Genomic DNA, 55,182 nt, shown 5'->3' on the forward strand with positions numbered 1-55,182 from the left:
GGCCGGGGGCTTCCGTCGTTCACGTGCAAACCCATACAGGGGGTTCCGTCAGCCTTCCTGGCCGGCTGCTGCGCCGGGAGCGTCCTTGGGGAAGCCGTCCCGCTCGTACGTCGCGTTCAGCTTGGCCATGTACCGAGCCAGTTCCTCGAGGTCCTGGACCGGCCACTCGCCGAGCCGCTCCCGGAAGACCTGCCGCCGGGCATCCTGCACCTGGTGCATCTTCTCCTCGCCCTTCGGCGTCAGCCGGATTGACTGGGCGCGCCCGTCGAGCGGGTCGGCTTCCTTGGACACCAGGCCGATGCTCTCCAGGAACGCAATCTGCCGGCTCACCGACGGTTTTCCCACTCCGATGCTCATGGCCAGTTCTGTCAGGCGGATAGGGCCCTCGCGGCGGATCACGGTCAGCAGGCCGTAGGCTGCGGGCTCCATGTCCGGGTGCACCTGCCGGGACAACTGGTTGGTGATGGCCCGGCCCCGCCGCCACAGGAGGGTGAGCTGGTGTTCAACGTTGTTCAGCGCAGCATCTGTGGTGGCGTCGGCGCCGTGGTCCGGCAGGGCGTCGGGGGAGTTGCTCATGGCAACAATTCTAAGGTCCGGAGCCGTGAGAGAATTTTCTGATGCGACTCAGTGACTACTGGCGGCTGATGGATGACGAGTTCGGCGCAGGCTACTCCCGCGTGCTGAGCAGCACCCTGGTCCTGGCGGGCGTTGGCGGCAGGACCGCAGACCAGGCACTCGCTGCCGGCATCGAACCGCGCAAGGTATGGCTGGCCGTCTGCGACGTCCAGGACGTTCCTGCCGAACGCCGGCTGGGCCGCGACATCAAGCCGCTGCGGGACTGACTGCTCAGCCTCGGTAACCGCCGGTATTTTCCCCTGACACGCCGCCAAGCTGTTCGAATACCTGTTCGGATAAAGCTATGCTTTTTCGTAACGGGTTATCCACATAGCCGCCATTACCCGGCCGGAATGTCAGTGGGTCCCCCTAGCGTCAGAGATGACCAATAAACGGCCGCGAAGGCCACCATCGAGAAAGCATTAGAGGTGTCAACCATGGCGGCAGCCCCGGATCGTGCAAAAGCGCTGGAAGCAGCGCTGGCCCAGATTGACAAGCAATTCGGCAAGGGCTCGGTCATGCGCCTGGGCGATGAAGTCCGTGCGCCCATCGAAGTGATCCCCACCGGCTCCATCGCCCTGGACGTCGCACTGGGAATCGGCGGACTGCCGCGCGGCCGCGTGATCGAGATCTACGGGCCGGAATCCTCCGGTAAGACCACCGTCGCCCTGCACGCAGTGGCCAACGCCCAGCGCGCCGGCGGCATCGCAGCCTTCATCGACGCCGAGCACGCCCTGGACCCGGACTATGCCGCGAAGCTCGGCGTGGACACCGATGCACTCCTGGTCTCCCAGCCGGACACCGGTGAGCAGGCGCTGGAGATCATGGACATGCTGGTCGGATCCGGCTCGCTGGACGTCATCGTCATCGACTCCGTGGCCGCCCTGGTGCCGCGCGCGGAAATCGAAGGCGACATGGGCGACAGCCACGTCGGCCTGCAGGCCCGGCTCATGAGCCAGGCCCTGCGTAAGATCACCGGCCGGCTGAGCCAGACCAAGACCACCGCCATCTTCATCAACCAGCTGCGTGAAAAGATCGGTGTCTTCTTCGGGTCGCCGGAAACCACCACCGGTGGTAAGGCCCTGAAGTTCTACGCCTCCGTCCGCATTGACGTACGCCGCATCCAGACCCTTAAGGAAGGCGCGGATTCGGTGGGCAACCGGACCAAGGCCAAGATCGTCAAGAACAAGATGGCCCCGCCCTTCAAGGTTGCCGAGTTCGACATCATCTACGGCCAGGGCATTTCCCGCGAGGGCGGCATCATCGACATGGGCGTGGAGCACGGCATCATCAAGAAGTCAGGCTCCTGGTTCACTTACGATGGCGACCAGCTGGGCCAGGGCATGGAGAACTCCCGCCGGTTCCTCCGTGACAACCCGGAGCTGGCAGCCGAACTTGAGCGGCTGATCAAGGAAAAGCTCGGCGTTGGCGTGAAGCCGGCGGAGGCGGAGTCCAAGGACTCCCCGAAACTGAAGGCAGTCGACGGGTTCTAGCAGTTGGCCGGATTTGAACAGGAGCGGCCCCGCAGCAGCGGGGGCCGCCCGGGGCGGGCCCGCCAGGCACCCCCTTCATTGGGGGAGCTGGGCGGGCCCGGCGACCCCCACGCGCCCAATTTCGGCGATCCCGAGCCCGATCCCGTGTCCGTCGCACAGGCCATCGTCTACCGGCAGCTGACAGCCTCTGCCAAGAGCCGGCTTCAACTCGCGCGCAAACTGGCCGAACGGAACATTCCCGAAGACATCGCAGAGGCAGTACTGGACAGGTTCGAGGAAGTCCGGCTCATCGACGACGCCGAATTCGCCGATATGTGGGTCCGCAGCCGTTCCCAGTCCCGGAAACTGGCCAAGGGTGCACTCCGGCGTGAGCTCACTGAGAAGGGCATCGACCAGGACACGGCCACCGCCGCCCTGGAGCAGCTGACGGACGCCGATGAAGAGGCTGCCGCCCGATCCCTGGTGGAGCGGAAGATCCGGCCGGGAACGGACCTGACAGACCGCGCCGAACGCGACAAGGCGGTCCGTCGCCTCGCATCCATGCTTGCCCGCAAGGGCTACCAGCCCTCCCAGGCGTTCCGCATCGTGAACGAGGTCCTCGAAGCCTGCGGAGCTCCGGACCCCGACTAGGGGCCACGAAACCGTACTTGTAACAGCCGGTACCCTTAATAGGTGAGTTTGACCATTCCTTCCTCCTTTTCCGGTGCCCAGCCCTCCGAAGAGGCCGGGCCCCTGCCGCACGACGCCGCGCCCAAGGCACGCACCTACCAGGTGCGCACTTTCGGCTGCCAGATGAACGTGCACGACTCCGAGCGCATGGCGGGCATGCTCGAGGATGCAGGCTATGTTGCTGCTGACGGCGAGCAGGCGGACGTGGTGGTATTCAACACCTGTGCGGTCCGGGAAAACGCCGACAACAGGCTCTACGGCAACCTGGGGATCCTGGCGCCGGTCAAGGCCGCCAATCCCGGCATGCAGATCGCGGTGGGAGGGTGCCTGGCCCAGAAGGACCGCGAAACCATCCTGAAGAAGGCGCCCTGGGTGGACGCCGTCTTCGGAACCCACAACGTCGGCGCCCTGCCCGCGCTGCTGGACCGCGCCCGGCACAACAACGAGGCGCAGCTGGAGATCCTGGAATCCCTGGACGTGTTCCCGTCCACGCTTCCCACCAAGCGCGACTCGGTCTACTCCGGGTGGGTCTCCATCTCCGTGGGCTGCAACAACACATGCACGTTCTGCATCGTCCCGGCTCTTCGCGGCAAGGAGAAGGACCGCCGTCCCGGGGACATCCTCGCGGAGATCCAGGCACTTGTGGACGACGGTGCCATCGAAGTCACGCTGCTGGGCCAGAACGTCAACTCCTACGGCGTGGAATTCGGCGACCGGCAGGCATTCTCCAAGCTCCTGCGCGCCTGCGGCCAGATCGAGGGCCTGGAACGCGTCCGTTTCACCAGCCCCCACCCCGCAGCTTTCACCGACGACGTGATCGATGCCATGGCGGAAACACCCAACGTCATGCCGCAGCTGCACATGCCGCTGCAGTCCGGTTCGGACAGCATCCTCCGGGCCATGAAGCGCTCGTACCGGTCCACGAAGTTCCTGGGCATCCTGGACAAGGTCCGGGAGAAGATCCCACATGCGGCCATCACGACGGACATCATCGTCGGATTTCCGGGCGAAACCGAGGAAGACTTCCAGGCCACCCTGGACGTCGTGGAACAATCGCGGTTCGCCACAGCCTTCACCTTCCAGTACTCCAAACGCCCCGGCACCCCGGCCGCCGACCTGCCCGACCAGCTGCCGAAGGCCGTTGTGCAGGAGCGGTTCGAACGGCTCACCGCGCTGCAGGACCGGATCGCCGCCGAGGAGAACCGCAAGCAGCTGGGCCGCCGCGCAGAAGTGATGGTCACCGCCCAGTCGGGCCGCAAGGCGGAAGAAACCCACCGGCTGTCCGGCCGGTCCCAGGACCAGCGCCTGGTGCATTTTTCCGTTCCGGACGGTGCGCCCGCACCACGCCCGGGAGACCTCGTTACGGTCACCATCACTGAGGCTGCCGCCTTCCACCTGGTCGCGGACCCCACGCTGGAGGACTACAGCCTGCGGCGCTCACGGGCCGGTGACGCCTGGGACAGGTCGCAGGCAGACTCCTGCGGCGCCCCGGCACCCGCTGCGGGCGCCGGCCGCAAGGGCGTCTCCCTGGGCATGCCCTCACTGCCGCTGCGCACTCCCTGACAGGTGGGCACTCCGCCAGTCATCGCCGTCGTCGGTCCCACCGGTTCCGGCAAATCGGACCTCGCCGTCAGCCTTGCCCTGGAGCTGGACGGCGAAGTCATCAACGCTGACGCCATGCAGTTCTACCGCGGCATGGACATCGGAACGGCAAAAGTCACCGTGGCGGAGCGCAGGGGAGTCCCGCACCATCTCCTGGACATCCTGGAGGTGACGCAGGAAGCGAGCGTCTCGGACTTCCAGCAGCAGGCCCGGCAGCTCATCGACGAAATCCATGCCCGCGGAAAACGGGCCATCCTGGCCGGCGGGTCCGGGCTCTACGTCCGGGCCGCGCTGGATGTCCTGGACTTTCCGGGCACCGACCCACAGCTGAGGCAGCAGCTCGAAGCGGACCTTGCCACCACCGGCACCGCGGCCATGCTGGCCAGGCTGCGGGCCGTGGACCCGGTCTCGGCAGGCCGGCTCTCCGATGACCGGCGCATCATCCGGGCACTGGAAGTCCACCAGCTCACCGGCCGCCCTTTCAGCTCCTTCATGCCCCGCCGCGAGTACGTCCACCCCGCCGTGCAGGTGGGCCTCGCGGTGGACCGGGACATACTACGGGAACGCCTGGCCCTGCGGGTGCACGCGATGGTGGACAAGGGGCTGCTGGCCGAAGTCCGCCGGCTGGACGCCCAGGGCCTCCGCCACGGCAAGACAGCATCCCGCGCCCTCGGCTACTCCCAGTTCCTGCAGGTCATCGACGGTGAAGCGACCGTCGCAGAGGCCGCGGAAAGCACCATCGTGGCCACCCGCCAGTTCGCCCGCCGCCAGCTCACCTGGTTCGGGGCGGACCCCCGGATCAGCTGGCTGGACTGGCAGGACCCGCAACTGGTGGAGCGTGCCGCGGACCTCTGCCGCTGACGGGTTCCAGCCGGCGCTTCAGTGCCGGGCAGCCGGTTTCGGGCCTGCCGCAGCCGGCCGGTAACCTTGGAAGCATGGACGCAACCCTCGCAGAGACCACCGGCCCCGCCTTCCGCACGCTGGGCGGGCTGCGCTTTTCGAAGGGGCATGGTACGGGCAACGATTTTGTCCTGGTGGCTGATCCCGAGGGGGAGCGCACCATCACCGCGGGCCAGGTGGCTGGCCTGTGCGACCGGCACCGCGGCATTGGCGGAGACGGCCTGATCCGGGCGGTTCCCTCCCGCCTGCTCCCCGAAGGCCGCGACCTGCTGGCCACGGTCCCCGAGGCCGAGTGGTTCATGGACTACCGGAACGCCGACGGCTCCCTGTCCGAAATGTGCGGCAACGGTGTCCGTGTCTTCGTCCACTTTCTCCGGGCCGAAGGCCTGATCGACCTTCCCGACGGCGGTGCACTGACCATCGGCACCCGCGGCGGGGCCAAGACCGTGGTCCGTACGGGGGACGAGTACGCCGTGGACATGGGCCCCTGGGAGTTCATCTTCCCCGGTAAAGCCACAGCCAAAGCCATGGATTCGCTGGTCACCGCGGACGGGCTGGAGGTCCCGCGGCCCGCGCTGTCCGTCAGCATGGGCAACCCGCACACCGTTGTGGCCCTCGCAGAACTCTCCGAACTCGCGGGGACCCGGCTCTTCACGGCACCCACCGTCGAACCCATTCCTGCCAACGGCACCAACGTGGAGTTCGTTGTCCCGGCTGAACCGCTCGTCCACGACGGCGTTGGTTCAGTCACCATGCGCGTCCACGAGCGGGGTGTCGGCGAGACCCAGTCCTGCGGAACGGGAGCCTGTGCTGCCGCCGTCGCCATCCGCCACTGGGCCGGCGCAGAGGCTCCGGACACCTGGCGGGTCCACGTGCCAGGCGGGGTAGTAGGCGTGAAATTCTTCGCCGGACCGGCCGGCCACGAGCATGTGGAACTCAGCGGCCCGGCCGTCATCGTGGCTACCGGGACTCTTTCCTGACTTTCAGGATGCGGAAGGACTTGGACGTGGACTCGCGGGTCACCCTGAAGGAATGGTCCAGCTCCCCGGCGAGCCAGCGCTGGAGGGAATCCGAGCCCAGGTTCTTCTGAACCACCAGCCACGCAGATCCACCGGGCGCGAGCCGCGGCAGCCACAGTTTCAGCAGCGAGTGAAGCTCGTCCTTGCCGATCCTGATAGGCGGATTCGACCAAATCGTGTCAAACCTTAGGTCCGGATCAACTGCGTCGGGCGTGCTGGCCACAACGTTCGCCAGCCCGAGAGCGGCAGCATTTTCATTTGTCAGCGTGATGCAGCGTTCGTTCACGTCCACGGCGTACACATGTGCGTGCGGGGCACGCAGCGCCATGGTGAGCGCGATGGGTCCCCAGCCGCAGCCGATGTCCAGCAGATTACCGGTGGGCGCGGGCGCCGGAACCTCAGCCAGGAGGACCGCCGTCCCCTTATCGATGCCGTCAGGGCTGAAGATGCCGCTGGAAGTCTGCAGCCTGCGGGTTTCGCCGGCGAGCTCTACTGTGAGGGGCTTTCTGGTGAAGGGGCCGGCGGGGGATGCGCTGAAATAGTGTGCGGACTCCATAACTGGCCAGAGTAGTTCCCCTTGCAGCGTAAAGGGAAACTGCGGACGCGGGGCCTCTGCTATGGTGGAGGGCATGTTCCTGATCTTCGAGTAGCCGGGACGGGCACCGCCCGTCCCGCAGTCCGTCCTCCAGCGACGGCCAGTCCCACGGCGACGCAGGTTTTCATCACCTTCCGCTTGTGCACCGGACCAGACCCAACATGTCTGTTCCGGCAGCCGGACAATACTCGAAAGTCAGCATCCGCTGGTCTTCTCGCCGATTCTCCGGCACGTTCCCGCTCCGCCGCCTTCCGTGATGCGGCACCCGCGCCCGCGGCCGCCTTCGGCCCGCCGGCGCCCAACATCCCAGGAGAACTGCATGACCGCAGGCCGTCAGCCCAGCGCGAATACTTCCCCACAGACCAGCAATCGGCACTATTCTGGAACTGCCGAATCTTCAAAGGAGACCATGACCAGCCAGCCCAACACCGGATCCGAACCAGCCGCCCAGGACATGAGCCCTGCGGAAATCCAGGCTGTGATCGACCGGATTCTCTCCAAGGACGTACCGGCCAGGAATCTCAGCACGCCCCGCGGAGAAGAACGCGGCAACGGCAAGCCCGTGCTGGGTGCGGCACAGGCCATCTCCCGCCTGGACGAAGAGCACACCACGTTCGACGGCGACCAGCAGGACCTTGAGGAACGCCGCGCCCTCCGGCGCACCGCCGGCCTCTCCACCGAACTGGAAGACGTCACCGAGGTCGAATACCGCCAGCTGCGCCTGGAGCGCGTGGTCCTGGCCGGGCTCTGGTCCGAGGGAACCCTTGCCGACGCCGAAAACTCGCTCCGCGAGCTTGCGGCACTTGCCGAGACAGCCGGTTCAGAGGTGCTGGACGGCCTGGTGCAGCGCCGGGACAAGCCGGATCCCGGTACGTTTCTGGGCTCCGGAAAAGCCCAGGAACTCAAGGACATCGTGATGTCCACCGGCGCGGATACCGTGATCGTCGACGCCGAACTTGCCCCGTCCCAGCGGCGCGGGCTTGAAGACATCGTCAAGGTCAAGGTGATCGACCGCACTGCCCTGATCCTGGACATCTTCGCCCAGCACGCCAAGAGCCGGGAAGGCAAGGCACAGGTTGAGCTCGCGCAGCTCGAATACCTGCTTCCCCGCCTCCGCGGCTGGGGTGAGTCGATGTCCCGCCAGGCCGGTGGCCAGGTGGGTGGCGCGGCCGCCGGCATGGGCTCCCGCGGCCCCGGTGAGACGAAGATCGAACTGGACCGCCGGCGGATCCGCACCCGCATGGCCAAGCTGCGGCGCGAAATCGCCGCGATGAAGCCGGCCCGCGAAACCAAGCGCGCCAACCGCCGTCGTAATGCCGTTCCCTCCGTGGCCATCGCCGGGTACACCAACGCCGGGAAGTCTTCCCTGCTGAACCGCCTGACGGACGCGGGCGTGCTGGTCGAAAACGCCCTGTTCGCCACGCTGGACCCCACGGTGCGCAAGGCCGAAACGGCGGACGGTCTGGGGTACACCCTGGCGGATACGGTCGGTTTTGTCCGGTCCCTGCCCACCCAACTGGTGGAGGCCTTCCGTTCCACGCTGGAGGAGGTGGCTGACGCCGACCTCATCCTGCACGTTGTGGATGCCTCGCACCCGGATCCCGAAGGCCAGATTGCTGCCGTCCGCAAGGTCTTCAGCGAGGTGGATGCGCGCAAGATCCCGGAGATCATCGTGCTGAACAAGGCCGACGCAGCGGACCCCTTCGTGGTGGAGCGGCTGAAGCAGCGCGAGCCGCGCCACGTGGTGGTTTCGGCGCGTACCGGAGAGGGGATCGCGGAACTGCTCCGCGTAATCAGCGAATCCATCCCGCGGCCCAGCGTCAAGATGGAACTGCTCCTTCCATACAACCGCGGCGACCTGCTCAGCAAACTGCACGACTCCGACGCTGAAATCATCAGCCTTGACCACGTCGAGGCAGGTACCCGGGCCGTCGTCATGGTGCGGGAAGGCCTAGCGGCCGAACTGGAACCCTTCGCCGCGAATGACTGACCTCGTGGCCGGCGAAGCCACGGAAACGGCCGGCGGGCAGTTCGCCATCGAGCTGCTCGACCGGGCCGTTGCCGCCATGGGCGGGCAGAGCCGCACCGGGCAGCACGAAATGGCCAGGCAGGTGGCGCGCGCCATCGAAACGGGGAACCACCTGCTGGTACAGGCGGGAACCGGCACCGGCAAGTCCCTCGCGTACCTGGTTCCGCTGATTGCCCACGCCCTCGAAAGCAACAAGCCTGCCCTGGTTTCCACCGCCACGCTGGCACTGCAGACGCAGATCGTGGGCCGGGACCTGCCACGTCTCCTCAAGGCGATCACTCCTGCCCTGGAGCGGCCGGTGAAGGTGGCACTGGTCAAGGGCCGTTCCAACTACGTCTGCCGGCACAAGCTCGAAGGCGGGTTCCCTTCGGAGGAGCCCGCCGAGGGGCAGCTGTTTTCGCTGGGGGAGGACACCAGTGTTCCCCATTTTGCCGCAACGGTCGGCGGTCCCGCCTCGCAGCTTGGCAAGGAGGTGGTGCGGCTGCGCGAGTGGGCGGAGAAGACCGCCACCGGCGACCGCGACGAACTCCTTCCCGGTGTGACCGACCGCGCTTGGCGGCAGGTCTCGGTGACCTCGGTGGAATGCCTGGGTTCACAGAAGTGCCCCCTGGCTGCGGAATGCTTCAGCGAGCTGGCACGCCAGGACGCGGCAGAGGCCGACGTCGTGGTCACCAACCACGCCATGCTGGCTGTCAGCGCCTTCGAAGGGCTGGCCGTCCTGCCAGAGTATGACGTTGTGGTGGTGGACGAGGCCCACGAGCTGCAGGACCGGGTCACGGGAGCCGTCTCCGGCCAGCTCTCCGTGGCCATGGTCCACGCCGCCGCCTCCAGCGCGCGGAAGCACACGGCCATCACCGTGGACGCCCTCAACGCCGCCGCCGCCAACCTCGAACTGGCCCTCGCGGGCGCGCCGAACGGGCTGCTGCCCAACGGCCTGAACGACGAACAGCTGGACTGCATCGACCAGCTGCGTGAGGCCTGCCGCGCGGCGCTGTCCGATTCCAAGGGGGACAGCAGCACGACGCCCGACGGCGGGAGGCAGCTTGCGCGGTCCCGCCTGATGCTCATCCTGGAATTGTGCGAGCGGCTGCTTGCGGCCCGGGACAACAGGGAAGTGGTGTGGTTCTCGCGCGCCAGTTCCTTCGACCCCGGCCAGGGGTATTCGCAGCCCGACGAGTCCGCGCCCGTGCTGGTCAACATCGCGCCGCTGTCCGTGGCAGGCCGGCTGCGGGAGGGCCTCTTTGCCGATCACACCGTGATCCTGACATCCGCCACCCTGGCCATCGGATCAGCGTTCGAGCCCGCCGCCGGGGGTCTCGGCCTGGTGGGAGACGGCGCCCCCAGCTGGACCGGCGTGGACGTGGGCTCGCCCTTCGACTACCCGAAGCAGGGCATCCTGTACGTTGCCGGCCACCTGCCCAAACCGGGCCGGGGAGCATCGCCGGAATCGCTGGCCGAACTGGAGGCGCTCATCCGCGCATCCCGCGGCGGGGCGCTCTGCCTGTTCTCCTCACGGCGGGCCGCCGAGGAAGCAGCTGAGGCGCTTCGCCCCAAGCTCGGTGTGACAGTCCTTTGCCAGGGCGATTCCACTATGACGGCCCTGGTCAAGCAATTCGCCGACGAACCGGACACCTGCCTGTTCGGAACCATGTCCCTGTGGCAGGGAGTAGACGTCCCCGGCGGATCGTGCCGGCTGGTGGTCATCGACCGCATTCCGTTCCCGCGGCCCGACGATCCGCTCATGACGGCGCGGTCCCGTGCGGTGGCGCAGGCGGGCGGCAACGGGTTCATGTCGGTGTCCGCCACCCATGCCGCCATCCGGCTGGCCCAGGGGGCAGGCCGCCTGATCCGGTCCACCGGCGACAAGGGAGTGGTTGCGGTGCTGGATTCACGCCTTGCCACCGAGCGCTACGCCGGGTTCCTGCGGGGGGCTCTGCCCCCGTTCTGGGCCACGACGAACCGGAAGACAGCGGTAGCAGCTCTTGAGCGCCTGGCCGCGGAGGCCCACTGACAGACGGCACCCTCCCGTGAAAGGGGAAGGTGCCGTCTTTTTCGAACTATAAAGTTGTTGGTCCTGCTCTCCCTTAGAGCGAGCGCAGGACCGAGACCACTTTGCCCATGATGGTGGCGTGGTCGCCAAGAATCGGTTCGTACTGGGTGTTCTGCGGGAGCAGCCAGGTATGGCCGTCACGCTGGCGGAAGGTCTTGACCGTGGCCTCATCGTCCAGGAGCGCCGCCACGATATCGCCGTTGGCGGCATCCGCCTGGCGCCGCACCACCACCCAGTCACCGTCGCAGATGGCGGCGTCCACCATGGAATCGCCCGCCACCCGAAGCATGAACAGCTCGCCCTGTCCCACCAGCTGGCGGGGGAGCGGCATGACGTCCTCCACCAGTTGGTCGGCCAGGATGGGACCGCCGGCGGCGATCCGGCCGACCAGTGGCACCATGGCGGTGTCCACTGCGGTGGGCAGCTCCGTTACTGTGGCACCCGCGTCCTGGGGCAGCGAAACCGAAGGACCGCCGGTCTTTGCGGGTCCGCCATCCAGTGTGAGAGGCGTGAGTACCTCCATGGCCCGGGGCCGCTTCGGATCCCGCCGGAGGTAGCCCAGCTTCTCCAGTTGTGAGAGCTGGTGGGTGACGCTGGACAGGCTGGCCAGACCCACAGTGTCGCCAATTTCGCGCATCGAGGGCGGGTAGCCGTTCTCGTTGACCGAGCGCTGGATGGTTTCCAGAATTTTCTTCTGCCGCGGCGTGAGCCCCTTCGCGGCCCTTTTCGGCTGCGAGGCTGCCCTGCCCCCGGTGGCTGCTGCTGCCATATTCGCCAATGCCTTTCGGTTGCCACCGGGCTTTCCAAGGCTCCGGACTGGGTGACTTGCCCTTTTGTCAGACCCCGCTGATCAGCTTCAAGGGTGGTTGTTTCCTGTTTCAAAGCTAGGCCAGCCACTTTGCTTTTTCAAACATTTGTTCTAGCGAGTCTCGACATTGTTCGTTGATAGGTGCTAAAACTGGAGAGGCAAAAGTTCGAATATGTGTTCTAGTCAAGTGCACGGTATTCGAAAACCGTTCGAATGCGAAAGCCGGAATGTCAGTGGTGCCGGGCAGGCTGGACCTCGTAAAGCAGGGAGTCGCCAGTCCCCGCCCCCAGGCGGAGAACGCACCAAGGCATTAGAGGCACTAACAGCAGTACCGGCACTACAGGCACCACAGCACGATTTTTCCCCGGCAGCACAGGATGGTCCAGGAGGACTCAGACATGTCAGCTATATCCGCTTCGCAGGCAAACGCTCCGCAGGCCTCTGCCCGGCAGGCTTTGCAGCACGCCACGCCCGGAACCCCGGGGGGCCCGGCGCCCCTGCCTCCCCTTCGCCTGACCCGGCGGGGAAAGATCGTCCTGATCGGTATCCCGCTTGTGCTGCTGGCGGCCCTGCTGCTGTCCCTGGCAGGGTTCTTTAACTCGCCGGCCAAGGCCTCCGACACTGCTGAAGACCTCACGGTGACCCCCACGGTGACCGTTACAGTCCAGTCCGGACAGTCGTTGTGGTCCATCGCTGGAACTGTCGCCCCCGACCGTGATGCCCGGGACGTGGTTGCCGACATCGTCCAGCTGAATAACCTCCCTGCAGGGGCGGTCTTGCCCGGCCAGCAGTTGTACGTCCCCACCAGCTGAGGCAGCGTCCGCCCCAACATGCGCCGGGTGCGGCCTTGCCGCAGGCCGCACGCCCAGCGCGAACACCGGCTGTCACATTTTCCGGTCTCCGGGACGGCCACTAAACTGTTCAGGTGAATGACCAGCTAGAGCGTCTGAACCGGCTTCCCCTCCGCAGCAACCTCCGCGGGCTGACCCCCTACGGGGCGCCCCAGCTGGATGTCCCCATCCTCCTGAACGTCAACGAAAACTCGCACGGCGTTCCGGCTGACGTCAGGGCCGCCATCACCGCAGCCGTGGCCGAGGCCGCCACCAGCCTCAACCGGTATCCGGACAGGGAGTTCACCGAGCTCCGCCGGGCGCTGGCAGAGTATCTGGGCCACGGACTGGACGAGTCCAACCTGTGGGCCGCCAACGGTTCCAATGAAGTGCTCCAGCAGATCCTCCAGGCTTTCGGTGGTCCCGGCCGCACAGCGCTTGGCTTCCCGCCCACCTATTCCATGTATCCGCTGCTGGCCAGCGGAACGGACACCGGATACATCAAGGGCGAACGCGCCGGCGATTACGGGCTGAGCGCCGAATCCGCGGCCCGCCAGGTGAAGGAACTCCAGCCCAACATCGTCTTCCTCTGCTCACCCAACAACCCCACCGGCACCGGTCTCGAGCTGGATGTGGTGGAAGCCGTTTACGAGGCCGGAGCAGCAAGCCAAACCATCGTCATTGTGGACGAGGCCTACCACGAGTTCGCCCACGACGGCACCCCCAGCGCATTGACCCTCCTGCCCGGACGGGAGCGGCTGATCGTTTCCCGCACCATGAGCAAGGCGTTTGCCCTCGCGGGTGCACGACTCGGCTACATGGCGGCAGCCCCCGAAGTCACGGATGCCCTGCGCCTGGTCCGCCTGCCTTACCACCTGTCCGCCGTCACGCAGGCAACAGCCCTGGCGGCCCTGCAGCACCGCGAAGCCCTCATGGCCGACGTCGAAGACATCAAGAAGCAGCGCGACCGCATCGTCACCGAACTGACGCGGCTGGGACTCAAGCCCGCAGCCTCGGACTCCAACTTCGTCTTCTTCGGCGGCCTGGAGAACCCCCGCCAGGTCTGGCAGGAGCTGCTGGATGCCGGCGTGCTGATCCGCGACGTCGGGATCCCCGGCCACCTCCGCGTCACGGCAGGAACTGAGAGCGAAACCACAGCATTCCTCACCGCCCTGGAAAGCATCCTTGCCAGTCAGGCCGCGCTTCCCGCCTAGACTTGAAGTACCGGCGCTGGACGCCGTGCCACACTCCTTCTCCCGCAAAAAGGACACCTGACCATGAGTTCCACCGGATCGAACACGGCCGCGGCCCGGACCGCGCGCATGGAGCGCGCCACCAGTGAGTCGTCCGTGCTCGTGGAGATAAACCTCGACGGTACCGGCGTCTCGGACATCGACACGTCCGTGCCCTTCTACGACCACATGCTCACGGCGCTCTGCAAGCACTCGCTCATCGACATGACGGTCAAGGCCACCGGGGACATCCACATCGATGTCCACCACACCGTGGAAGACGTGGCCATCACGTTCGGTGAGGTGCTGCGCACGGCGCTGGGGAACAAGGCGGGGATCCGCCGGTTCGGCGAAGCCACCGTTCCCCTTGACGAGGCACTGGCCCACGCGGTCGTGGACGTGTCAGGCCGGCCCTACCTTGTGCACGGCGGCGAGCCTGCGGGCCAGGAGTACCACCTGATCGGCGGCCACTTCACTGGCTCCCTGACCCGCCACGTCTTCGAGGCGATCACCCTGCACGCCGGCATCTGCCTGCACATGAACGTCATCGCTGGCCGCGACCCGCACCACATCGTGGAGGCCCAGTTCAAGGCGTTCGCGCGCGCCCTGCGGGCAGCCGTGGAACCGGACCCCCGGGTGGAAGGCATCCCCTCCACCAAGGGTGCCCTGTGAGCGGCCAGGTCCTGAAGGACGGCGCAATTATCGATCCGTCCGCCAGCCGGAAGCTGCCTTCCCCTGAAGGAAAGCCCACCGTCACGGTGCTGGACTACGGTTCGGGGAACGTCCGCTCGGCCGTGCGTGCTTTGGAACGGGCCGGCGCCGAGGTAGTGCTCAGCGCCAAGCCCGAGGACGTCCTGAACGCTGACGGCCTGGTGGTCCCCGGCGTCGGCGCCTTCGAAACCGTCATGCGCGAACTGAAGGCCGTCGACGGCATCCGCCTCATCGGACGCCGGGTTGCCGGGGGCAAGCCCGTCCTCGGTATCTGCGTCGGCCTCCAGGTGCTCTTCGAGGCAGGCGTGGAACACGGCACGGAGGCAGAAGGCATCGGGGAGTGGCCCGGCAAGGTGGAACTCCTGCCCGCCGATGTGGTGCCGCACATGGGCTGGAACACCGTCAAGGTACCGGAAGGCTCGAAGCTCTTTGCCGGCGTCGAGAACGAACGCTTCTACTTCGTGCATTCCTACGGTGTGCAGCAATGGAACTTCGACGTCATCCAGCCGCGCATGGCGCCGCCCCTGGTCACCTGGTCCGAGCATGGTGCCCCGTTCATCGCCGCCGTCGAAAACGGCCCGCTTTGCGCCACGCAGTTCCACCCCGAGAAGTCAGGGGATGCCGGCGCACGCCTGCTGCGGAACTGGGTGGAGGCCCTGCACCGGCCCGCGGCCCAGCCTGCCTCCGGCAGCCAGCCGGACCCGGCCGGCGGTCCCGCCTAGATGTGGTCCATTGTCCTGATGGGGCTGGCCGGCCTGCTGGTAGGCGGAGCCCTGTCCTTCCGGCAGCAGCACAAGCCGCTGTGGACACAGATATCGTTCTACGTCCTGGCGGGCATGTCCCTGCTGGCCGCCTACCTGCTGACGCTGCCGGCAACCTGAACGCGCCCCGCCAACCCCCGCACCCAACCCTGAGGAAGAACATGACCACCGCAAACGATCTGCCGGTCCTTGAACTGCTGCCCGCCGTCGACGTCGTGAACGGGCAGGCCGTCCGGCTGGTCCAGGGGGAAGCGGGCAGCGAGACGAGTTACGGCACACCGCTGGAGGCCGCCACCAACTGGCAGCAGCAGGGTGCCGAATGGGTGCACCTGGTGGACCTGGACGCGGCCTTTGGCCGGGGGTCCAACGCCGAGCTGCTGCGGGAAGTGGTAGGCCGGCTGGACATCAAGGTGGAACTCTCCGGCGGTCTGCGCGACGACGAATCCCTTGAGGCCGCCCTTGGCCTCGGCGTAGCCCGCGTCAACCTCGGCACCGCCGCGCTGGAAAATCCTGAATGGACCCGGCGGGTCATTGAGCGCTTCGGCGACAAGATCGCCGTCGGCCTTGACGTCCGCGGAACCACCCTCGCAGGGCGTGGCTGGACCAAGGAAGGCGGGGACCTCTGGGAGGTCCTGGACCGGCTCGAGGACGCCGGCTGCGCAAGGTATGTCGTCACGGACGTCACCAAGGATGGAACGCTGCAGGGCCCCAACGTGGAACTGCTGCGCCAGATGGTGGAGAAGACGGGGAAGCCTGTGGTGGCCTCCGGCGGCATCTCCAGCCTGGACGACCTGAAGGTGCTGCGCTCCCTGGTTCCCCTCGGCGTCGAAGGCGCCATTGTGGGCAAGGCACTCTACGCGGGCGCCTTCACGCTGCCCGAAGCCCTCGACGTCGCCGGCCGCCGCTAGGCCGCGGACAGCACGGAAGCAGCCGTATGGCCAGCGAACCAGGGACACCCCCGCCACGCCAACTGCCCGGGCACATTGCTGCCGCGCTGGCGGGCGCCGGGGGAGCAACGGATTCGGCAGGCAGGCCGTGGGCCGGCCGCAGCCTCGCCGGTGACGACGCGAAGATCCACAACTTCGAGGACGACGACGGAACGGCCGACGCCGGCTACCTCACCGCGGTGGCCGACCTCCGGGCAGGCACGGGCAGCGAATCGTCCGTCGTCGCATCCCTCGCCACGGCACGCGTCTTCATCCCCATCGTGGCCCAGCTGGCCGAAGAGGAAGAGTCGTCCCATGGCCTGCAGGCCGACAAGCAGGCGGACATGGCCCTGGTCACGCTGAAAGCCGCGGACGGCAGGACCGCCATGCCCGCCTTTACGTCGGCCGCGGCGCTTTCCGCCTGGCACCCCGAGGCCCGCCCCGTCGCCGTCTATGCCGCTCGTGCGGCACTGTCCGCAGTGGCCGAGGGCGCGGAACTCCTGGTGCTGGACCCGGGCGCCGACGTAACTTTCGTGGTCCGCCGGCCCGCAGTCTGGGCCCTTGCCCAGCAGCAGGACTGGGTTCCCTCGTACCTGGACGCGGGCCTTGCCGAAGAAATGGGACGGGCGGCAGGCAGCTTCCCTGCAGTCCGCCGGATCGAATTGCTGCCCGGCAGGGGAGTGGCGGCGCGAGCGGCTGACGGGACAGCCATTCCGGGCGGCGGAGCCGGACCCGAACTGCAGGTGGTCCTCTACCTCGAAGACGGCCTTGACGCTGCCGGCGTCCAGCAGCTGGTGGCCGGACTCCAGGCGGAGTGGTCGCGGAATGTATTGTTTGGGGAGCGCGTCGACTCAATCGAGATCAAGCTGCGGCGCGCAGCAGAGTAGCCGGCAGCCAGGCGGGATGATCCCCGGTCCGCTGCGGCAGACGTAAGGACCACCTCGTGAATTTCGCCCTCTACCGGGAGCTGCTGGCCGTCCGGCCCATCCGGAGGCTGCTCCTCGTGGGCATGATTGCCCGGATACCCCACTCGGCCGCCGGCGTGCTGCTGACCCTCCATATCGTCCTGACGCTCGGGCAGGGGTACGCTGCCGCCGGTGCCGCGGCCGCGGTCATGACCATCGGAATCGCCCTGGGCGCCCCTTGGCGTGGCCGCAGGGTGGACACCGCCGGGCTGCGTAAAGCTCTGGTCCCGTCCGTCATCTCCGAGGCAGTGATCTGGTCCATCGTCCCTCACGTGTCCTACCAGTGGCTCCTCCCGCTGGTCTTCGTGGGCGGCCTGCTGACCCTTCCCATCTTCAGCGTGGTGCGCCAGTCCCTCGGCGTGCTGGCCGACGGCGACCAGCGGCGAACCGCCTACGCCCTTGACGCGATCACCACCGAAATGGTGTTCATGATTGGACCGGCCGCCGGTGCGGTGGTCGCCACCGGCGGCTTCACCACGGCCGGCCTGACGGTCGTGGGCCTGGCGACGTCGCTGGCGGGGCTTTTCCTGATCTGGTTCAACCCGCCCACCCGCAGCCCGGAACAGGCACCAGGACAAAAGGAAGAGAGCGAGGCTGACCAGCGCCATGCAGCAGAGGCTGCCATGGTGGCCGCTGCCCCGGCCCACCTGCAGGAAGCGGCCGCCGAACTGGGTCCTGCCGCCTCGCGGGCGCCGTCCGGCCTCCGCGGCAAGGTCAGCCACAACTTCGCCTGGTTCACGGCAACCGTGGCTGCGCTTTTCGCCGTCGCCGCGGGCGCCGGAATGGTCCTCAGCGGCACCGACGTCGGCATCGTGGCAGCCCTGGAAACAGGGGGCCGGCAGAGCGAGATCGGCATCGTCTTCCTGTTCTGGTGCGCGGCCTCGGTGGTGGGAGGGCTGTTGTACGGTGCCATGCACCGGCCGGTGCCACCGATCCTCCTGCTGCTCGGCATGGCCGCCCTCACCATCCCCATGGGGTTTGCCTCGGACACCTGGACGCTGGCACTGCTGTCCGTCCTGCCGGGGCTTCTGTGCGCTCCGGTGCTGTCCGCGGCCTCGGAGAAGGTGGCGGACCTCGTTTCCGAGGAACGCCGCGGCGAGGCAATGGGCTGGTACGGCTCAGCCCTCACCGCGGGCGTCGCGCTCGGCTCGCCGCTCGCCGGGGTGTTCATCGACGTTATGGGCTCCTCCGGCGGCTTCGTGTCCGTGGGAGTCGCCGGCGTGGTCCTCTGCCTGGTGGGCCTGGTCCTCCAGCTGCGCCGCCGGAAGGCTGCGGCCTGAGCCGCCCCCTATTTCTCCCCCCGGGTTTTTGTCCAGATATGGTGATTTCCGGGGCCTGCAGGTCGACTTATCTGGACGAAAACTCCTGGGAACGACGACGGCGGGCCGGCCCCGGAAGGTCGGCCCGCCGTCGCGGTTTGCCGGGAGTGTGCTGCCTTAGTTGACGGCCCCCGTGTACTTCTCGCCCGGACCCTTGCCCGGGGCATCCGGGATCAGGGACTCTTCGCGGAAAGCAAGCTGGAGCGAGCGCAGCCCGTCGCGCAAGGGTCCTGCGTGCTGCGAACCGATCTCCGGTGCAGCGGCAGTCACCAGGCCCGCCAGGGCAGTGATCAGCTTGCGCGCCTCGTCCAGGTCCTTCAGCTCCGCGGCGTTTTCCTCGGCGGCAAGGCCAAGCTTGACCGCGGCGGCGCTCATCAGGTGGACAGCGGCGGTGGTGATGACCTCGATGGCCGGCACTTCGGAAATATCCCGGATCTGTTGGGAGACATCGGCGCCGGAGCCGGCGGAGTCGAAAACGTATGAATTACTGTCTGGCGTGCTCATACTGGTAAGCTTGACACAGACCAACTGGATGTCGTTATTTCAAAGACCAGGTTCCCACCGGCGCTTTCCGGCGCTGACGGGAATTTTTTCTGTAGAATGGCATGCAGTTTGCAAGCGGAGTTCTCTCCCACCCGCGTCAGCCGCTGTTCCAAAGGTTCACCAGAACACTTCCGGAACTCAAGGTTGCCGGGTACTGGTTGGGCATGGCCCCGGTGGACGCCGGAACCATGCATGCGGTCCCCTTGTGGGGCTTGCATGTACCAGCCGCCAAGAGGCCTTCGATTGCTCCGGCAATTGGGGGCCTTCTCTATTTGCCGGATTCCACAACAAAAACAGGAGCTTTAACATTAGCGAGCCAAGAATCAATGAGCGTATCCGCGTCCCCGAGGTGCGGCTGGTCGGCCCTGCAGGTGAACAGGTAGGCATCGTCCGTATCGAGGATGCCCTGCGTCTGGCTGCCGAGTCCGACCTTGATCTCGTTGAAGTTGCACCTCAGGCGAAGCCTCCGGTGTGCAAGCTGATGGACTTCGGCAAGTACAAGTACGAGGCCGCGGTCAAGGCACGTGAAGCCCGGAAGAACCAGACGAACACCGTTCTGAAGGAAATCCGTTTCCGCCTGAAGATCGACACCCACGACTACGAGACCAAGCGCGGACACGCATTGCGCTTCCTCGGTGCCGGGGACAAGGTCAAAGCCATGATTCAGTTCCGTGGCCGCGAGCAGCAGCGCCCGGAAATGGGTATCCGCCTGCTCCAGCGCTTTGCCGACGACGTCGCCGAGGTCGGCGTAGTCGAGTCCAGCCCCCGCATCGACGGCCGGAACATGGTCATGGTGGTCGGCCCGCTGAAGAACAAGGCTGAAGCCAAGGCCGAGGCGCGCCGCGCAACGCAGCGTGCGGAAGCGAAGGCGCAGAACGAAGCCAAGGCAGCCGGCCGGATCGACGTTTCCGGCCAGGACCAGGCACCCATGACGCAGTCACTGGCCGACCTGCTGCCTGAAGGTTTCACGACGTCGACTGAAGCGGAAGCACCCGCCGAAGCTCCGGAGCAGACGCTGGCCCCCGCCGTCGAGCCTGCAGCCGCAGCCGAAGCACCCGCGGAAACTCCGGAAGCACCCCAGGAGGAGGCCCCCAAGCAGGAGGCCCCCAAGCAGGAGGCTCCGAAGCAGGAAGCCCCCAAGCAGGAGGCTCCGAAGCGGGAAGCCCCCAAGGCTGCCGTGCCGGCTCCCAAGCCGGCAGCAACGGAAAAGTCTGAGGCTGCTCCGGCGGCTGCGGCTCCCAAACCGGCAGCTGTTCCTGCGCCGCCGAAGCCGGTGGCCAGGCCTGCGGCGCCGAAGCCTGCTGCACGCCCTGCCCCCAAGGCAGTGCCGAAGCCGGCTGGCAAGAAGACCACTTAGTTCACAGCTGCCGTAGGTTCCGCCCGACGGCCGACACCAACCAGCATGCCGCCCTTCACAGGGCGGCTGCGTGATAGAGCTGCAGGCATAGCCTGCGGAAACGTAAGGAGATCGGTTCCCATGCCGAAGATGAAGACCCACAGTGGTGCTAAGAAGCGCTTCAAGCTGACCGGCAGCGGCAAGCTGCGCCGCCAGCAGGCTAACCGCCGCCACTACCTGGAGCACAAGTCCAGCCGTCTGACCCGCCGCCTTGCCGGCGACAAGATCGTCTTCAAGGGTGACGCCAAGGTCATCCGGAAGATGCTCGGCATCTAATTTCCAAGTTCTTTGGCTGGCACTGACTGGTGCCGGCCACCTGTAAAAAAGCCTTCTCAGGCCGCCGGAACTCCGGCAGTAGATGCTTGGGATCAGATTTTGAAGGAGTACGCACGTGGCACGTGTGAAGAGGGCGGTCAACGCCCACAAGAAGCGCCGGGTTGTCCTTGAACGGGCGAAGGGCTACCGCGGACAGCGGTCGCGCCTCTACCGCAAGGCCAAAGAGCAGCTGCTGCACTCGTTTGTGTACAGCTACGGCGACCGCAAGAAGAAGAAGGGCGACTTCCGCCGCCTCTGGATCCAGCGCATCAACGCTGCCTCCCGTGCGAACGGCCTGACCTACAACCGCCTGATCCAGGGCCTGAAGGCTGCTGAGGTTGAGGTTGATCGCCGCATGCTTGCAGAGCTGGCTGTCTCCGACGCCAACGCTTTCGCTGCGCTGGTCCAGGTCGCCAAGGACTCGCTGCCGGCCGACACCTCCGCCAAGAAGGTTGTTGCTGCTAAGTAGCAGTCCTCCCCGCCTCAGGGGCAGTTCAGGAACCGGTGGCAGCAGCCACTAGAGTTCTTCTATGAACAAAACCGGGCGCCCGCAAGACTTTCCACTGTCCAACCCCCGAGCTGATCGGGTCAGGGACGTGGCAAAGCTTGCAGGGCGCCCGGCCCGTTTAAAGCGTGGGCACTTCCTGGCCGAGGGGCCGCAGGCCGTGCGCGAGGCGTTGAAACTGCACCAGGAGCGCCTTGCCGCAGGAGCCCCTGGCGTGGTCTCCGAGGTGTTCGCCAGCGAGGCATGTCTGGACCGCTTTCCGGAATTCGAGGAGCTGGCCGCGGGAACCAACGCCCGTCTCGCCACGGACGAGGTCCTTGCCGCGATGGCGGACACTGTCAACCCGCAGGGCATCATCGCCGTGTGCCGCTTCCTGGACGTGGCACTGGAAGACGTGCTCGACGCCGGGCCCCGCCTGATCGCCGTGCTCTGCCAGGTCCGCGACCCGGGGAACGCTGGAACAGTCCTGCGGGCGGCCGACTCGGCCGGTGCCGACGCAGTTGTCCTCACCGCTTCCAGCGTGGACATCTACAATCCCAAGGCCGTCCGCTCGACAGCCGGTTCCCTGTTCCATCTGCCGGTGGTGCTGGGGGCGGATGCTGCAGCAGTTGCTGCGGCCTGCAAGGCCAGGGGGATCGGCATCCTGGCTGCTGACGGTTATGGCACTCTGAACCTGGACGCGCTGCAGGACGAGAACGCCAGGCGCAGGCTTACCGGTGCCGGTCCGGAATCCGCGTACGACCTTGCTGCACCCACCGCCTGGTTGTTCGGCAACGAAGCGCAGGGACTCTCCCCGGACGAGCTGGCACTGGCTGACCACCGGGTTGCCGTTCCCGTTTACGGTGCTGCGGAAAGCCTTAACCTGGGCACCGCCGCCACAGTGTGCCTCTACGCGAGTGCGCGTTCACAGCAGCCGGCCGCAGTCACCACCTGACGTTCGGGGTCCCCACCTGATCCTGGTGCTTTGGGGGCATGCCGGGCACAAGTAAAGGCCCCGGAAACGTCCGGGGCCCTTGGTGCCAATGAACTTCACTTGACGGGACGCATCAGGGTGCGCGGGTGGCCTTCCCGCGTCCGGTGATGGCCCCGTAGATGCCGGCAACAACAAGGCCGCCGACGATAGCGAGAATCCAGGTGCCGAGGTCAAAGAAGGCCAGATCGCCCCGGTTGAACACGAGGCTGCCGATCCAGCCGCCAACGATGGCGCCCACAACGCCCAGTACCAGGCTGGTGACCCAACCGCCGCCGACCCGTCCGGGCATGACCGCCTTGACGATGGCACCTACGATGAGGCCGAGAATAATCCAAGCAAGAAAACCCATGTCTCCTCCTTACGGTTACCGGGATTTAATCGTCCCGATGAGCCTCAAGCTAACATAACGGCCCCTTGATGTCAGCAGGATTAGGGCCACTTCCGGCGCCCGCTTGAATCTGCCCTACGGGCGCCGGGAGTCCATTGGAGCCCGTTCATGGGGCACGGGGTGGAGGCTGTTCCGTGACCTTGCCAGTGGGGCCAGGATTGTGGGGAGTTCCCTTTCGGTTACGGCCGGGGCTCAGGCAGGCAAGGGCTTCCGGCGTTCCAGCATGCCGCTGAGAATGGCGACGCCGAGTCCCAGGATGGCGAGGACGGCACCAACCAGGGCCGGTGCCACGTAGCCCCAGCCCAGCGCGATGACCAGTCCGCCCAGGAAGGCACCCAGGGCATTGGCGACGTTCAGGGCGGCGTGGTTCAGGGACGACGCCAGCGAGGGGGCATCCGGGGATGCGTCCAGCAGCCGGGTCTGCAGGGCGGGGATCAGCATGGACCCGGACGCGCCCACCACGAACACCATGGCAAAGGCCGACCAAGGCCAGTGTGCGGCCACCGCATAGACCACCAGTGCCACTGAGATGGCGGGCAGCACCTTGTAGAGGGTTCCCATGACCGACTTGTCAGCGATCCGCCCGCCCACGATGTTTCCAGCCACCATGCCAAGCCCGTAGAGCGCCACCACCAAGGGAATCAGGGAGGACGGGATCCCGGCAACCAGGGTCATGGTGTGCGCAATGTACGTGTAGGTGGCAAAGAAGCCGCCGAATCCCACCACACCAATCAGGATGGCCAGCCACACCTGGAGCCGCTTCAGCGCACCGAGTTCCCGGATGATACTCGCGTCGGGGTGGGCGGCTTGGAACGGGACGAAGCGCCACATCAGGGCCAACGTCAGCAGCCCGATGAAGCCCACCAGGACAAAGAGCAGCCGCCAGCCGTAGGTCTGGCCCAACCAGGTGGCGAACGGCACGCCAACCACATTGGAAATGCTCAACCCCGCCATCACCATGGAGATGGCCCAGCCGCGCCTGGTGGGCGGAACCAGGGAGGCGGCGATGACCGCCGCCACGCCGAAAAAGGCGCCATGGGGCAGGCCGGCAGCGAAGCGGGACACCAGCATGGTCCCGTAGTCCGGTGCCAGGAAGGAGGTCAGGTTCGCCACGGTGAAGAACAGCATCAGGCCGAGGGCAAGATGCTTGCGAGGAAGCCTGGCACCCACGGCGGCGAGCAGGGGCGCCCCCACCACCACGCCCAGCGCGTAGGCGGAGATGAGGTGCCCGGCCTCGGGGGTGCTGATGCCCAGGCCCTGTTCCACTTCCTTCAGCAGGCCCATCATGGTGAATTCGGTGACGCCGATGCCCACGCCGCCCATGGCAAGGGCAATGATGGCCATGGCCAGGTTGGGGGAGGTGGTGGGGGCTGCCGTGGACGTGGAGAGGGCGCTGCTCATATGCCTGCTTTTCGAAAGGGGTTGCTGACGGAACTGGTGCTGCCACGGCGGTGGGGCGGGAAGGACGGGGTCCGAAGGCGGAAACCCTGGAGGGGGAAGCTGTATTCCCCGTCCCGGCAGGGAGGGACTCCGGGTGCTCCCATTGTCCCCCATAGAATGGGGCGGTGACTGAACTGATACGGGTTGTGGGCGGAGCCATCGTGGACAGCCTGGCTGAACCGGCGATGCTGCTGGTGGCGCGGCGAAGCGCGCCCGAAAGCCTTGCGGGCATGTGGGAATTCCCCGGCGGCAAGGTGGAGCCGGGCGAGGACGCCGAGACGGCACTCGTGCGGGAACTGCTCGAGGAGCTGGGCGTGGGGGTCAGGCTGGGCAACGAGTTGCCCGCCGCAGATACCGGCGGCTGGCCGCTGAATGAGCGCGCCGCCATGCGGGTGTGGTTCGCGGAGGTCACCCGTGGAGAACCCCGGCCCCTGGAAGACCACGATGAACTTCGCTGGGTACCGCTTGCCGATCCTGCCGCCGTGCTTGGCCTGCCCTGGATCCCCGCGGACTTCCCGATTGTCCGCGCGCTGCTCGACAAGGTGTCAGTGCCTGCCGGCGGGAGCCGGAACTAGCACGCGCACACTCTGGGCCGCCAACTTGTGCAACACCGGGAAACGCGCGGCACCCGGGGATTGGGCAGGCCTAGAAAAGGGTTGGCTGCCCGGCTTGTCCGCCGGGCCGGACGGGTCCCGCCGCCGGGCTTCCTGAAGCTTCCGGAATGATGCCTGCCGGATACTCCGCTTCCTCTCCACGGGGATCGTCCAGGTCCCGGTGGCTGAATCCGGAGGAATGCGTGAACCCGTGCCTGGCCTTGAAATAGCGGACCTTGGCGGCAAGCCAGCCCCGGTACTCCTTGGAGGCATAGGATCCGGCGCCGTACAGCTGACGGTAGCGGGTCACCAGTTCGGGATGGTTTGCGGCAAGCCACTTCAGGAACCATTCTCGGGTACCGGGCTTCAAGTACAGGGCTCCGGCCGTCACGCCCGTTGCGCCTGCCGCCGCCAGCGAGGCGAAGAGCGCGTCCAGCGCTTCGTCGCTGTCCGAAAGCCAGGGAAGGATAGGCATGGCCATCACCCCGCAGGGAAGGCCGGCCTCGCGAAGACGGCTCACCAGCTTGAGCCGTGCACGCGGCCCCGGGGTTCCCGGCTCGATCGCTTCGGAAAGGGCCTCGTTGGTCATGGCCAGCGAAATTCCGAGCCCCACCGGAACCTGGGTGGCGGCACTTTTCAGCAGCGGGATATCCCGCGCCAGCAACGTGCCCTTGGTGAGGATGGACAGGGGAGTGCCTGAATCGGCAAGTGCGGAGATGATGCCGGGCAGGAGCTTGTACCGTCCCTCGGCCCGCTGGTAGGGGTCCGTGTTGGTGCCCAGCGCCACCTGCTGCCGTGTCCACGACGGTTTGGCCAGTTCCTTGCGAAGGACCTCAGCCGCGTTCACCTTGACCACCACCTGGCTGTCAAAGTCCAGGCCGGCGTCGAAGTCCAGGTAGGTGTGGCTCTTGCGCGCGAAGCAGTACACGCACGCATGGCTGCAGCCGCGGTAAGGGTTTACCGTCCATTCAAACGGCATGCGTGAACCTGCCGGAACCCTGTTGAGCACCGATTTTGCAGTGACCTCATGGAAGGTGATCCCGGCGAATTCCGGGGTGGTGACCGAGCGGACCAGCCCCGCCAGCGGGAGGAGGGCGGGACCCGGACCGCCGGCTTCCGCGGCCGGGGCCGGAACCAGTGCTTGGGCGTCCCATCTCATAGCCCTATTCGAAAACATGTTCGAATAAATGTCAAGGCCGGCGGATCTAGGCGGGCGGCAAACTTTCCAGTTCCCAGGCCACCGTTACCGCCGTTTCCAGCCGGTTTGTTCCGGGCTCCACCGCGATGGCCTCGGCCGCGCTGGCGCGCTGGAAGCCTGCCAGGGGAATCGGTACCTGTCCGGGGGCGTGTTCGGTCACGGACAGCACACGGCCCAGCCTGGCTGAGGCCAGGCCGGCGAACTGGCGCGCAGCACGCAGCGCGTCTTCCCAGGCGGCCGCCCGGGCGCGCTCCCTGGCCGCCGAATCATCGGCAAGGGTGAGTTGAAGGTTGTTGAGGCGCACGTCGTTGCCGCCTGCCCTGACAGCTTCGGCGATGAGCGCGGACACGGCGGCGGCATCCCGCAGCCGGACAGCAAGCGAGCTGGAGGCCGCATAGCCTGTCACCTGCTGCCCTTCGCCCTCGCGCCACACGTAGTCCGCCCGCACATTCAGGCCGGTGGTTTGGATGTCCGCCGCCGCCACGCCACGGGCGCGGAGGGCTTCGGTAACCGATGCCAGGGCTTCGCCCGCACCGGAATAGGCGGCGTCGACCGAAGCGGCCCGGGTTTCCACGCCCAGGGTAACGAGCGTCAGGTCAGGGGCTGCTTCCGCCCGCCCGGTTCCTGTCACCGTGACAGTGCCGGCAGGGCCCTTCTGTTCCAGGCTGTCCGCGGCGCCCACGGTCACGCCCCTGCTTCCCGGTGGCCCGCGGTCCTGTGCTGCAAGCCGGGCCGGGTGGAGGCGCGGGACGGGTAGCCGCCGGCGGCCAGTCCCGCGTGCCGCTCGAAGAGGTTCGCGGTCCCCGGATTCCCGGTCCGCAGGACGGACCAGCCCGCGGCCAGAAGATACAGGGGAAGGAAAGGAACGCCACCGCACCAGGCGTACTGCGTGCAGTGCCGCTCCTCGTGGCCCAGCAACCCGGGCATGGACAGCAGGTCCTCGGCCGGGCCGCGGCACAGCACCACGTTGCCAAGGGTGAAGGCGCGGGCGAAGGGCAGGCGCCAGCGGTATCCGCCGGCCAGCACCAGTCCGCGCGGTCCGGCGACAGGCCGTATACGCGCAACGGCGGCAACCGCGAGTCCCAGGACAGTGCTGCCGTTGGCCAGGTTGACTGCCCGCCGCAGCCGCTGGGCAGCGGTCAGGGGCGGTAGGGATCCCGGGCGCCGCCGCAGTGTCATGAGGCCATGGTAGCCGGAGGGTTCAATTAGACTGGAGGGCAGTGCCTGCCGGTTTCTCCGGCGGGCCCTGACCTGGTCATTGAATGAACTGAATTTGAGGGCATTCATCCATGACCTGCCAGTGACGGACGCGCCGCCGGGAAACCGGGCAGGGTGCTCTGCTCGCCGGCAGCCACGACTCGTAGCTAAGAACAGTAGATGACTGAAACTTTGCCGGGCGCCGCTGCACCGAACCCCACGGATGAAGCCGCCATCAACGCCGCTGTAGACCAGGCCATCACCGCCATTGCCGGTGCGGCCACCCTTGACGAGCTGAAGGCGGTGAGGCTCGCGCACACGGGGGAGAAGTCCCCGCTTAGCCTTGCCAACCGTGAGATCGGCAAGCTGCCGAAAGACCAGAAGGCGCTCGCCGGTAAATTGATGGGCGCGTCCCGCGGACGGGTCAACAAGGCGCTCGCCGACCGCACGGCCGTGCTGGAAGCGGAAAACGATGCGCGGATCCTCCTCGAGGAGACCGTGGACGTCACGGCGGCTCCGCGCCGTCGTCGCGCCGGTGCCCGGCACCCGCTGTCCACGCTTCAGGACCGCGTGGCGGACATTTTCGTGGGCATGGGCTGGGAAATCGCCGAGGGCCCGGAAGTCGAGTCGGAATGGTTCAACTTCGATGCCCTGAACTTCAAGCCGGACCACCCGGCGCGTGAAATGCAGGACACCTTCTTCGTGGAGCCTCCCGAAGCCCACCTCCTGATGCGCACGCATACCTCGCCGGTACAGGTGCGCTCCATGCTGGAGCGCGAGGTGCCCATCTATGTGCTCTGCCCGGGCAAGGTGTTCCGGACTGACGAACTGGATGCCACCCACACCCCGGTGTTCCATCAGTTCGAGGGCCTGGCTATCGACAGGAACCTCAGCATGGCCGACCTCCGCGGCACGCTGGAGCACTTCGCCCGCCAGATGTTCGGTGACGAGGCCCAGATCCGGCTGCGTCCCAATTACTTCCCGTTCACCGAGCCGTCCGCCGAGCTGGACATCTTCCACCCCGGCGCCAAGGGCGGCCCGCGCTGGATCGAATGGGGCGGCTGCGGCATGGTCAACCCCAACGTGCTCCGCGCCGCGGGCATCGACCCGGACGTCTATTCAGGTTTTGCCTTCGGCATGGGCATCGAGCGCACCCTCATGTTCCGTAACGAGGTGGGCGACATGCGCGACATGATCGAAGGCGATGTACGTTTCAGCGAGCACTTCGGGATGGAGATCTAACAGTGCGTATCCCACTTTCCTGGCTGCGTGAATTCGCAGAGGTACCGGCCGGAGCAACGGCTGAAGACGTTATGGCCGAGCTGGTCAAGGTCGGGTTCGAAGAAGAGGACGTGCACCGTCCCACCGATGCCCTGCAGGGCCCCATCGTGGTGGGCCAGGTCCTGAGCCTGGTCAAGGAACCGCAGACCAACGGCAAGACCATCAACTGGTGCCAGGTCCGGGTTGTCCCGGAAGGGCAGGAGCAGAAGCTCACCGGCAAGGGCATCGACCCGTCCGGCGTGCAGGGAATCATCTGCGGCGCCCACAACTTCGTTGAAGGCGACAAGGTTGTGGTCACCCTTCCAGGCGCCGTGCTGCCCGGCAACTTCCAGATCTCCGCCCGGAAGACCTACGGCCACCTGTCCGCCGGCATGATTGCCTCGGTGCGGGAACTGGGCATCGGCGAGGACCACGACGGCATCCTGGTGCTGTCCCGCATCGGCCTGGATCCCGAGGTCGGCACCGACGCCATGGAGCTCCTGGGCCTCTACGACCAGGCCGCCGAAATCAACGTCACCCCGGACCGCGGCTACGCCTTCTCCATCCGGGGCGTCGCCCGCGAGTACGCGCACGCCACCGGCACCGCCTTTACCGATCCTGCGGCGAAGGTCCAGGTCCCGGCGGAGCTCTCCGGCGGCTACGGCGTCAAACTCAACGACGACGCACCCATCTACGGCAAGCCCGGCTGCGACCGCTTCGTGGCACGCACCGTCCGAGGCGTGGACGCCACCCGCCCCACCCCGCCGTGGATGGTGTCCCGGCTGCGGCTGGCCGGCATCCGCTCCATCTCGCTGCCGGTAGACATCTCCAACTACGTCATGCTCGAACTGGGCCAGCCCACGCACTGCTACGACCTGGACAAGCTCTCCGGGGACATCGTGGTGCGGCGCGCCGCCGCCGGCGAAAAGATCACCACCCTGGATGACAAGGAGCGCACCCTCGACGCCGAGGACCTGCTCATCACCGACGACTCGGGTGCCATCGGCATCGCCGGCGTGATGGGCGGGGCGGCAACCGAGGTGGGCGATTCGACGTCGAACATCCTGGTGGAGGCCGCGCACTTCGACGAGGTGTCCATCTCCCGGTCCCGGCGCCGCCACAAGCTGCCGTCCGAAGCGTCCAAGCGGTTCGAGCGCGGCGTCGACTGGCAGGTGGCCGGTGTGGCCGCCCAGCGTGTGGTGGACCTCCTGGTGGAGCTTGCCGGCGGCACGGCGGACACGACCGGCACGGACGTGGGGACCGCCCCGGACACCGTAACCATCGAGCTGCCGGCAGGCTTTGCCGCGGCCCGGATCGGCATCGACTTCACCGAGGAACAGATCGTCACGTCCCTGGAGGACCTGGGCGCGGCCGTCGTGAAGAACGACGGCGGCTGGACCGTGACTGCCCCGAGCTGGCGCCACGACCTGGAGACCAAGGAAGACCTTTCCGAGGAGATTGCCCGGCTGGTGGGTTACGACAAGATCCCTGCCACCCTGCCCGTGGCCCCTCCGGGCCGCGGCCTGACCCGGGTGCAGCAGCAGCGCCGCCGCCTTATCCAGGCGCTGGCGGACGCCGGGCTCACCGAGGTGCTGTCCTACCCGTTCGTCTCCAAGGCAGCCAACGACACTTTCGGTGTGGCCGAGGAAGGTGCTGCCCGCAGCGCGGTGAAGCTGGCCAACCCGATCAGCGAGGAGCAGGGCTACCTGCGCACTTCCATCCTGCCGGGACTGATCGAGGTGGCCAAGCGCAACCATTCGCGCGGCTTCCGGGACCTGGCGCTGTTCGAGTCCGGCCTGGTCTTCCTGCCCGGCGGGACGGTGGGCACCCCCTCCATCCCGCCGCTGGGCGCCAAGCCCGCCGATGAGGTGCTGGATGCGCTGTACGACGGCGTTCCGGCCCAGCCGTTCCACGTCGCCGCGGTCCTCACCGGGCACGATTCGCCGGCAGCAGCCGCCCACGCACCCCGGGCCTGGGACTGGGCGGATGCGCTGGACGTCGCCCGCCTGGCCGGTGACGTGCTCGGCGTCGAGCTGGTGGTGACGCAGGGCAGCCACCAGGCGTTCCACCCGGGCCGTGCTGCACGGCTGTCGCTGCGCAGCGGCGAAGTGGTGGGCTACGCGGGCGAGCTGCACCCCAAGCTGCTTGCTGCCGCGGACATGCCCGCGCGGTCCGTGGCCCTGGAACTCAACGCCGACGCGCTGTTCGAGGCCGCGCCGGATGTCATCGTTGCCCGCCACATTTCCCCGTTCCCTGTGGCCACCCAGGACGTGGCGCTCGTGGTGCCCGCCGATGTCCCTGCGGACGACGTGCTGGCTGCGCTCCGCGAGGGAGCCGGCGAACTGCTGGAGGACGTTGCACTCTTTGACGTCTATGCAGGCAAGGGGATCGAGGACGGCAAGAAGTCGCTGGCCTTCGGGCTGCGCTTCCGCGCCGCGGACCGGACCCTGACGGCCGACGAAGCGTCGGCTGCGCGCGAAAGTGCAGTGGCCCTCGCCGCGGAACGGTTCGGGGCAGTGCAGCGCTAACGGCGGCCAGGGCAGTCTCTCAGCAGGGCAGCCTTGCACAGGCGGCTTTTCAGGGGCGGGGCGGCATGGCTCCGGATCTAGTGGTGCGTGCCGTCCCGCCCTTTGCTGTGCCCGGGGAAACCGAACGGGTCCGACGGGACGCCGAAGCGGTCCTGGATGGCCCTGAACTGGCGCGCGCCCGGGCCATGGAACCGGAGGCGCGGGACCGCTTCCTGGCCGGGCGGCTTGAGCAGCGGCTGTTCGTGGCTGGCCTCCTGGGGATGGGCCCCGAACGCCTGGCCGCCAGTTACAGCTGTCCTGCCTGCGGCACTGGACCGGACGTCAGCCACGGGCGGCCGGGCTACCTGCTCGACGGCGTTCCGGCACCTGTGGCGTTCAGTGCCTCCCGGGCTGCCGGGTGGACCCTGCTCGTTGCCATAATCGATGCTGCGCCCGCATTCCGGCTGGGCGTGGATATCGAGGAGCCCGCACGGACCGGCTTTGCCGGCTTTGCGGCGCTGGCGCTTACCCCCGACGAGCAGTGGGCAGTGCGGCACCTTTCCGGAACTGCCCTGCTCACGGAGCGGGCCCGCCTGTGGGCCCGCAAGGAAGCCTGGCTGAAAATGACCGGGGAAGGACTGCGGAGGGCGCCGTCCGATGTCGATGTCCTGGCGCGTGCCGGGGTTCGGGACCTGCCCTGCGCTGAAACCGGCCTGCCTGCGAACCTGGCGGCCGCCGTCGCACTGTCAGGCTAGGAAACCCTGGCCAGCGGCAGCGGCGGCAGTGGTTCTTCGTAGAGCCACGGGTGCAGCAGCGCCTCCGCGTCGACTGCCGTGGCCCGGTTGACCGCGAGGATGAAGTCGGGCGTGCCAACCGACCCGTACCGGTGCGCAGCGGTCCATTCCTGCAGCAGGGCAAAGAACGCGAGGTCCCCGCACGCCATCCGGACGGCGTGCACTGCCAGCGCCCCCCGCTTGTATACCCGGTCATCGAACATGTGCTCCGGGCCCGGATCACCCACCAGGATGTCCTGCGCGTCCGCCCGCAGCCGGTGCCAGGCGGCTTCAGCCCGCGCAGCCGACGGCATGATGCCCGCTTCCTCCGACCAGATCCACTCGGCATAGCAGGCAAAGCCCTCGTGCAGCCAGATGTCCTGCCAGGTTGCCGTCGTCAGCGAGTTTCCAAACCACTGGTGCGAGAGTTCGTGCGCAATCAGCCTCTGCGACTCCCAGTCCGGGTCCAGGTGGTTCGGGCCCAGGATGGACAGGCCCTGCGCCTCCAGCGGGATTTCCAGTTCGTCCTCCGTCACCACCACGGTGTAGCCGGGGAACGGGTAAGGGCCGAAGCAACGGGCAAAGGAACGCATCATGGCCGGCTGCAGGGCAAGTCCTGCCCGTGCCTTGTCTGCGAGGTCCGGGGCAACGGCCACGAGTTGCGGCACGGTGGAACCGGCCCCGCCCGGGTCCAGTTCGAGCAGCCCGTACCGGCCGATCTGCACGGTGGCAAGGTAGCTGGCCATCGGCTCCGCCTGCTCGTAGACCCAGGTCTCACGGCTGGAGCGCGTGGTCCGGGACTGGAAGATGCCGTTGCAGACCGCCCGGTAATTCGCGTCCGTAGTGACCGTGAACCGGTAGCTGGCCTTGTTCCGGGGGTGGTCGTTGCACGGGAACCAGGAGGGAGCTCCGTTGGGCTGGCCCGCCACGAGGACGCCGTCGGATAGCTCCTCCCAGCCCACCTCGCCCCAGAGTCCCCGCCGGGGTGCCGGGTTGCCCTCGTAGCGGATATCCAGCGTGAAGCGCTGCCCGGGCCGCAGACCGGCTTGCCCGGCCACCACCAGCTGGCCGGCGCGCTGGCTGAAGCGCCCCGCCTTCCGCCCGTCCAGCTGCACCTTGGTGGCACGCAGGTTGCCGGCCAGGTCCAGGACAATGGCCGACGCCGGCGCCTGGACAACGCCGTACAGCACCGCCCGGCCGCTGAGCCGGTTGCTGCTGACTTTGTAGTCAAGCTCCAGTTCGTAGCGTTCAACCCGGTAGGCGTTGCTTCCCGCCCCGGGCAGGTAGGGGTCGGGAACCGCGGGAAGGGTGGCTGCCGGGACGCTTCCGCCGGCTCCTGCTGGAAAACTCATCAATACCTTTGGGTTGTTCAACGCTGTGCGGGACCGCTCCAGGGACTGACCGGGTTGCCCATCCAGTACGTCCCGGCCGGTACTGTTTCGCCGCGCATCACCAGCGATGCCGGGCCCACAGTGCCGCCGGCCCCAATAGCGGCTTGCGGAAGGATCACCCCGTGCGGGCCCATGGTTGCCCCGTCCTCGAGCGTAACAGCGTCCATGCTCATCACGCGGTCGTGGAAGAGGTGGGTCTGCACCACGCAGCCACGGTTGACGGTGGCGTTCCGGCCGAGGGTCACCAGGTCGGCTTCCGGCAGCCAGTAGCTTTCGCACCAGGTGCCCGCGCCGATTTTGGCGCCAAGGGCACGCAGCCACCAGACCAGTGCGGGGGTACCCGTGGCGGCGCGGGCGAACCACGGCGCGCTGACCATTTCGATGAAGGTGTCCACCACCTCGTTGCGCCAGATGAAGGAACTCCACAGTGGGTGTTCGCCGGCCTGGATCCGGCCCACCAGTACCCACTTGGCAAGGACGGCCGCCCCGGCCGCCACCGCACCGGCCAGGAGCATGACCACGCCGCTGAGGAGGGCGGCCACCCCGTAGTTGAACGCCGTGGCCAGCTGGTCAAAGGCCAGGATGATGCCGGCGGCAATCGCTACCGAGAGCATCACCGGGACAAACCTGCAGAGCTCCCACAGGGCGCGCGCCACCTTCAGCCGGAGCGGCGGCTGGTAGGTGCGGGTATCGTCCGAGGCGATGGCGGTTCGGCGCAGCCGGACCGGGGGGCTGCCCAGCCATGACGTGCCGGACTTTGCCTTTGCCGGGGTGGCGGACAGGACCGCCACCAGCGAGTTCTTGGGCACGCTCCGCCCGGCAGCGGTCATGCCCGAGTTGCCCAGGAAGGAGCGTTTGCCGATCTTGGCCGGCGCCACCCGCAGCCAGCCGCCGTCAAGCTCGTACGAGGCCACCATGGTGTCATCCGCCAGGAAGGCCCCCTCGCCAACGGTCGTCATCGAGGGGATCAGCAGCACCGTGGACGCTTCCACGTTCCGGCCGATCTTCGCTCCCAGCAAGCGCAGCCACACAGGGGTGAAAAGGCTGGCGTAGAGGGGGAACAGCAGGTCCCGCGCCATGTCCAGCACCCTTTCCGTGGCCCAGACCTGCCAGCCCACGCGGCTGCGGACCCGGTGGTAGCCCTCGGTGAGGCCTATGCTCAGGAGCCGGGTTGTTGCCAGGACCAGCAGGGCGTTGCTGAGGAACCAGGCCAGGGCGCACAACGGCAACGCCAGGGCCAGCTGCGGCAGCGCAGCCGAGAGCGATGTGCTGCCCTGGATGAACAGATACGCCACGCCCACGGCGGCGGCAGCGGAAAGATAGGGGAGAACCGCCAGGCAGGCGGATGCGCCGGCGAACCCGGCGGACCACAGCCTGGCCTGAAGCGGGGTCCGGGCAGGGGCATCAGGCAGTGACCGCTTGGCCTTGCCGCGCCGCTGCGCGGGGGACCCGGCCACCAGATGGCCTGCCTTCACCTTGCCGAGCACGGCGGAACCGGCCTCCACCTGGGCGCCCGCTCCGATGGAGGCACCGGGCATCAGGGTGCTGCGCGCGCCCAACGTGGCCCCGGCGCCGATCCGGATGGCACCGATGTGCACGTTGTCGCCGTCGATCCACCAGCCGGACAGGTCAACCTCGGGCTCGACGTTGGCGCCGCTGCCCAGGGACAGCAGGCCTGTGACGGGCGGCAGCGAGTGGAGCTGGACGTCCCTGCCGATCCGGGCTCCCAGTGCCCGCGCGTAGGAGGGGATCCACGGTGCGCTGGCCAGGCTGATGGCGCCGGACAGGTCCTGGATCTGCTCGGCCAGCCAGAGGCGCAGGTGAACCCGCCCCGAGCGCGGATAGGTTCCGGGTTTGACGCCTCGAAGCAGGAACCTGGCAGCGGCCACCGAGATCAGCATCCGGCCGGGAGGGCTGACAAAGACCAGCCAGGAAGCCGCCACCCACCACCAGGAGACCGTGGCTGCCGCGGTGAACCCGGCCAGCGCGGCAAGGATGTTGTTGCCGGCCATGAGGAAAGTCAGCCAGCGCATCCCCACCAGCACATGCAGCGGTACGCCCATCAGGGTCTGGAAAACCTGGGACTTCCGTGCGGTGGGCCGGACCTGGCGGTCGGGTGCGGGGGCGGTGGCGCCGTCCGGAAGGGACAGCCGGGCTGCCTCCACCAGGGCGCCGATGCGGGGGGTGGCGTAGATGTCCGCCACGGTGATGGTCGGGTACCGCACGCGCAGCGCCGATACCAGCTGGGCTGCGGAGAGCGAACCGCCGCCGTAGGCGAAGAAGTCGGCGTCGAGGGAGGTCACAGGGCTACCCAGGACGGCGCTCCACTGCTCCACGATCCAGGCAGCGTCTTCGGGCAGGTTCAGCGGCGCGGCGTCCGCCTCAGCGGCGCCCGCGCCGGGCAGGGGCCAAGGCAGGGCATGGCGGTCCACTTTGCCGCTGGTTTTGGTGGGCAGCGAGTCCACCACCGCGAGCATCGGAACCAGCGCTGCCGGCAGGGTGGCGGCCAGCTGCCCGCGGGCAGCGGCCAGGTCGAGGTCCTGCCCCGAAACCGGGGCAAGGTAGCCCACCAGGATCTGGTTTCCGGCTGCGGTGGTCTGGACGGCGGCGGCAGCGCCGGCAACGCCGGGAAGGGCCTGCAGCGCCGCATCAACCTCGCCCAGCTCAATCCTGCGGCCGCCGAGCTTCACCTGCTCGTCGGCCCGGCCCTGGAAGACCAGGCCCGCCTGCTCAAACCGGACCAGGTCCCCGGAACGGTAGGCACGCTCCCAGCCCAGGCTCGGCATCGGCGCGTATTTCTCTGCGTCCTTGGCGGGGTCGAGGTAGCGGGCCAGCCCCACGCCGCCAATAATCAGCTCCCCCACTTCGCCCTCGGCCACCGGCACGGCGTCCGGGTCGACGACGGCCAGGTCCCAGCCGTCGAGTGGCAGGCCGATCCGGACAGGTCCCGGACCGCCCAGCGGGGCGGCGCAGGCTACCACGGTTGCTTCCGTGGGGCCGTACGTGTTCCAGACCTCCCGGCCCTCCACCGCAACGCGCCCGGCCAACTCCGGCGGGCAGGCCTCCCCGCCGAAAATCAGCAGTCGGACGTTCTCAAGCGATTCGGCGGGCCAAAGTGCCGCAAGCGTGGGAACGGTTGAGACGGCGGTGATCCCGTGGTTGATCAGCCACGGGCCGAGGTCCATGCCGGTGCGCACCAGCGCCCGGGGTGCGGGGACCAGGCATGCCCCGTGGCGCCAGGCAAGCCACATCTCCTCGCAGGACGCGTCGAAGGCCACCGAGAGTCCGGCCAGGACCCGGTCCTGGGGGCCGAGGGGTTCATCCCGCAGGAAGATCCTTGCCTCGGCATCCACAAAGGCTGCTGCCGAGCGGTGGCTGACGGCAACGCCCTTCGGCGTGCCGGTGGATCCGGAGGTGAAGATGACCCAGGCGTCGTCGTCGGGGGCAGGCGGCCGGGCACCGGCAAACGGTGCCGTACGGCCGGCGGGCACGAGGTCCACGCCGCGGAGCACGCCACCGGCTTCCAGGACACCGGCCACCCTGGCTTCCCCGAAGACCAGGCGGGCGCGCTCCTCCGGATCGTCCGCATCCACGGGTACGTAGGCCGCGCCCACCAGGAGCACCGCGAGGATGGCAACATACAGCTCGTTGGTCCCCGACGGGATCCGCACGCCAATCTTGTCCCCGGCGCCGAGGCCGGCCTGGTGGAGCCGCCGGGCCGCAGCCCGGACTTCAGCCATCAGCTGGGCGTAACTGAGCGGGCGGCGGCCGTCGTCCAGGGCGGATGCCTCCGGGTAGCGGGCCGCAGTGTCCTGCAGGATGTCGATCAGCGTCCGGGCCGGGGGAGCGGCCAGGGACCCCGGCATCTGGGGCGGATACGTGGAAGGGACATCCTCAAGGGGGACCTGCTGCTGAGTCACTGGGGCATTTTGCCTGTACCAGATGAACAGAAGATGTACCCGCCGGCCAAACTCGGCGTTCCTGCGGTCCGGCCGATCACCTCTTGTTCATTCAGCAGGTGCCGTGGGCCACTGCGGAGCGGCGGCTACGGAACCAGGAGCACCTTGCCCGTGGTGCGCCGGCCCTCCAGGTCCCGATGGGCCTGTGCCGCCTGGGACAGCGGATAGCGGGCACCGACCCGGACCTTCAGACTTCCGTCAGCCGCAGCTGCGAAGATCTCGTCCGAGCGCCAGCGCCGCTCGGCAGCATCCCTCAGATGGTGGGCGATGGTGGGCCTGGTGAGGAACAGGGATCCGCCGGAATTGAGCCGTTGCGGGTCAACGGGAGGAACGGGGCCGGAGGCTGCGCCGAAGAGCACCAGCGTGCCGCGCACCCGAAGGGCGTCGAGGGAGCCGTCGAAGGTGTCCTTTCCCACGCCGTCGTACACCACGTCTGCGCCCCTGCCGCCGGTGATGTCCCTGACGTGCTGTGCGAACCGGTCGTACCGCACCACATGGTCAGCGCCGGCCCCCCGTGCAAGCTGCTCCTTTTCCTCGCTGGAGACGGTGGTGACCACTTCTGCGCCCCTGGCCTTCAGCAGCTGGATCAGGAACAGCCCCACGCCGCCTGCGCCGGCATGCAGCAGGACGGTGTGCCCGGGCTCCACCTTGAAGGTGGAATTCATCAGGAAGTGCGCCGTCATCCCCTGCAGGGGAAGTGCTGCCGCCGTGAAATCGTCCAGACCGCGGGGAACGGGCAAGGCGGTATCCTCGGCCACCAGCATGTAGTCCGCATAGCAGTCGAATCCCTCGGCAGTGGCTACCCGGTCGCCAACGGAGAAGGCGGTAACCCCTTCACCCACTGCCTCCACCGTTCCTGCGGCTTCCGATCCCGGGGTGAAGGGGAACGGGACCTTGTAGGTGCCGCTGCGCTTATACGTGTCGATGAAATTGACGCCTGCCGCCCGCACCTTCACCAGCAGCTGCCGGGGACCCGGCACGGGGGGTTCCGCTTCCTCGTAGACGAGGACTTCCGGTCCGCCTGCCTGCCGTGCGACGATTGCGTGCGTCATTGCTCCCCTTTCCAGGAGCCGGCGCTTCCGGCTCCCGATGCTGTCACCATCCTAGGGATACCCCGAAGCGGGGAAGCAAGGTAATGCATAAATATCGGCTCTAATGCATAACTATTGTTGTATAGTCGGGGGCATGACTATTTCTGTTGCAGTGTCGGGCGCCAGCGGTTACGCCGGGGGAGAAGTCCTCCGACTCCTGGCCGGACACCCGGACGTCACCATCGGCGCGATCACGGCGCACAGCAACGCGGGCTCGCGCTTAGGCGAATTGCAGCCGCACCTGCACGGGCTCGCCAACCGAATCCTGGAAGACACCACGGTGGACAACCTGTCCGGCCACGACGTCGTCTTCCTCGCCCTGCCGCACGGCGCTTCCGCCGAAATCGCCGCCCAGCTGCCGGAAGGGACGGTGGTGATCGACGCCGGTGCCGACCACCGCCTGCAGGACCCGGCCGCGTGGGAAAAGTTCTACGGCTCCGCCCACGCGGGCACATGGCCGTACGGCCTTCCCGAGCTCCCCGGCCAGCGCGAGGCGCTCAAGGGCGCCACGCGGATTGCAGTGCCCGGCTGCTACCCGACGTCGGCCCTGCTGGCGCTGACGCCCGGGTTCGCCGCCGGTTTGCTGCAGCCCGACGACGTCGTCATCGTGTCCGCGTCCGGCACCTCCGGTGCGGGCAAGGCCGCAAAGGTCAACCTCATCGGCGCCGAAGTGATGGGCTCCATGAGCCCCTACGGCGTAGGCGGCGGGCACCGCCACACTCCGGAGATAGAGCAGGGACTGTCCAATGCCGCGGGCGAACAGGTCACTGTGTCCTTCACGCCCACGCTGGCACCCATGAGCAGGGGCATCCTCACCACCGCAACAGCCAAGGTGAAGCCCGGCATCACGGCAGAGCAGCTCCGGCAGGCCTGGGCCGACGCCTACGACGACGAGCCGTTCGTGCACCTGCTGCCCGAGGGCCAGTGGCCCGGCACCAAGAGTGTGCAGGGATCGAACCACGCCGCCATGCAGCTGGCCTTCGACGGCCACACCGGCCGCGTCATCGCCACCTGCGCCATCGACAACCTCACCAAGGGCACTGCCGGTGGCGCTGTCCAGTCCATGAACATCGCACTCGGCCTGCAGGAAACCGCCGGCCTTGACCTGCAGGGAGTAGCCCCGTGACCGTCACCACGCCCCAGGGATTCCGCGCCGCCGGCGTCACCGCCGGACTCAAGGCTTCCGGCAAGCCGGACCTCGCGCTGGTGGTCAATGACGGCCCGTCCAAGGCCGCCGCAGCCGTGTTCACCAGCAACCGGGTGGCTGCCGCTCCCGTCCACTGGTCCCGCCAGGTGGTCGCCGATGGCCGGGTGGATGCCGTGGTGCTGAACTCCGGCGGTGCCAACGCCTGCACTGGGCCCACCGGTTTCCAGAACACCCACAGCACCGCCGAGAAGGCAGCCGAAGTCCTGGGAATTTCGGCCACCGACGTTTTTGTCTGCTCCACCGGCCTGATCGGCGAGCAGTTGCCCATGGACAAGATCCTGCCCGGTGTTGAGGCCGCTGCCGCTGCCCTCAGCACCGACGGCGGACCGGAAGCCGGCGAGGCCATCATGACCACCGATTCTGTCCCCAAGTCAGCGCTGTTCATCGGCACTGACGCGGACGGGCAGGAATTCAGCATCGGCGGCATCGCCAAGGGCGCGGGCATGCTGGCCCCCGGCCTTGCCACCATGCTGGTGGTGCTGACCACCGACGCAGCTGTGCAACCGGAACTGCTCGACCTGGCCCTCAGGGACTCCACCCGGGTCACCTTTGACCGCGCCGATTCCGATGGCTGCATGTCCACCAACGACACCGTTGTCCTGCTGTCCTCCGGAGCGTCCGGAGCAGTTCCGGCCGCCGAGGTCTTCACCGCAGGCCTGACCAAGGTCTGCGCCGAGCTGGCACGGAAACTCATCGCAGACGCCGAAGGCGCCAGCCACGACATCGCCATCCGGACCTTCAACGCTGCCAGTGAAACCGACGCCGAGACCGTCAGCCGCTCCGTGGCCCGGTCCAACCTCTTCAAGGCCGCCATCTTCGGCAAGGACCCCAACTGGGGGCGCGTGCTCTCAGCGGTGGGCACCACGGACGCAGCGTTCGAGCCGGACCAGCTCAACGTGGCCATGAACGGCATCCAGATCTGCCGCAACGGCAGCATCGGCGACGACCGGAGCCTGGTGAACCTGGAGCCGCGCGAGGTCCTGGTGGAAATCGACCTGCAGGCCGGTGACGCAGAAGCGACCATCTGGACCAATGACCTCACCCACGACTACGTGCACGAGAACAGCGCCTACTCCAGCTAGCACCGTTTCAGCCATCGCCGATCCCCGCGGAAGAGACAGCATGAACACCCAGACGCGCGAGACCACCAGCATGTCCGACGCCCAGGCCAAGGCCGCCACCCTTATCGAGGCGCTGCCCTGGATCCAGCGCTTCGCCGGCACCACCATGGTGATCAAGTACGGCGGCAACGCCATGGTCAATGACGAACTCCGCCGCGCGTTCGCCGAGGACATCGTGTTCCTCCACCATGTGGGCATCCATCCGGTGGTGGTTCACGGCGGCGGGCCCCAGATCAACTCCATGCTGGGCCGGCTGGGCATCGAATCAGAGTTCAAGGGCGGCCTGCGCGTCACCACGCCGGAGGCCATGGACGTGGTCCGGATGGTCCTCACCGGACAGGTGGGCCGCGAACTGGTGGGGCTCATCAACTCCCACGGCCCCTACGCCGTGGGCATGTCCGGTGAAGACGGCGGCCTGCTGCGCGCCGTGCGGACCGGGACAGTGGTTGACGGCGAAGAGGTGGACCTGGGCCTGGTGGGCGAGGTGGTGGGCGTCGACCCCGCCGGCGTGGTGGACATCCTCGACGCCGGCCGCATCCCCGTGATCTCCACCGTGGCCCCGGAAATCGTCGACGGCGGTGACGGCGTCGCAGGTGCCGCCAGGTTCCAGCCCACCGGACAGGTGCTGAACGTCAACGCGGACACCGCGGCGGCGGCCGTTGCCTCGGCCCTGGGCGCGTCCAAGCTGGTCATCCTCACCGACGTCGAGGGCCTGTACGCCAACTGGCCGGACAAGTCGTCGCTGATCTCCTCCCTCACGGCTTCCGAACTGCGGGACATGCTGCCCAAGCTCGAATCGGGCATGATCCCCAAGATGGCCGCCTGCCTCAAGGCCATTGACGAGGGCGTGGAACGGGCGCACATCGTGGACGGCCGGTTGCCCCATTCAATGCTTCTTGAAACATTCACCACCGCCGGAATCGGCACCCAGGTTGTTCCGGACGAGGAGATCAACGGATGAATACGATGGAAAAGTCACCAGTGACCGAACTCGTGGAAACCACCGGCCATGCCGGCTCCGAATGGCTGTCGCGCTATTCGTCCTCACTCATGGGAGTGTTCGGCGCCCCGCAGCGTGTCCTGGTCCGCGGTGCCGGCTGCCTGGTGTGGGACGCCGACGGCAAGGAGTACCTTGACCTGCTCGGCGGGATCGCCGTCAACGCACTGGGCCATGCGCACCCGTTCGTCACGTCGGTCATCGCCAGCCAGCTCTCCACCCTGGGCCACGTCTCCAACTTCTTCACCAGCCCCACCCAGATCGCACTGGCCGAAAAGCTCCTGGCGCTGGCCAACGCGCCCGCCGGGTCCAAGGTGTTCTTTACCAATTCCGGCACCGAGGCGAACGAGGCAGCGTTCAAGCTTGCCCGCCGCAACTTGGGTGGCGGCAGCGTGCAGCGGACCAAAATCATCGCCCTCGAGGGAGCCTTCCATGGCCGGACCATGGGCGCACTTGCCCTGACCGCCAAGGAAGCCTACCGGGCTCCGTTCGAACCGCTGCCCGGCGGCGTGGAGCACATCCCGTTCGGCGACATCGAGGCGCTCAAAGCCGCCGTGGACGAAACCGTCGCGGCAGTCTTCCTCGAGCCCATCCAGGGTGAGGCGGGAGTACGGCCGCTTTCGGCGGAGTACCTCCGGGCGGCGCGGGAGCTGACTGCCAGGGTGGGCGCGCTGCTGATCCTGGATGAGGTCCAGACCGGCATCGGCCGGACCGGCAAGTGGTTCGCCAGCGAAGAGGCGGGAATCGTCCCGGATGCCATCACGCTGGCCAAGGGCCTGGGCGGCGGCTTCCCCATTGGCGCCCTGGTGACCATGGGTGAGCAGACGTCGTCGCTGTTGTCCGCCGGCCAGCATGGCACCACCTTCGGCGGGAACCCGGTGGCGACGGCGGCCGCCCTCGCCACGCTGCACGCGATCGAAAGCCAGAACGTCCTGGCCAACGCCACCGCGGTGGGGGAGCACCTCCGTTCCGCGCTGGCGGCGCTGCCGGGCGTCACCGAAGTACGGGGCGCCGGCCTGCTGATCGGCTTCGACCTGGACGCCGACGTCGCGCCCGCCGTGGTGCAGGCTGCCCTGGACGCCGGCTTCATCGTCAACAGCCCCGGCCCGCGCACCATCCGCCTGGCGCCCCCGCTGGTCCTCACCACGGCCCAGGCCGACTCGTTCCTCGCCGCTTTCCCGGCAATCCTCCAGACAGCTAAGGACGCCCAGTGACTCCCGCAACCCGGCACTTCCTCAAGGACACGGACCTGACCCCCGCCGAACAGGCGGAGGTCCTGGAGCTTGCCGCGCGCATGAAGGCGGCGCCCTACAGCGTCCAGCCCTTCGCGGCAGAGAGCAGCGGGCGCAAGACCGTTGCCGTCATCTTCGACAAGACCTCCACCCGCACACGGGTCTCTTTCGCCACCGGCATTGCTGACATGGGCGGCAATGCCCTGATCATCAACCCCGGTGAGGCCCAGATCGGCCACAAGGAATCCGTGGAGGACACCGCGAAGGTCCTGGAGCGCATGGTCTCCACCATCGTGTGGCGCACAGGCGCGCATGCCGGCCTGGTGGCCATGGCGGAAAATTCCAGCGTCCCGGTCATCAACGCACTTTGCGACGACTACCACCCCTGCCAACTGCTGGCAGACCTCCTGGCCGTGAAGGAGCACAAGGGGGAGCTCAACGGCCTCACCATGAGCTACCTGGGCGACGCCGCCAACAACATGGCCAACTCCTACCTGCTGGCCGGGGTCACCGCCGGCATGCACGTCCGGATCGCCGGCCCGGAAGGCTACCTGCCCGCCGCGGACATCGTGGCCGCCGCCGAGGAACGTGCCGCAGAGACGGGTGGCTCGGTGCTGATCACCACCGACGCCGCCAAAGCACTCCAGGGCGCCGACGTCGTGGCCACCGACACCTGGGTGTCCATGGGCCAGGAGGCGGAAAAGGAAGCGCGGCTGCAGCTGTTCCGGGAGTACTCCGTGGATGAGGAAGCCATGAAACTCGCCGCGGATGACGCCGTCGTGCTTCACTGCCTGCCCGCGTACCGGGGCTACGAGATCTCGGCGGGCGTCATCGACGGCCCGCAGTCGATCGTCTGGGACGAGGCGGAAAACCGGCTGCACGCCCAGAAAGCGCTGATGGCCTGGCTGATGCACCGCTCCGGCCTTGCCTTCGTTGACGGCCTTTCGCCGGTTGAAGGTACCGGGGAGAGCACGTTCTAGTGTCCGCCCAGCCCGTGTCCCCGGGCTCCAGCCCGGCCACAAAGACTGCGCGGCAGGCACGCATCACCGCCATCCTGACCAACCAGTCGGTGCGTTCCCAGGCGGAGCTCGCCGCACTGCTCGCGGACGACGGCGTGCAGGTCACCCAGGCCACGCTGTCCCGGGACCTCGTGGAACTCGGGGCCGTGCGGGTCCGTGGCAAGGAGGGCGCCCTGGTGTACGCCGTCCCCGGCGAGGGGGGCGAGCGTGCCGCCAAGACCGGCGTGAGCCAGGAAATCCTGGACGCCCGGCTCGCCCGGCTGTGCAGCGAGCTGCTGGTGACGGCGGAAGCGTCGGCCAACATCGTGGTGCTCCGGACCCCTCCGGGGGCCGCGAACTTCCTGGCCCTGGCCATCGACCATTCGGTCATGCCCGCCATCCTGGGGACCATCGCCGGCGACGACACCGTGCTGCTGGTGTCCCGGGATCCGCTGGGCGGCCCCGACCTCGCAGCCCGCTTCCTGCAGCTGGCCGAGGAAGCCGGGCAATAAGCTTGAAGACAACATCAAACACCCCCCACTAAGGAGCATGTGAAGTGACTGAACGCATTGTGCTCGCCTACTCAGGCGGCCTGGACACATCCGTAGCCATCGGCTGGATCGGTGAAGCCACCGGCGCCGAGGTCATCGCCGTGGCAGTCGACGTCGGACAGGGCGGCGAGTCGCTCGAAACCATCCGCCAGCGCGCCCTTGGCTGCGGCGCCGTCGAAGCCTACGTGGCAGACGCGTCCGATGAGTTCGCCAACGAATACTGCGTCCCCACCCTGAAGGCCAACGCCCTCTACCAGGGCCACTACCCGCTGGTGTCCGCCATCTCCCGCCCGGTGATCGTCAAGCACCTGGTGAAGGCCGCCCGCGAATTCGGCGCCACCACCGTTGCCCACGGCTGCACCGGCAAGGGCAACGACCAGGTCCGCTTCGAAGTGGGCATCCAGACCCTCGGCCCGGACCTGAAGTGCATCGCACCGGTCCGCGACCTCGCCCTCACCCGGGACAAGGCCATCGCCTTCGCCGAGGAAAAGGGACTGCCCATCGAGACCACCAAGAAGAACCCGTACTCCATCGACCAGAACGTCTGGGGCCGCGCCGTGGAAACCGGCTACCTCGAGGACATCTGGAACGCCCCCACCAAGGACATCTACGACTACACCGCCACGCCGGAGTTCCCGCCGGCACCCGATGAGGTCATCATCTCCTTCGAAGCCGGCGTGCCGGTAGCGATCGACGGCGCCCGGGTCACCCCGCTGCAGGCCATCAAGGAACTCAACCGCCGGGCCGGCGCCCAGGGCGTGGGCCGCATCGACGTCGTCGAGGACCGCCTGGTGGGCATCAAGTCCCGCGAAATCTACGAGGCCCCCGGCGCCATGGCCCTGATCACCGCGCACAAGCACCTTGAGGACATCACCATCGAGCGTGAGCAGGCCCGCTTCAAGGCCACCGTGGGCCAGCGCTGGGCCGAACTGGTCTACGACGGCCAGTGGTTCTCCCCGCTGAAGCGCTCCCTGGACGCCTTCATCGATGACACCCAGAAGTACGTCTCCGGCGACATCCGCATGACCCTGCACGGCGGCCAGGCCATCGTGAACGGCCGCCGCTCCGACACCTCCCTGTACGACTTCAACCTGGCCACCTACGACACCGGCGACACCTTTGACCAGTCCATGGCCCGCGGCTTCATCGAGTTGTGGGGCATGTCCGCCAAGGTGGCCTCCGGCCGCGACATCCGGGTCGCAGGAAAGTAGCCCACGTGGCTGAGCCCAAGACGGAAGCTACAAATGCGGGAGCCTTGTGGGGCGGCCGGTTCGCCGGCGGCCCCGCGGACGCCCTCGCCGCCCTGAGCAAGTCCACGCACTTCGACTGGCGGCTGGCCCGCTACGACATCGCCGGTTCCAAGGCGCATGCCCGCGTGCTGCACAAGGCCGGCCTGCTGGACGATGGCGAGCTGGACGGCATGCTCGCCGCCCTGACGCAGTTGGACGAGGACGTGGCTTCCGGCGCCTACCTGCCGGCGGAGTCCGACGAGGACGTCCACGGTTCCCTGGAACGCGGCCTGATCGAGCGGGCGGGTCCGCAGCTGGGCGGCAAGCTGCGCGCCGGCCGGTCCCGCAACGACCAGGTGGCAACCCTGGGCCGGATGTTCCTGCGCGACCACGCCCGGATCATCGCCCGCGGCGTGCTGGACACCGTTGACGCGCTGGTGGACCAGGCCAAAGCCCACCAGGGCGTGGCCATGCCGGGGCGCACCCACCTGCAGCACGCCCAGCCCGTCCTGCTCAGCCACCATCTGCTGGCCCATGCCTGGGCCCTGCTGCGCGACGTGCAGCGGCTCCAGGACTGGGACAAGCGGGCCGGTGTTTCCCCGTACGGGTCAGGTGCTCTGGCCGGGTCCTCGCTGGGGCTCGATCCCGAGGCGGTGGCTGCGGACCTGGGCTTCTACTCCGCGGTCCACAACTCCATCGACGGCACGGCGTCCCGCGATGTTTTCGCCGAGTTCGCCTGGGTGTGCTCCATGATCGGCGTGGACCTGTCCCGGATCTCGGAAGAAGTGATCTTCTGGGCCACCAAGGAGTTCTCCTTCGTCACGCTGCATGACTCGTACTCCACGGGGTCCTCGATCATGCCGCAGAAGAAGAACCCGGACGTGGCCGAGCTGGCCCGCGGCAAGGCGGGGCGCCTGATCGGCAACCTGACCGGGCTCCTTGCCACCCTCAAGGGCCTGCCGCTCGCGTACAACCGCGACCTGCAGGAGGACAAGGAACCGGTGTTCGACGCCGCTGACACGCTGGAGCTCCTGCTCCCGGCCGTCTCCGGCATGCTCGCCACGCTGACCTTCAACCGGGAGCGGATGGAGTCGCTGGCACCTCAGGGCTTTGCGCTGGCCACGGACATCGCCGAATGGCTGGTCCGGCAGGGCGTCCCGTTCCGTGAAGCGCATGAGCTGTCCGGTGCGGCGGTCAAGCAGGCAGAGTCCCGCGGCGTCGAGCTGTGGGACCTGACCGACGACGAGTATGCGGCCATCTCGGCTCACCTCACTCCTGAGGTCCGGACGGTCCTGTCCACGGAGGGGTCGCTGAACAGCCGCAACTCCCAGGGCGGAACGGCGCCGGCCGCCGTCGAACGCCAGCTGGCAGCCCTTGAAGGCGAACTCGCCGCGGTCCGGGAGTACGCAGGGTAACAACCCGACGCTCTCTCACTTGATGCGCCTTTCTGGCCAGCGCTCTCTCACCTTCGCTAAGAAAGTGAGAGAGCGTTGGCCATTTTCATGTAGCAACTGAGAGAGCGTTGTGCCGTCCAGGCATGGACCCGCCGCTAGCATGGCGTCATGAGCGAAACCTTCCGGAAGTTCCTCCGCACCCTGCCCGACTTCCCGGCCGACCTTCCCAGCTTTGATCCGGCCGGCGCTGCGCGGAACCCAGTGGAGCTGTTCAAGCAGTGGCTGGACGAGGCGCTGGACGCGGGGGAGCAGCAGCCCCACGCCTTCAGCCTGGCCACGGTCAGTGCCGGGCAGCAGCCGTCCTCACGCATGCTGATCCTGAAGAACATCGACGGCGACGGCTGGCATTTCGCCACCTCCCGCACCTCCCGCAAGGGACAGGAACTGGACATCGTCCCGCAGGCCGCCATGAACTTCTACTGGGCCTCCCTGGGACGCCAGGTCCGCGTGGCCGGGCCGGTGGTCCGGCTCTCCGCCGAGGCCTCCGCCCGCGACTGGGCGGAACGTCCGCGCGCCGACGGCAGCACCAATCCCAACTGGCAGCTGTACGCGGTCCAGCCCACGGAGTTCGAGTTCTGGCAGGGGAGCAGCGACGGTGAACATGTCCGGCACCGGCTGGGTCCGGACGGAGCTCCTGAGGGTTAGGATGAGCGCCATGGCCTCTCCCGCACCCGATGACCTGCTCGCAGACCTCCATAAGGCCGCGGGTGACGTTGCCGCAGACGCCGCAAAGTTCAGCGACCAAGACGTCCGGGCTTCCTCGGCACTGCCGGGCTGGACGCGGGGACATGTCCTCGCCCATCTCACCGGGATCTCCAACGCCATGGCCCGGCAACTCGAGTACGCAGCCCGCGACGAAACAATAGAGCTGTACGACGGCGGCATGGACGGCCGGAACAAAGCCATCGAGATGGCCGCGGGGCACGACGCCGCCACCCACCTCGCAGACTTAACTGCGGCACTGCAGCGGGTCCTCAGGGCCTTCGATGCGCTGCCGGGCGTCAAGGATTCCTCGGCCAACCGCACCGGATGGTGGGCCCCGATTTCGTACCGCGGGGGAGTGGTACTGGACGGCGGCCTGGCGCTCTGGCGCGAACTCGTCATCCATACGTCAGACCTGCAGACGGGCAGGGGGCCGGAAACCTGGAGCCGGGCGTTCTGCGAGCACCTCTTCGACTTCCTCGCCGCCAGGGTGCGGCCGGAGGACAAGCTGGTGCTGCAGCCGCTTGGCCTGCCGCCCGTCAGCATCGGCAGCGGCAACCGGTCCACCGTTATCAGCGGGATGCTTACGGACATCGCCGCATGGCTGGCAGGCCGGGAGCCATCACTCGGCAGCCTGCGTGCCTCCGCTGCAGCCGACGGGACGGACCTGCCTGAGCTGCTGCCCTGGCCAGCCGGAACCCCGGCGCCGAAGTAGTCCCCCTGTACTGTCCCGTCAGGCCGCTTCGCGGGCCAGCAGGCTCTCCTTCACGCGCAGGCCCCAGCGGAAGCCGCCCAGGGTGCCGTCAGTCCGGATCACCCGATGGCAGGGCACGAACAAGGCGGCGGCATTGAATGCGCACGCGCTGGCGGCCGCGCGGACTGCCTTGGCGTTGCCTGCCAGGGCCGCGTATTCCGTGTACGTCACGGGGTGGCCGGGCTTGACCTGCCGGAGGACGTCCCAGGCGTGGGCCCGGAACGGACCGGAGCGCTGCAGGACCGGCACTGCCATGGCCGGCGCGGGGTCGCCGTCGTAAAAGGCCTCCACAGCCCCCGAGATGTCACCCAGCGCGGCGACGGACTGGACGGCGTCGGGGCGCAGTACGGGATGGACCTGGCCGGTCAGTTCGCGGGGGTCGGCGGTCCAGCCTGACGCCAGGACCAGTCCCTCCCGCGCAATGATGGTGAAGGGGCCGTCCGGGGTGGACATTGTCAGCAGTTGGGCGGTCATGGCATCGCTTTCCTGGAAGTGCCGCTGGCGGCGGGGGCTTTGGGTGCGGCGGCGGCGCGCCACAAGTGCATGGTGGCGTAGGAACGCCAGGGGCTGACTTCCCGGAAGTCCGGGGCCAGGCCGGCGCCGCCCGCCGAAAGGGCCCGGATCCCGTTCCGGACGGCAGCGTCGTTGGCGAGGAAGACGTCGGGGGCGCCCAGGATCCGCATCGCCGCGTAGCCCACAGTCCAGGGTCCCACGCCGGGCAGCGGCAGCAGCTTGGCCGCGAGGCCGGCCAGGTCATCGCCATAACCGGGGTCAACTAGTCCTTCCGCCATGGCGGCGGCAGCAGAAAGCAGCGATTCCGTCCGGCGTCGGGGCCCGCGCAGCAAATGTCCGGCCTCGGCAATCTGGGCGGACGTGGGGAAGAGACGGTCAAGGCCATCGCCCGGAACACTGCTGGGGCTGCCGGCAGCAGAGAGCTGCGTCAGCGCCGTGCGGGCCGCGGCGACGGTAATCTGCTGCCCCACCATGGCCCGCACCAGGAGCTCCTGTGGATCCAGGGCGCCGGGCATGCGGATGCCCGGGGCTTCCGCCACTGACGCGGCCAGCCGGCTGTCCGAGGACAGGGCGTCGTCGATGGCTTCCGGATCGGCGTCCAGGTCGAACAGGCGCCGGACGCGGCTCAGCAGCGCGGGCAGGTCGCGCAGGTCCGCCGCGCCGATGGTGAGGGTCAGCGGCCGTCCCCGCGCGCCGGCGTCGTAATCAATCCTGAAGCGGGCGTCGCCGTGGGGCAGCCGGAGAGTCCGGGCATAGGAGGTTGGCGTGCCTGCCTCGATGCCCGGGATGGCGCGGACCGCCAGGAATGTGAAGATGCCGGGATCGAAGGGCTTGCGGTAGGGGAGGCTGAGGGTCAGTACCGTGGCAGCTCCTGCCGTGTGTGCATGCCGCCCGGTGTGCCGAAGGGCAGTGGGGGTCATGGCGAACACGTCAAGCATGGTCTCGTTGAATTGCCGGACGCTGCTGAAGCCGGCGGCGAAGGCGACGTCGGCAAGCTTCATTGGCGTGGAGACCAGCAGGGTGCGGGCGGTCTGGGCCCGTCCGGCCCTGGCCAGGGACAACGGCCCGGCGCCCAGTTCATGGGTGAGGATCCGGTTGAGCTGGCGCGACGAGTAGCCCAGCCGGGCAGCAAGCCCCTCCACGCCGTCCCTGTTGATCACGCCGTCATTGATCAGCCGCATGGCCCGGCCCGCGACGTCCTGGCGGAGGTTCCAGGCCGGCGTGCCGGGGACGGCCTCGGGAAGGCACCGTTTACAGGCCCGGTAACCGGCGTCATGGGCCGCAGCCGAGGTTTCGTAGAACGTGACGTTGGCGGCTTTGGGGGTGCGGGCCGGGCAGGAGGGGCGGCAGTAGATCCCCGTGGTCCGGACCGCAGTGTAGAACTGCCCGTCGAAACGGGTGTCCCGGGCGTCGATTGCCCGGTAGCGCTGCCAGAAGTCCATGACTCCATCCTGCCAGCCACCGGAGGCCCCTGCTAGCGGAAATCGGACATGGCCGTGGCGGCTCCGCTGCCGCGCCGCGGGTGAAACCGGCGGATGCGGGTAAGGTCTGGCCATGAGTGAAAACCCTGTGCCGGCCCGTCCGCCGCTGCGGGAGATCCTCTCGGGCGATGCCCGCGAGCTGGCCCCGCTGCTGCTGGGCGCCGTCCTCACGCACGAGTCGCGCGAAGGTCCGGTGTCCGTCCGCCTCACGGAAGTGGAGGCCTACCTGGGACCGGAGGATTCGCTCCACCCGGACCCGGGCTCCCACACGTACCGCGGCCCTACGCCCCGCAACGCGCCGATGTTCGGCCCCGCCGGACACCTGTACGTCTATTTCACCTACGGAATGCACCACTGCACCAACATCGTCTGCGGGCCGGAGGGGGTTGCCTCCGCGCTGCTGCTGCGGGCAGGCGAAATCGTGGACGGCCTCGAACTGGCCCGGCGGCGGCGAACCACGTCCAGGAGCCCCGCCGACCTCGCCAGCGGCCCGGCCCGGCTGGCCAAGGCCCTGGGACTGACGACGGCGGACAGCGGACGTGACGCGCTTGCCCCGCCCTTCGGGCTGGTACTTCCGCCGGGGCCGCCTCCCCAGGTAAGTTCAGGCCCGCGGGTGGGGGTGGCCGGGGCGGGCGGCTCGGACGAGTACGCCTGGCGCTTCTGGATCACCGGGGACCCCACTGTCTCCAGGTACAAGCCCGCCAAACCCCGGGTCCGGAAACCCCCGGCCACCATGGGTCCATCAGCGCAACCGCCCCGGTCCGCGTTTCATCAGCGTTAACGGAAATGGTTGTAGAATGGTAGGTCTGTCTTTTGCGATAGGGGAACGTTGAATGCTTGACGCCGATTTGGCCCACGAACGGGAGTATGTAGCGGGCCTGTATGCCCGGCTGGAAGAGCTCCGCGAGGAAAAGCGCCGGCAGCTCGCGCAGGTCCGCCGGGCCGGGGCAGTGGGCACCATGCAGAATGTTTCCGAGCGCGATGCGTTCGCCGCACTGTACGAGGACCGCCTGGCGCAGCTGGACGCGGTGGATGACCGGCTGGTCTTCGGCCGCCTGGACCTGGACTCCGGCGAAGCGCAGTACATCGGCCGCATCGGCCTCACCACCGAGGACCTGCAGCGCCTGATGGTTGACTGGCGCGCGCCCGAGGCCGGGCACTTCTACCAGGCCACCGCGTTCGACCGGCAGGGCGTGCGCCGCCGCCGGCACCTGATCCTGCAGGGCCGCGAAGTCAAGGCCATCGAAGACGACGTCCTCGATGCCGGGATGCTCGCGGACAATGAGTCGCTGCAGGGTGAAGGCGCCCTGCTCGCCGCCCTGAATTCCAAGCGCACGGGCCGGATGTCGGACATCGTCAGCACCATCCAGTCCGAGCAGGACCGCATCATCCGGTCCTCCATCTCCGGCGCGCTGGTGGTCCAGGGCGGACCTGGCACAGGCAAGACCGCCGTCGCCCTGCACCGCGCCGCCTACCTGCTGTACACCCACCGCGACCGGCTCAAGAGTGCAGGCGTGCTCCTGGTGGGCCCGTCGTCGTCGTTCATGAAGTACATCGAACGCGTGCTGCCCTCGCTGGGTGAGACCGGCGTGGTCATGGCCAGCCTTGGCCGCCTCATGCCCGGCATCCATGCCGTGCCGGAGCAGGACGCCGATGTTGCTGCCCTCAAGGGCCGCCTGGACATGGCAGAAATCGTGGCCAACGCCGTCTCCAACCGCCAGCGGGTTCCTGCCCACAACAGGACGCTGGAAGTGGACGGCCGGAAGCTGGTGCTGACGCCCCGGCAGGTCCGCCGCGCCCGGGAGAAGGCCCGTGCCACCGGCAAGCCGTACAACGAGGCACGCGTAACGTTCGTTAAGATCCTGCTGCGTGAACTGACGGAGCAGATGACCGAACTGGTCGAGGCCGGGAACATCGGCAACAACGCGGACCGCTCCTACCTTGCAGAGGATGTCCGTACGGCCCGGGATGTCCGCATCGCCCTGAACCTGTGCTGGATGCCAATGACCCCCGAAAAGCTGATGTCCGACCTGTTCAGCAAGCCGGCCATCCTGGAATTCTGCACCCCCAACCTTTCGCCCGCGCAGCGCGCGCTGCTCCTGCGGCCGGCTGACGCCCCCTGGACGGAGTCCGACGTTCCGCTGCTGGATGAGGCTGCCGAACTGCTGGGTGAACTTGACGCCGCCGCCGGCCGCGGGCTGGCGCAGCAGGAGCATGACCGTGCCCGGGATCTCGCCAACGCCAAGCAAACGCTCGTCAACATGGAAACCGCCGGCGTTGACGCCCTGATGACCGCCGAAGACCTGATGGAGCAGAACCAGGAACGGGAGGCACGGCTCAGCGCTGCCGAGCGTGCCACCAGCGACCGCACCTGGGCCTTCGGGCACATTGTGGTGGACGAGGCGCAGGAGCTTTCCCCCATGCAGTGGCGGCTCCTGGTCCGCCGCTGCCCCCTGAAGTCCTTCACCATCGTGGGCGATATTGCCCAGACCAGTTCCGTTGCCGGCGCCAATTCCTGGCAGGGCGCGCTGGCGCCGATGTTCGGTGACCGGTGGCAGCTGGAGGAGCTGACGGTCAACTACCGCACGCCCTCCCAGATCGCCGAAGCCGCCGTCCGGATGGCAAACGCGGCGGGCCTGGTGGTGTCCGCCCCCAAGGCCGTGCGGGAGGGGCGCTGGTCACCCGTCATCGACGAGGTTATCCCCGGCGCCCTGGTGGACCGGCTTGTGGAGGTCCTGCCGGAGGAGCTGGAAGCGCTCGACGGCGGCCTGCTCGCCGTGATCGCCGACGGACCCCTCCTGCCCCAGGCCACGGCAGCCCTGCGCGCGGCCTACGGGCGCCGTATCGGCACGGGCGCGGGCAGCTACGAACAGGACATCGTGATCATCAGCCCCCGCGAAGCCAAGGGCCTTGAGTTCGACGGCGTGGTGGTCCTGGAACCGGCAAAGATGCTCAACCACGAACACGGCAAGGTGGGTGACCTCTACGTGGCGATGACCCGCGCCACTCAGCGGCTGCGGCTGATCGCCTCCGAACCGGTTCCGGCCGGTATCGTCCGCTGATCCGGCGTCCCCGGATACTGCTACCTTAGAAGGCGTGCCAGACATCAACAGCCTCGAATCGCAACACAACGACCCCTCTTTTGCCAACATCTGGCAGGAGCTGAAGTGGCGTGGCCTGGTCCACGTCTCCACCGACGAAGCCGAGCTTGAAAAGCTCCTCGCCGGCGTCCCGGTCACTTACTATTGCGGTTTCGATCCGACTGCACCGAGCCTGCACCTGGGCAACCTGGTCCAGCTGCTCCTCATGCGGCGGCTGCAGCTGGCGGGGCACAAGCCGCTGGGACTCGTTGGCGGCTCCACCGGCCTGATCGGTGATCCCCGGCCCACCGCCGAGCGCACCCTGAACACCAAGGAAACAGTTACGGAGTGGGTGGGTTACCTCCAGGCGCAGGTCCGCCGGTTCCTGAGCTTCGAGGGCGACAACGCTGCGCGGATGGTAAACAACCTTGACTGGACGGCGCCGCTGACCGCCATCGATTTCCTGCGGGAAGTAGGCAAGCACTTCCGGGTGGGCACCATGCTCCGCAAGGATGCCGTTGCCTCGCGGCTCAACTCCGACGAGGGCATCAGCTACACCGAGTTCAGCTACCAGATCCTGCAGGGCATGGACTACCTGGAGCTGTACCGCGCCTACGGCTGTGTCCTGCAGACCGGGGGCTCCGACCAATGGGGAAACCTGACCAGCGGAACCGAACTGATCCGCAAGGTGGAGGGCAAGAGCGTCCACGCCCTGGGTACCCCGCTGATCACCAACTCCGACGGAAGCAAGTTCGGCAAGAGCGAAGGCAACGCCATCTGGCTTGACGCCGGCATGTGCAGCCCGTACGCGTTCTACCAGTTCTGGCTCAACACTGCGGATGCAGACGTTGTGGACAGGCTGAAGGTCTTCACCTTCCTGACCCGCGCCGAGATCGAAGAGATCGCAGTGGCAGTGGCGGAGCGTCCCTTCGCCCGCGAGGGCCAGCGGAAGCTCGCTTACGAAGTCACGTCGCTGGTGCATGGCGTGGAAGCCACTGAAAAAGTCATCGCCGCTTCGGCCGCCCTGTTCGGCAACGGCGATCTCACTGCCCTTGACAAGTCCACGCTTCAGGCGGCCACGTCTGAGCTTCCCTCCGCCACCGTCCAGGTGGATGCCCTCGGGATCGTGGACCTGCTGGTGGCGTCGGGGCTGTCGGAGAGCAAGTCCGCTGCCCGCCGCACGGTTGGTGAAGGTGGCGCGTATGTCAACAACGAAAAGGTTCTGGACCCGGAAGCCGTGATTTCCGAGGATGAACTCCTGCACGGCCAGTACTTGCTGCTCCGCCGGGGCAAGAAGAACCTGGCCACGGTTGAGGTGCTGGTCCCGTAACTACGGCATCTGACCCTTTTGCACGCCCCTCCACAGTCGATTTGCACGGCTGCGGAGGGGCGTGTATTGTTTTCTGAGTCGCCGCCGCTGAGTGGTGACAAACCCCCAACTAATGAGAAGCGATTCTTCTCGGAGCAATGCTCTGATGGTAGGAATGCTTCACTTTTTGCTGGGTGGATTCACTTCGCCGAGTGAATTCCGGGAAAACATCCGGATTTGCAAAAGCGAATATGGAAGAATAAGATTGAAACATCGCAGCGAAGAAATACGAGATAGAAATTCTTTTTGAATTTGTTTCGGGAATATTCGAATGTGTCTGTTGTTTGAGAACTCAATAGTGTGCCAAGTTTGTTGATACCGATTATGTATGTAATTGGTTGAATGTGCCGGATCGTGCCGCCCCTGTGGCATTGGTTTGGTGTTTTTGGCTGGTTTCAAATTTGTGCAGCTTTTGCTGGTGTTATTTCCACTGGTTTTGGT

At 67.5% G+C, this 55,182-nt stretch carries 51 protein-coding genes; 37 read left to right on the forward strand and 14 right to left on the reverse strand.

Annotation, left to right across the window (positions count from 1 at the left end; all coding sequences use genetic code 11):
- Positions 1 to 48: 48 nt before the first annotated feature.
- On the reverse strand, positions 49 to 576 hold the full coding sequence (locus tag AC5RU7_RS06505; RefSeq protein ID WP_494010420.1) for a MarR family winged helix-turn-helix transcriptional regulator: 528 nt from the start codon (positions 574 to 576) through the stop codon (positions 49 to 51).
- Positions 577 to 617: 41 nt separating this feature from the next.
- Here AC5RU7_RS06505 and AC5RU7_RS06510 point away from each other — a divergent pair, with 41 nt between their 5' ends.
- The 6 genes from AC5RU7_RS06510 to dapF all read left to right on the forward strand — a co-directional run bounded on the left by AC5RU7_RS06510 (position 618) and on the right by dapF (position 6,259).
- Positions 618 to 842, forward strand: coding sequence for a DUF3046 domain-containing protein (locus AC5RU7_RS06510; RefSeq protein WP_009358653.1), 225 nt, complete (start codon positions 618 to 620; stop codon positions 840 to 842).
- Positions 843 to 1,052: 210 nt separating this feature from the next.
- A complete protein-coding gene (gene recA / locus AC5RU7_RS06515) occupies positions 1,053 to 2,108 on the forward strand; it encodes a recombinase RecA (protein WP_494051578.1) in 1,056 nt (351 codons plus the stop codon).
- Between the two features lie 144 nt (positions 2,109 to 2,252).
- Positions 2,253 to 2,738 carry a regulatory protein RecX gene (locus AC5RU7_RS06520; protein WP_494051624.1) on the forward strand — a complete coding sequence of 162 codons (486 nt, stop codon included), beginning with the start codon at positions 2,253 to 2,255 and terminating at the stop codon, positions 2,736 to 2,738.
- A 42-nt stretch (positions 2,739 to 2,780) separates the two neighbouring features.
- Positions 2,781 to 4,340, forward strand: a complete 1,560-nt coding sequence (gene miaB, locus AC5RU7_RS06525) for a tRNA (N6-isopentenyl adenosine(37)-C2)-methylthiotransferase MiaB (protein ID WP_494051579.1) — start codon at positions 2,781 to 2,783, stop codon at positions 4,338 to 4,340.
- 3 nt (positions 4,341 to 4,343) lie between these two features.
- The gene (gene miaA, locus AC5RU7_RS06530) at positions 4,344 to 5,240 is read left to right on the forward strand and encodes a tRNA (adenosine(37)-N6)-dimethylallyltransferase MiaA (protein ID WP_494051580.1); all 897 of its coding nucleotides are present in this window, start codon (positions 4,344 to 4,346) and stop codon (positions 5,238 to 5,240) included.
- Positions 5,241 to 5,314: 74 nt separating this feature from the next.
- Positions 5,315 to 6,259 (forward strand): diaminopimelate epimerase, encoded by a 945-nt coding sequence (gene dapF / locus AC5RU7_RS06535; protein WP_494051581.1) that lies wholly within the window; start codon positions 5,315 to 5,317, stop codon positions 6,257 to 6,259.
- Here the strand turns inward: dapF and AC5RU7_RS06540 are convergent.
- Positions 6,240 to 6,854, reverse strand: coding sequence for a class I SAM-dependent methyltransferase (locus tag AC5RU7_RS06540; RefSeq protein ID WP_494051582.1), 615 nt, complete (start codon positions 6,852 to 6,854; stop codon positions 6,240 to 6,242). The two genes, dapF and AC5RU7_RS06540, sit on opposite strands and share 20 nt — an antisense overlap.
- A 448-nt stretch (positions 6,855 to 7,302) precedes the next feature.
- Here AC5RU7_RS06540 and hflX point away from each other — a divergent pair, with 448 nt between their 5' ends.
- Positions 7,303 to 8,883, forward strand: a complete 1,581-nt coding sequence (hflX, locus tag AC5RU7_RS06545; protein WP_494051583.1) for a GTPase HflX — start codon at positions 7,303 to 7,305, stop codon at positions 8,881 to 8,883.
- Positions 8,876 to 10,933 carry an ATP-dependent DNA helicase gene (locus AC5RU7_RS06550; protein ID WP_494051584.1) on the forward strand — a complete coding sequence of 686 codons (2,058 nt, stop codon included), beginning with the start codon at positions 8,876 to 8,878 and terminating at the stop codon, positions 10,931 to 10,933. The genes hflX and AC5RU7_RS06550 overlap by 8 nt, the downstream gene beginning before the upstream one ends.
- Positions 10,934 to 11,006: 73 nt before the next feature.
- Here AC5RU7_RS06550 and lexA read toward each other — a convergent pair whose 3' ends face one another.
- Positions 11,007 to 11,741 carry a transcriptional repressor LexA gene (gene lexA, locus AC5RU7_RS06555; RefSeq protein WP_494051585.1) on the reverse strand — a complete coding sequence of 245 codons (735 nt, stop codon included), beginning with the start codon at positions 11,739 to 11,741 and terminating at the stop codon, positions 11,007 to 11,009.
- Between the two features lie 437 nt (positions 11,742 to 12,178).
- Between lexA and AC5RU7_RS06560 the strand changes: the two genes are divergently transcribed.
- The 8 genes from AC5RU7_RS06560 (at position 12,179) to AC5RU7_RS06595 (ending at position 18,485) form a co-directional block, all read left to right on the forward strand.
- Entirely contained in the window at positions 12,179 to 12,592 is a 414-nt protein-coding gene (locus tag AC5RU7_RS06560) for a LysM peptidoglycan-binding domain-containing protein (RefSeq protein WP_494051586.1), read from the forward strand.
- A gap of 113 nt (positions 12,593 to 12,705) precedes the next feature.
- Entirely contained in the window at positions 12,706 to 13,824 is a 1,119-nt protein-coding gene (locus AC5RU7_RS06565) for a histidinol-phosphate transaminase (RefSeq protein ID WP_494051587.1), read from the forward strand.
- Between the two features lie 63 nt (positions 13,825 to 13,887).
- Positions 13,888 to 14,514, forward strand: a complete 627-nt coding sequence (hisB, locus tag AC5RU7_RS06570) for an imidazoleglycerol-phosphate dehydratase HisB (protein ID WP_133349866.1) — start codon at positions 13,888 to 13,890, stop codon at positions 14,512 to 14,514.
- Positions 14,511 to 15,275 (forward strand): imidazole glycerol phosphate synthase subunit HisH, encoded by a 765-nt coding sequence (hisH, locus tag AC5RU7_RS06575; RefSeq protein ID WP_494051588.1) that lies wholly within the window; start codon positions 14,511 to 14,513, stop codon positions 15,273 to 15,275. Before hisB ends, hisH begins: the two co-directional genes overlap by 4 nt.
- Positions 15,276 to 15,434 carry a hypothetical protein gene (locus AC5RU7_RS06580; RefSeq protein WP_494010407.1) on the forward strand — a complete coding sequence of 53 codons (159 nt, stop codon included), beginning with the start codon at positions 15,276 to 15,278 and terminating at the stop codon, positions 15,432 to 15,434. It abuts the gene before it with no gap.
- A gap of 41 nt (positions 15,435 to 15,475) precedes the next feature.
- Entirely contained in the window at positions 15,476 to 16,222 is a 747-nt protein-coding gene (gene priA / locus AC5RU7_RS06585) for a bifunctional 1-(5-phosphoribosyl)-5-((5-phosphoribosylamino)methylideneamino)imidazole-4-carboxamide isomerase/phosphoribosylanthranilate isomerase PriA (RefSeq protein ID WP_494051589.1), read from the forward strand.
- A gap of 26 nt (positions 16,223 to 16,248) precedes the next feature.
- Complete coding sequence (locus tag AC5RU7_RS06590; protein WP_494051590.1) at positions 16,249 to 17,127, forward strand: SseB family protein; 879 nt, start codon at positions 16,249 to 16,251, stop codon at positions 17,125 to 17,127.
- A gap of 56 nt (positions 17,128 to 17,183) precedes the next feature.
- Positions 17,184 to 18,485, forward strand: a complete 1,302-nt coding sequence (locus tag AC5RU7_RS06595; protein WP_494051591.1) for an MFS transporter — start codon at positions 17,184 to 17,186, stop codon at positions 18,483 to 18,485.
- 156 nt (positions 18,486 to 18,641) lie between these two features.
- On the opposite strand, the gene AC5RU7_RS06600 is transcribed toward AC5RU7_RS06595, so the two are convergent.
- Positions 18,642 to 19,028: a DUF1844 domain-containing protein gene (locus AC5RU7_RS06600; protein ID WP_009358637.1), complete on the reverse strand. Its 387-nt coding sequence runs from the start codon at positions 19,026 to 19,028 to the stop codon at positions 18,642 to 18,644.
- A gap of 388 nt (positions 19,029 to 19,416) precedes the next feature.
- Between AC5RU7_RS06600 and infC the strand changes: the two genes are divergently transcribed.
- The 4 genes from infC to AC5RU7_RS06620 all read left to right on the forward strand — a co-directional run bounded on the left by infC (position 19,417) and on the right by AC5RU7_RS06620 (position 22,217).
- The gene (gene infC, locus AC5RU7_RS06605; protein WP_494051592.1) at positions 19,417 to 20,424 is read left to right on the forward strand and encodes a translation initiation factor IF-3; all 1,008 of its coding nucleotides are present in this window, start codon (positions 19,417 to 19,419) and stop codon (positions 20,422 to 20,424) included.
- A 120-nt stretch (positions 20,425 to 20,544) separates the two neighbouring features.
- On the forward strand, positions 20,545 to 20,739 hold the full coding sequence (gene rpmI / locus AC5RU7_RS06610) for a 50S ribosomal protein L35 (RefSeq protein ID WP_009358635.1): 195 nt from the start codon (positions 20,545 to 20,547) through the stop codon (positions 20,737 to 20,739).
- A gap of 115 nt (positions 20,740 to 20,854) precedes the next feature.
- Positions 20,855 to 21,247 (forward strand): 50S ribosomal protein L20, encoded by a 393-nt coding sequence (gene rplT, locus AC5RU7_RS06615; RefSeq protein ID WP_009358634.1) that lies wholly within the window; start codon positions 20,855 to 20,857, stop codon positions 21,245 to 21,247.
- A 61-nt stretch (positions 21,248 to 21,308) separates the two neighbouring features.
- Positions 21,309 to 22,217 carry a TrmH family RNA methyltransferase gene (locus AC5RU7_RS06620; RefSeq protein WP_494051593.1) on the forward strand — a complete coding sequence of 303 codons (909 nt, stop codon included), beginning with the start codon at positions 21,309 to 21,311 and terminating at the stop codon, positions 22,215 to 22,217.
- A gap of 112 nt (positions 22,218 to 22,329) precedes the next feature.
- Here AC5RU7_RS06620 and AC5RU7_RS06625 read toward each other — a convergent pair whose 3' ends face one another.
- Positions 22,330 to 22,605, reverse strand: coding sequence for a GlsB/YeaQ/YmgE family stress response membrane protein (locus AC5RU7_RS06625; RefSeq protein ID WP_258805493.1), 276 nt, complete (start codon positions 22,603 to 22,605; stop codon positions 22,330 to 22,332).
- A gap of 231 nt (positions 22,606 to 22,836) precedes the next feature.
- Positions 22,837 to 24,045 (reverse strand): MFS transporter, encoded by a 1,209-nt coding sequence (locus AC5RU7_RS06630; protein ID WP_494051594.1) that lies wholly within the window; start codon positions 24,043 to 24,045, stop codon positions 22,837 to 22,839.
- Positions 24,046 to 24,209: 164 nt separating this feature from the next.
- On the opposite strand from AC5RU7_RS06630, the gene AC5RU7_RS06635 reads away from it, so the two are divergent.
- Positions 24,210 to 24,659: a (deoxy)nucleoside triphosphate pyrophosphohydrolase gene (locus AC5RU7_RS06635; RefSeq protein WP_494051595.1), complete on the forward strand. Its 450-nt coding sequence runs from the start codon at positions 24,210 to 24,212 to the stop codon at positions 24,657 to 24,659.
- 70 nt (positions 24,660 to 24,729) lie between these two features.
- On the opposite strand, the gene AC5RU7_RS06640 is transcribed toward AC5RU7_RS06635, so the two are convergent.
- The 3 genes from AC5RU7_RS06640 to AC5RU7_RS06650 are packed head-to-tail and all read right to left on the reverse strand — an operon-like array spanning position 24,730 to position 27,054.
- Positions 24,730 to 25,836, reverse strand: a complete 1,107-nt coding sequence (locus AC5RU7_RS06640; RefSeq protein ID WP_494051596.1) for an Rv2578c family radical SAM protein — start codon at positions 25,834 to 25,836, stop codon at positions 24,730 to 24,732.
- A 46-nt stretch (positions 25,837 to 25,882) separates the two neighbouring features.
- Positions 25,883 to 26,563 carry an SIMPL domain-containing protein gene (locus AC5RU7_RS06645; protein ID WP_494051597.1) on the reverse strand — a complete coding sequence of 227 codons (681 nt, stop codon included), beginning with the start codon at positions 26,561 to 26,563 and terminating at the stop codon, positions 25,883 to 25,885.
- Entirely contained in the window at positions 26,560 to 27,054 is a 495-nt protein-coding gene (locus tag AC5RU7_RS06650; RefSeq protein ID WP_494051598.1) for a hypothetical protein, read from the reverse strand. Before AC5RU7_RS06650 ends, AC5RU7_RS06645 begins: the two co-directional genes overlap by 4 nt.
- 198 nt (positions 27,055 to 27,252) lie before the next feature.
- On the opposite strand from AC5RU7_RS06650, the gene pheS reads away from it, so the two are divergent.
- From pheS to AC5RU7_RS06665, 3 genes are all read left to right on the forward strand, one after another.
- Entirely contained in the window at positions 27,253 to 28,314 is a 1,062-nt protein-coding gene (gene pheS / locus AC5RU7_RS06655; protein WP_009358627.1) for a phenylalanine--tRNA ligase subunit alpha, read from the forward strand.
- 2 nt (positions 28,315 to 28,316) lie between these two features.
- Positions 28,317 to 30,860: a phenylalanine--tRNA ligase subunit beta gene (gene pheT, locus AC5RU7_RS06660; protein WP_494010395.1), complete on the forward strand. Its 2,544-nt coding sequence runs from the start codon at positions 28,317 to 28,319 to the stop codon at positions 30,858 to 30,860.
- A gap of 65 nt (positions 30,861 to 30,925) precedes the next feature.
- Complete coding sequence (locus AC5RU7_RS06665) at positions 30,926 to 31,594, forward strand: 4'-phosphopantetheinyl transferase family protein (RefSeq protein ID WP_494051599.1); 669 nt, start codon at positions 30,926 to 30,928, stop codon at positions 31,592 to 31,594.
- Here the strand turns inward: AC5RU7_RS06665 and AC5RU7_RS06670 are convergent.
- From AC5RU7_RS06670 to AC5RU7_RS06680, 3 genes are all read right to left on the reverse strand, one after another.
- Positions 31,591 to 32,964 carry a M1 family metallopeptidase gene (locus AC5RU7_RS06670; RefSeq protein WP_494051600.1) on the reverse strand — a complete coding sequence of 458 codons (1,374 nt, stop codon included), beginning with the start codon at positions 32,962 to 32,964 and terminating at the stop codon, positions 31,591 to 31,593. The two genes, AC5RU7_RS06665 and AC5RU7_RS06670, sit on opposite strands and share 4 nt — an antisense overlap.
- 17 nt (positions 32,965 to 32,981) lie before the next feature.
- Positions 32,982 to 36,869 carry a Pls/PosA family non-ribosomal peptide synthetase gene (locus AC5RU7_RS06675; protein WP_494051625.1) on the reverse strand — a complete coding sequence of 1,296 codons (3,888 nt, stop codon included), beginning with the start codon at positions 36,867 to 36,869 and terminating at the stop codon, positions 32,982 to 32,984.
- Between the two features lie 179 nt (positions 36,870 to 37,048).
- Positions 37,049 to 38,014: a quinone oxidoreductase family protein gene (locus AC5RU7_RS06680; protein ID WP_494051601.1), complete on the reverse strand. Its 966-nt coding sequence runs from the start codon at positions 38,012 to 38,014 to the stop codon at positions 37,049 to 37,051.
- 133 nt (positions 38,015 to 38,147) lie between these two features.
- Between AC5RU7_RS06680 and argC the strand changes: the two genes are divergently transcribed.
- The 10 genes from argC (at position 38,148) to AC5RU7_RS06730 (ending at position 48,259) form a co-directional block, all read left to right on the forward strand.
- Complete coding sequence (gene argC, locus AC5RU7_RS06685) at positions 38,148 to 39,179, forward strand: N-acetyl-gamma-glutamyl-phosphate reductase (protein WP_494051602.1); 1,032 nt, start codon at positions 38,148 to 38,150, stop codon at positions 39,177 to 39,179.
- Positions 39,176 to 40,342, forward strand: coding sequence for a bifunctional glutamate N-acetyltransferase/amino-acid acetyltransferase ArgJ (argJ, locus tag AC5RU7_RS06690; RefSeq protein WP_494051603.1), 1,167 nt, complete (start codon positions 39,176 to 39,178; stop codon positions 40,340 to 40,342). The genes argC and argJ overlap by 4 nt, the downstream gene beginning before the upstream one ends.
- 40 nt (positions 40,343 to 40,382) lie before the next feature.
- A complete protein-coding gene (gene argB / locus AC5RU7_RS06695) occupies positions 40,383 to 41,342 on the forward strand; it encodes an acetylglutamate kinase (protein ID WP_494051604.1) in 960 nt (319 codons plus the stop codon).
- Positions 41,339 to 42,592, forward strand: a complete 1,254-nt coding sequence (locus AC5RU7_RS06700; protein WP_494010388.1) for an acetylornithine transaminase — start codon at positions 41,339 to 41,341, stop codon at positions 42,590 to 42,592. Before argB ends, AC5RU7_RS06700 begins: the two co-directional genes overlap by 4 nt.
- Positions 42,589 to 43,590: an ornithine carbamoyltransferase gene (gene argF / locus AC5RU7_RS06705; RefSeq protein WP_494010387.1), complete on the forward strand. Its 1,002-nt coding sequence runs from the start codon at positions 42,589 to 42,591 to the stop codon at positions 43,588 to 43,590. The genes AC5RU7_RS06700 and argF overlap by 4 nt, the downstream gene beginning before the upstream one ends.
- The gene (locus AC5RU7_RS06710; protein WP_009359387.1) at positions 43,590 to 44,120 is read left to right on the forward strand and encodes an arginine repressor; all 531 of its coding nucleotides are present in this window, start codon (positions 43,590 to 43,592) and stop codon (positions 44,118 to 44,120) included. Before argF ends, AC5RU7_RS06710 begins: the two co-directional genes overlap by 1 nt.
- 44 nt (positions 44,121 to 44,164) lie before the next feature.
- Entirely contained in the window at positions 44,165 to 45,370 is a 1,206-nt protein-coding gene (locus AC5RU7_RS06715; RefSeq protein WP_494051605.1) for an argininosuccinate synthase, read from the forward strand.
- A gap of 5 nt (positions 45,371 to 45,375) precedes the next feature.
- A complete protein-coding gene (gene argH / locus AC5RU7_RS06720; RefSeq protein ID WP_494051606.1) occupies positions 45,376 to 46,803 on the forward strand; it encodes an argininosuccinate lyase in 1,428 nt (475 codons plus the stop codon).
- A gap of 147 nt (positions 46,804 to 46,950) precedes the next feature.
- Positions 46,951 to 47,487 carry a pyridoxine/pyridoxamine 5'-phosphate oxidase gene (locus tag AC5RU7_RS06725; protein ID WP_494051607.1) on the forward strand — a complete coding sequence of 179 codons (537 nt, stop codon included), beginning with the start codon at positions 46,951 to 46,953 and terminating at the stop codon, positions 47,485 to 47,487.
- Positions 47,488 to 47,497: 10 nt separating this feature from the next.
- The gene (locus AC5RU7_RS06730; RefSeq protein ID WP_494051608.1) at positions 47,498 to 48,259 is read left to right on the forward strand and encodes a maleylpyruvate isomerase family mycothiol-dependent enzyme; all 762 of its coding nucleotides are present in this window, start codon (positions 47,498 to 47,500) and stop codon (positions 48,257 to 48,259) included.
- A gap of 18 nt (positions 48,260 to 48,277) precedes the next feature.
- Here AC5RU7_RS06730 and AC5RU7_RS06735 read toward each other — a convergent pair whose 3' ends face one another.
- Entirely contained in the window at positions 48,278 to 48,772 is a 495-nt protein-coding gene (locus tag AC5RU7_RS06735; RefSeq protein WP_494051609.1) for a methylated-DNA--[protein]-cysteine S-methyltransferase, read from the reverse strand.
- Complete coding sequence (locus AC5RU7_RS06740) at positions 48,769 to 50,253, reverse strand: AlkA N-terminal domain-containing protein (protein ID WP_494051610.1); 1,485 nt, start codon at positions 50,251 to 50,253, stop codon at positions 48,769 to 48,771. Before AC5RU7_RS06740 ends, AC5RU7_RS06735 begins: the two co-directional genes overlap by 4 nt.
- A 112-nt stretch (positions 50,254 to 50,365) precedes the next feature.
- Between AC5RU7_RS06740 and AC5RU7_RS06745 the strand changes: the two genes are divergently transcribed.
- The 3 genes from AC5RU7_RS06745 to tyrS are packed head-to-tail and all read left to right on the forward strand — an operon-like array spanning position 50,366 to position 54,702.
- Entirely contained in the window at positions 50,366 to 51,073 is a 708-nt protein-coding gene (locus AC5RU7_RS06745; protein ID WP_494051611.1) for a DNA-3-methyladenine glycosylase, read from the forward strand.
- Positions 51,074 to 51,125: 52 nt separating this feature from the next.
- Positions 51,126 to 53,354: a HelD family protein gene (locus AC5RU7_RS06750; RefSeq protein WP_494051612.1), complete on the forward strand. Its 2,229-nt coding sequence runs from the start codon at positions 51,126 to 51,128 to the stop codon at positions 53,352 to 53,354.
- Positions 53,355 to 53,388: 34 nt separating this feature from the next.
- Positions 53,389 to 54,702, forward strand: a complete 1,314-nt coding sequence (gene tyrS / locus AC5RU7_RS06755) for a tyrosine--tRNA ligase (protein WP_494051613.1) — start codon at positions 53,389 to 53,391, stop codon at positions 54,700 to 54,702.
- Positions 54,703 to 55,182 lie beyond the last annotated feature (480 nt).

Source organism: Arthrobacter sp. K410C, assembly GCF_059090105.1.

Bases quoted from the DNA above. Each gene is read 5' to 3' on its own strand.
- AC5RU7_RS06505 (WP_494010420.1), bottom strand. From the start codon at position 576: ATGAGCAACTCCCCCGACGCCCTGCCGGACCACGGCGCCGACGCCACC.
- AC5RU7_RS06510 (WP_009358653.1), top strand. From the start codon at position 618: ATGCGACTCAGTGACTACTGGCGGCTGATGGATGACGAGTTCGGCGCA.
- recA (WP_494051578.1), top strand. From the start codon at position 1,053: ATGGCGGCAGCCCCGGATCGTGCAAAAGCGCTGGAAGCAGCGCTGGCC.
- dapF (WP_494051581.1), top strand. From the start codon at position 5,315: ATGGACGCAACCCTCGCAGAGACCACCGGCCCCGCCTTCCGCACGCTG.
- AC5RU7_RS06540 (WP_494051582.1), bottom strand. From the start codon at position 6,854: ATGGAGTCCGCACACTATTTCAGCGCATCCCCCGCCGGCCCCTTCACC.
- hflX (WP_494051583.1), top strand. From the start codon at position 7,303: ATGACCAGCCAGCCCAACACCGGATCCGAACCAGCCGCCCAGGACATG.
- AC5RU7_RS06550 (WP_494051584.1), top strand. From the start codon at position 8,876: ATGACTGACCTCGTGGCCGGCGAAGCCACGGAAACGGCCGGCGGGCAG.
- lexA (WP_494051585.1), bottom strand. From the start codon at position 11,741: ATGGCAGCAGCAGCCACCGGGGGCAGGGCAGCCTCGCAGCCGAAAAGG.
- AC5RU7_RS06560 (WP_494051586.1), top strand. From the start codon at position 12,179: ATGTCAGCTATATCCGCTTCGCAGGCAAACGCTCCGCAGGCCTCTGCC.
- hisB (WP_133349866.1), top strand. From the start codon at position 13,888: ATGAGTTCCACCGGATCGAACACGGCCGCGGCCCGGACCGCGCGCATG.
- AC5RU7_RS06580 (WP_494010407.1), top strand. From the start codon at position 15,276: ATGTGGTCCATTGTCCTGATGGGGCTGGCCGGCCTGCTGGTAGGCGGA.
- priA (WP_494051589.1), top strand. From the start codon at position 15,476: ATGACCACCGCAAACGATCTGCCGGTCCTTGAACTGCTGCCCGCCGTC.
- AC5RU7_RS06590 (WP_494051590.1), top strand. From the start codon at position 16,249: ATGGCCAGCGAACCAGGGACACCCCCGCCACGCCAACTGCCCGGGCAC.
- AC5RU7_RS06600 (WP_009358637.1), bottom strand. From the start codon at position 19,028: ATGAGCACGCCAGACAGTAATTCATACGTTTTCGACTCCGCCGGCTCC.
- rpmI (WP_009358635.1), top strand. From the start codon at position 20,545: ATGCCGAAGATGAAGACCCACAGTGGTGCTAAGAAGCGCTTCAAGCTG.
- AC5RU7_RS06620 (WP_494051593.1), top strand. From the start codon at position 21,309: ATGAACAAAACCGGGCGCCCGCAAGACTTTCCACTGTCCAACCCCCGA.
- AC5RU7_RS06625 (WP_258805493.1), bottom strand. From the start codon at position 22,605: ATGGGTTTTCTTGCTTGGATTATTCTCGGCCTCATCGTAGGTGCCATC.
- AC5RU7_RS06630 (WP_494051594.1), bottom strand. From the start codon at position 24,045: ATGAGCAGCGCCCTCTCCACGTCCACGGCAGCCCCCACCACCTCCCCC.
- AC5RU7_RS06640 (WP_494051596.1), bottom strand. From the start codon at position 25,836: ATGAGATGGGACGCCCAAGCACTGGTTCCGGCCCCGGCCGCGGAAGCC.
- AC5RU7_RS06650 (WP_494051598.1), bottom strand. From the start codon at position 27,054: ATGACACTGCGGCGGCGCCCGGGATCCCTACCGCCCCTGACCGCTGCC.
- pheS (WP_009358627.1), top strand. From the start codon at position 27,253: ATGACTGAAACTTTGCCGGGCGCCGCTGCACCGAACCCCACGGATGAA.
- AC5RU7_RS06665 (WP_494051599.1), top strand. From the start codon at position 30,926: ATGGCTCCGGATCTAGTGGTGCGTGCCGTCCCGCCCTTTGCTGTGCCC.
- AC5RU7_RS06670 (WP_494051600.1), bottom strand. From the start codon at position 32,964: ATGAGTTTTCCAGCAGGAGCCGGCGGAAGCGTCCCGGCAGCCACCCTT.
- AC5RU7_RS06675 (WP_494051625.1), bottom strand. From the start codon at position 36,869: ATGCCGGGGTCCCTGGCCGCTCCCCCGGCCCGGACGCTGATCGACATC.
- AC5RU7_RS06680 (WP_494051601.1), bottom strand. From the start codon at position 38,014: ATGACGCACGCAATCGTCGCACGGCAGGCAGGCGGACCGGAAGTCCTC.
- argC (WP_494051602.1), top strand. From the start codon at position 38,148: ATGACTATTTCTGTTGCAGTGTCGGGCGCCAGCGGTTACGCCGGGGGA.
- argB (WP_494051604.1), top strand. From the start codon at position 40,383: ATGAACACCCAGACGCGCGAGACCACCAGCATGTCCGACGCCCAGGCC.
- AC5RU7_RS06700 (WP_494010388.1), top strand. From the start codon at position 41,339: ATGAATACGATGGAAAAGTCACCAGTGACCGAACTCGTGGAAACCACC.
- AC5RU7_RS06725 (WP_494051607.1), top strand. From the start codon at position 46,951: ATGAGCGAAACCTTCCGGAAGTTCCTCCGCACCCTGCCCGACTTCCCG.
- AC5RU7_RS06730 (WP_494051608.1), top strand. From the start codon at position 47,498: ATGGCCTCTCCCGCACCCGATGACCTGCTCGCAGACCTCCATAAGGCC.
- AC5RU7_RS06735 (WP_494051609.1), bottom strand. From the start codon at position 48,772: ATGACCGCCCAACTGCTGACAATGTCCACCCCGGACGGCCCCTTCACC.
- AC5RU7_RS06740 (WP_494051610.1), bottom strand. From the start codon at position 50,253: ATGGACTTCTGGCAGCGCTACCGGGCAATCGACGCCCGGGACACCCGT.
- AC5RU7_RS06745 (WP_494051611.1), top strand. From the start codon at position 50,366: ATGAGTGAAAACCCTGTGCCGGCCCGTCCGCCGCTGCGGGAGATCCTC.
- AC5RU7_RS06750 (WP_494051612.1), top strand. From the start codon at position 51,126: ATGCTTGACGCCGATTTGGCCCACGAACGGGAGTATGTAGCGGGCCTG.